General features: G+C 68.5%; 49 protein-coding genes and 2 pseudogenes (2 of these 51 cut by a window edge). 21 read left to right on the top strand and 30 right to left on the bottom strand.

Annotation, left to right across the window (positions count from 1 at the left end; all coding sequences use genetic code 11):
- Nucleotides 1–1558 carry the 3' portion of a Fe(3+)-hydroxamate ABC transporter permease FhuB gene (fhuB, locus tag P2T65_RS03950; protein ID WP_276199241.1) on the top strand. The gene continues 380 nt to the left of window position 1, outside the view, so only the last 1558 of its 1938 coding nucleotides appear in the window; the start codon falls outside the window, past its left edge; its stop codon occupies nucleotides 1556–1558.
- Here fhuB and P2T65_RS03945 read toward each other — a convergent pair.
- The 4 genes from P2T65_RS03945 to P2T65_RS03930 form a co-directional block, all read right to left on the bottom strand.
- On the bottom strand, nucleotides 1533–2939 hold the full coding sequence (locus P2T65_RS03945; protein WP_276199240.1) for an MATE family efflux transporter: 1407 nt from the start codon (nucleotides 2937–2939) through the stop codon (nucleotides 1533–1535). The genes fhuB and P2T65_RS03945 overlap by 26 nt on opposite strands.
- A 216-nt stretch (nucleotides 2940–3155) precedes the next feature.
- Complete coding sequence (locus tag P2T65_RS03940; RefSeq protein ID WP_276199239.1) at nucleotides 3156–3956, bottom strand: GNAT family N-acetyltransferase; 801 nt, start codon at nucleotides 3954–3956, stop codon at nucleotides 3156–3158.
- On the bottom strand, nucleotides 3953–5293 hold the full coding sequence (locus P2T65_RS03935; protein WP_055458886.1) for a lysine N(6)-hydroxylase/L-ornithine N(5)-oxygenase family protein: 1341 nt from the start codon (nucleotides 5291–5293) through the stop codon (nucleotides 3953–3955). The genes P2T65_RS03940 and P2T65_RS03935 overlap by 4 nt, the downstream gene beginning before the upstream one ends.
- 5 nt (nucleotides 5294–5298) lie before the next feature.
- Complete coding sequence (locus tag P2T65_RS03930) at nucleotides 5299–6417, bottom strand: GNAT family N-acetyltransferase (RefSeq protein ID WP_276199238.1); 1119 nt, start codon at nucleotides 6415–6417, stop codon at nucleotides 5299–5301.
- Nucleotides 6418–6573: 156 nt separating this feature from the next.
- On the opposite strand from P2T65_RS03930, the gene P2T65_RS03925 reads away from it, so the two are divergent.
- Nucleotides 6574–9441: an amino acid adenylation domain-containing protein gene (locus P2T65_RS03925; RefSeq protein WP_276199237.1), complete on the top strand. Its 2868-nt coding sequence runs from the start codon at nucleotides 6574–6576 to the stop codon at nucleotides 9439–9441.
- Between the two features lie 18 nt (nucleotides 9442–9459).
- Here the strand turns inward: P2T65_RS03925 and P2T65_RS03920 are convergent, their stop codons facing one another.
- Nucleotides 9460–10173, bottom strand: a complete 714-nt coding sequence (locus P2T65_RS03920; protein WP_063188565.1) for a GntR family transcriptional regulator — start codon at nucleotides 10171–10173, stop codon at nucleotides 9460–9462.
- A gap of 257 nt (nucleotides 10174–10430) precedes the next feature.
- On the opposite strand from P2T65_RS03920, the gene P2T65_RS03915 reads away from it, so the two are divergent.
- The 6 genes from P2T65_RS03915 to P2T65_RS03890 all read left to right on the top strand — a co-directional run bounded on the left by P2T65_RS03915 (nucleotide 10431) and on the right by P2T65_RS03890 (nucleotide 16304).
- On the top strand, nucleotides 10431–11516 hold the full coding sequence (locus P2T65_RS03915) for an ABC transporter ATP-binding protein (protein WP_055458890.1): 1086 nt from the start codon (nucleotides 10431–10433) through the stop codon (nucleotides 11514–11516).
- A gap of 46 nt (nucleotides 11517–11562) precedes the next feature.
- Nucleotides 11563–12864 (top strand): PotD/PotF family extracellular solute-binding protein, encoded by a 1302-nt coding sequence (locus P2T65_RS03910; RefSeq protein ID WP_276199236.1) that lies wholly within the window; start codon nucleotides 11563–11565, stop codon nucleotides 12862–12864.
- Between the two features lie 92 nt (nucleotides 12865–12956).
- Entirely contained in the window at nucleotides 12957–13871 is a 915-nt protein-coding gene (locus tag P2T65_RS03905; protein WP_276199235.1) for an ABC transporter permease, read from the top strand.
- A 1-nt stretch (nucleotide 13872) separates the two neighbouring features.
- Entirely contained in the window at nucleotides 13873–14691 is an 819-nt protein-coding gene (locus P2T65_RS03900) for an ABC transporter permease (RefSeq protein ID WP_055458893.1), read from the top strand.
- Between the two features lie 27 nt (nucleotides 14692–14718).
- The gene (locus P2T65_RS03895) at nucleotides 14719–15465 is read left to right on the top strand and encodes an aspartate/glutamate racemase family protein (RefSeq protein WP_276199234.1); all 747 of its coding nucleotides are present in this window, start codon (nucleotides 14719–14721) and stop codon (nucleotides 15463–15465) included.
- Nucleotides 15465–16304, top strand: coding sequence for a GNAT family N-acetyltransferase (locus tag P2T65_RS03890; protein WP_276199233.1), 840 nt, complete (start codon nucleotides 15465–15467; stop codon nucleotides 16302–16304). Before P2T65_RS03895 ends, P2T65_RS03890 begins: the two co-directional genes overlap by 1 nt.
- Nucleotides 16305–16316: 12 nt before the next feature.
- Here P2T65_RS03890 and P2T65_RS03885 read toward each other — a convergent pair whose 3' ends face one another.
- From P2T65_RS03885 to P2T65_RS03875, 3 genes are all read right to left on the bottom strand, one after another.
- Nucleotides 16317–17363, bottom strand: a complete 1047-nt coding sequence (locus tag P2T65_RS03885) for a phosphotransferase family protein (RefSeq protein ID WP_276199232.1) — start codon at nucleotides 17361–17363, stop codon at nucleotides 16317–16319.
- 18 nt (nucleotides 17364–17381) lie between these two features.
- The gene (locus tag P2T65_RS03880) at nucleotides 17382–18986 is read right to left on the bottom strand and encodes an AMP-binding protein (RefSeq protein ID WP_276199231.1); all 1605 of its coding nucleotides are present in this window, start codon (nucleotides 18984–18986) and stop codon (nucleotides 17382–17384) included.
- 87 nt (nucleotides 18987–19073) lie between these two features.
- Nucleotides 19074–20288, bottom strand: coding sequence for an acyl-CoA dehydrogenase family protein (locus P2T65_RS03875; protein ID WP_276199230.1), 1215 nt, complete (start codon nucleotides 20286–20288; stop codon nucleotides 19074–19076).
- 470 nt (nucleotides 20289–20758) lie between these two features.
- Here P2T65_RS03875 and P2T65_RS03870 point away from each other — a divergent pair, with 470 nt between their 5' ends.
- The 4 genes from P2T65_RS03870 (at nucleotide 20759) to P2T65_RS03855 (ending at nucleotide 27561) form a co-directional block, all read left to right on the top strand.
- Entirely contained in the window at nucleotides 20759–22564 is a 1806-nt protein-coding gene (locus P2T65_RS03870) for a sensor histidine kinase (protein WP_169790099.1), read from the top strand.
- Nucleotides 22561–23910 (top strand): sigma-54 dependent transcriptional regulator, encoded by a 1350-nt coding sequence (locus P2T65_RS03865; RefSeq protein ID WP_276199229.1) that lies wholly within the window; start codon nucleotides 22561–22563, stop codon nucleotides 23908–23910. Before P2T65_RS03870 ends, P2T65_RS03865 begins: the two co-directional genes overlap by 4 nt.
- 211 nt (nucleotides 23911–24121) lie before the next feature.
- Nucleotides 24122–25096 carry a TAXI family TRAP transporter solute-binding subunit gene (locus tag P2T65_RS03860; protein ID WP_183317367.1) on the top strand — a complete coding sequence of 325 codons (975 nt, stop codon included), beginning with the start codon at nucleotides 24122–24124 and terminating at the stop codon, nucleotides 25094–25096.
- A 239-nt stretch (nucleotides 25097–25335) separates the two neighbouring features.
- Nucleotides 25336–27561, top strand: coding sequence for a TRAP transporter permease (locus P2T65_RS03855; RefSeq protein WP_276199228.1), 2226 nt, complete (start codon nucleotides 25336–25338; stop codon nucleotides 27559–27561).
- Between the two features lie 208 nt (nucleotides 27562–27769).
- Here P2T65_RS03855 and P2T65_RS03850 read toward each other — a convergent pair whose 3' ends face one another.
- The 3 genes from P2T65_RS03850 to P2T65_RS03840 form a co-directional block, all read right to left on the bottom strand.
- A complete protein-coding gene (locus P2T65_RS03850) occupies nucleotides 27770–28021 on the bottom strand; it encodes a glutathione S-transferase C-terminal domain-containing protein (protein WP_276199227.1) in 252 nt (83 codons plus the stop codon).
- A gap of 136 nt (nucleotides 28022–28157) precedes the next feature.
- Nucleotides 28158–29516: a homogentisate 1,2-dioxygenase gene (hmgA, locus tag P2T65_RS03845; protein WP_071924763.1), complete on the bottom strand. Its 1359-nt coding sequence runs from the start codon at nucleotides 29514–29516 to the stop codon at nucleotides 28158–28160.
- Between the two features lie 135 nt (nucleotides 29517–29651).
- Nucleotides 29652–29819: a hypothetical protein gene (locus P2T65_RS03840; RefSeq protein ID WP_210165982.1), complete on the bottom strand. Its 168-nt coding sequence runs from the start codon at nucleotides 29817–29819 to the stop codon at nucleotides 29652–29654.
- A gap of 186 nt (nucleotides 29820–30005) precedes the next feature.
- Between P2T65_RS03840 and P2T65_RS03835 the strand changes: the two genes are divergently transcribed.
- From P2T65_RS03835 to P2T65_RS03810, 6 genes are all read left to right on the top strand, one after another.
- Nucleotides 30006–31418, top strand: a complete 1413-nt coding sequence (locus P2T65_RS03835; RefSeq protein WP_276199226.1) for an FAD-binding oxidoreductase — start codon at nucleotides 30006–30008, stop codon at nucleotides 31416–31418.
- Entirely contained in the window at nucleotides 31418–31939 is a 522-nt protein-coding gene (locus P2T65_RS03830; protein WP_276199225.1) for a TRAP transporter small permease, read from the top strand. Before P2T65_RS03835 ends, P2T65_RS03830 begins: the two co-directional genes overlap by 1 nt.
- Complete coding sequence (locus P2T65_RS03825; RefSeq protein WP_276199224.1) at nucleotides 31936–33213, top strand: TRAP transporter large permease subunit; 1278 nt, start codon at nucleotides 31936–31938, stop codon at nucleotides 33211–33213. Before P2T65_RS03830 ends, P2T65_RS03825 begins: the two co-directional genes overlap by 4 nt.
- Nucleotides 33214–33234: 21 nt before the next feature.
- Nucleotides 33235–34266: a TRAP transporter substrate-binding protein gene (locus P2T65_RS03820; RefSeq protein WP_276199223.1), complete on the top strand. Its 1032-nt coding sequence runs from the start codon at nucleotides 33235–33237 to the stop codon at nucleotides 34264–34266.
- Between the two features lie 107 nt (nucleotides 34267–34373).
- Entirely contained in the window at nucleotides 34374–35051 is a 678-nt protein-coding gene (locus P2T65_RS03815) for a GntR family transcriptional regulator (RefSeq protein ID WP_055458907.1), read from the top strand.
- 121 nt (nucleotides 35052–35172) lie between these two features.
- Nucleotides 35173–37662, top strand: a complete 2490-nt coding sequence (locus P2T65_RS03810) for a cation:proton antiporter (protein ID WP_055458908.1) — start codon at nucleotides 35173–35175, stop codon at nucleotides 37660–37662.
- A 9-nt stretch (nucleotides 37663–37671) separates the two neighbouring features.
- Here the strand turns inward: P2T65_RS03810 and fhuF are convergent, their stop codons facing one another.
- Both fhuF and P2T65_RS03800 read right to left on the bottom strand, forming a co-directional pair.
- Nucleotides 37672–38439 carry a siderophore-iron reductase FhuF gene (gene fhuF / locus P2T65_RS03805; RefSeq protein ID WP_276199222.1) on the bottom strand — a complete coding sequence of 256 codons (768 nt, stop codon included), beginning with the start codon at nucleotides 38437–38439 and terminating at the stop codon, nucleotides 37672–37674.
- 136 nt (nucleotides 38440–38575) lie between these two features.
- On the bottom strand, nucleotides 38576–38800 hold the full coding sequence (locus tag P2T65_RS03800) for a WGR domain-containing protein (protein WP_245316387.1): 225 nt from the start codon (nucleotides 38798–38800) through the stop codon (nucleotides 38576–38578).
- Between the two features lie 135 nt (nucleotides 38801–38935).
- Between P2T65_RS03800 and P2T65_RS03795 the strand changes: the two genes are divergently transcribed.
- Nucleotides 38936–40078: a biotin carboxylase gene (locus tag P2T65_RS03795; protein ID WP_055458911.1), complete on the top strand. Its 1143-nt coding sequence runs from the start codon at nucleotides 38936–38938 to the stop codon at nucleotides 40076–40078.
- Nucleotides 40079–40117: 39 nt separating this feature from the next.
- Here the strand turns inward: P2T65_RS03795 and P2T65_RS03790 are convergent.
- The 5 genes and pseudogenes from P2T65_RS03790 to P2T65_RS03770 all read right to left on the bottom strand — a co-directional run.
- Nucleotides 40118–40702, bottom strand: a pseudogene (locus P2T65_RS03790) (biliverdin-producing heme oxygenase); the annotation flags it as partial.
- A 347-nt stretch (nucleotides 40703–41049) separates the two neighbouring features.
- Entirely contained in the window at nucleotides 41050–41535 is a 486-nt protein-coding gene (locus P2T65_RS03785) for a DUF1579 domain-containing protein (RefSeq protein ID WP_055458913.1), read from the bottom strand.
- Nucleotides 41536–41572: 37 nt separating this feature from the next.
- Nucleotides 41573–42295 carry a thioredoxin family protein gene (locus P2T65_RS03780; protein ID WP_055458914.1) on the bottom strand — a complete coding sequence of 241 codons (723 nt, stop codon included), beginning with the start codon at nucleotides 42293–42295 and terminating at the stop codon, nucleotides 41573–41575.
- A gap of 154 nt (nucleotides 42296–42449) precedes the next feature.
- Entirely contained in the window at nucleotides 42450–43295 is an 846-nt protein-coding gene (fghA, locus tag P2T65_RS03775) for an S-formylglutathione hydrolase (RefSeq protein ID WP_276199221.1), read from the bottom strand.
- A 10-nt stretch (nucleotides 43296–43305) separates the two neighbouring features.
- Nucleotides 43306–44418, bottom strand: coding sequence for an S-(hydroxymethyl)glutathione dehydrogenase/class III alcohol dehydrogenase (locus P2T65_RS03770; RefSeq protein ID WP_276199394.1), 1113 nt, complete (start codon nucleotides 44416–44418; stop codon nucleotides 43306–43308).
- 349 nt (nucleotides 44419–44767) lie between these two features.
- On the opposite strand from P2T65_RS03770, the gene P2T65_RS03765 reads away from it, so the two are divergent.
- Nucleotides 44768–45700, top strand: coding sequence for an omptin family outer membrane protease (locus P2T65_RS03765; RefSeq protein WP_072249464.1), 933 nt, complete (start codon nucleotides 44768–44770; stop codon nucleotides 45698–45700).
- 51 nt (nucleotides 45701–45751) lie between these two features.
- On the opposite strand, the gene P2T65_RS03760 is transcribed toward P2T65_RS03765, so the two are convergent.
- From P2T65_RS03760 to P2T65_RS03740, 5 genes and pseudogenes are all read right to left on the bottom strand, one after another.
- Complete coding sequence (locus tag P2T65_RS03760) at nucleotides 45752–46198, bottom strand: hypothetical protein (protein WP_276199220.1); 447 nt, start codon at nucleotides 46196–46198, stop codon at nucleotides 45752–45754.
- A 19-nt stretch (nucleotides 46199–46217) separates the two neighbouring features.
- Nucleotides 46218–46748 (bottom strand): VOC family protein, encoded by a 531-nt coding sequence (locus tag P2T65_RS03755; protein WP_276199393.1) that lies wholly within the window; start codon nucleotides 46746–46748, stop codon nucleotides 46218–46220.
- Between the two features lie 9 nt (nucleotides 46749–46757).
- A pseudogene (locus P2T65_RS03750) lies at nucleotides 46758–47144 on the bottom strand (VOC family protein); the annotation flags it as partial.
- 10 nt (nucleotides 47145–47154) lie between these two features.
- On the bottom strand, nucleotides 47155–47559 hold the full coding sequence (locus P2T65_RS03745) for a VOC family protein (RefSeq protein ID WP_276199219.1): 405 nt from the start codon (nucleotides 47557–47559) through the stop codon (nucleotides 47155–47157).
- A gap of 235 nt (nucleotides 47560–47794) precedes the next feature.
- Nucleotides 47795–47983: a hypothetical protein gene (locus P2T65_RS03740; protein ID WP_186438074.1), complete on the bottom strand. Its 189-nt coding sequence runs from the start codon at nucleotides 47981–47983 to the stop codon at nucleotides 47795–47797.
- Between the two features lie 235 nt (nucleotides 47984–48218).
- On the opposite strand from P2T65_RS03740, the gene P2T65_RS03735 reads away from it, so the two are divergent.
- Nucleotides 48219–48650: an OsmC family protein gene (locus P2T65_RS03735; RefSeq protein ID WP_055458920.1), complete on the top strand. Its 432-nt coding sequence runs from the start codon at nucleotides 48219–48221 to the stop codon at nucleotides 48648–48650.
- Between the two features lie 24 nt (nucleotides 48651–48674).
- On the opposite strand, the gene cobF is transcribed toward P2T65_RS03735, so the two are convergent.
- The 7 genes from cobF to P2T65_RS03700 all read right to left on the bottom strand — a co-directional run.
- The gene (gene cobF, locus P2T65_RS03730; protein ID WP_055458921.1) at nucleotides 48675–49430 is read right to left on the bottom strand and encodes a precorrin-6A synthase (deacetylating); all 756 of its coding nucleotides are present in this window, start codon (nucleotides 49428–49430) and stop codon (nucleotides 48675–48677) included.
- A gap of 126 nt (nucleotides 49431–49556) precedes the next feature.
- Nucleotides 49557–51251 (bottom strand): thiamine pyrophosphate-requiring protein, encoded by a 1695-nt coding sequence (locus P2T65_RS03725; RefSeq protein WP_276199218.1) that lies wholly within the window; start codon nucleotides 51249–51251, stop codon nucleotides 49557–49559.
- 3 nt (nucleotides 51252–51254) lie between these two features.
- Entirely contained in the window at nucleotides 51255–52613 is a 1359-nt protein-coding gene (locus P2T65_RS03720) for a TRAP transporter large permease (RefSeq protein ID WP_055458923.1), read from the bottom strand.
- Nucleotides 52614–52617: 4 nt separating this feature from the next.
- Nucleotides 52618–53124 carry a TRAP transporter small permease gene (locus P2T65_RS03715; protein WP_071924750.1) on the bottom strand — a complete coding sequence of 169 codons (507 nt, stop codon included), beginning with the start codon at nucleotides 53122–53124 and terminating at the stop codon, nucleotides 52618–52620.
- Nucleotides 53124–54164, bottom strand: a complete 1041-nt coding sequence (locus tag P2T65_RS03710) for a TRAP transporter substrate-binding protein (RefSeq protein WP_071924749.1) — start codon at nucleotides 54162–54164, stop codon at nucleotides 53124–53126. The genes P2T65_RS03715 and P2T65_RS03710 overlap by 1 nt, the downstream gene beginning before the upstream one ends.
- A 104-nt stretch (nucleotides 54165–54268) precedes the next feature.
- On the bottom strand, nucleotides 54269–55714 hold the full coding sequence (locus P2T65_RS03705; protein WP_276199217.1) for an aldehyde dehydrogenase: 1446 nt from the start codon (nucleotides 55712–55714) through the stop codon (nucleotides 54269–54271).
- Between the two features lie 48 nt (nucleotides 55715–55762).
- Nucleotides 55763–56726, bottom strand: the 3' portion of a protein-coding gene (locus tag P2T65_RS03700) for a 3-carboxy-cis,cis-muconate cycloisomerase (protein ID WP_071924748.1). The gene runs 107 nt beyond the window's last position; only the last 964 of its 1071 coding nucleotides appear in the window; the start codon falls outside the window, past its right edge; it ends in the stop codon at nucleotides 55763–55765.

Below are 56726 nucleotides of genomic sequence, written 5' to 3'. Positions count from 1 at the left end.
GTCGCCGCTCGCGGTCGTCATCGCCGGCATGGCGGTGAGCCTTGCCGCCGGCACGGCGGCGGCGGCACTCGTCCTGTTCAACGAGCATTATCTCACCGCCCTTTTCCTCTGGGGCGGCGGCTCGCTCAGCCAGCAGGGCTGGGACACCGTGTGGTTCCTCGCGCCGCGGCTCGCCATCGTTGCGCTGCTCGTCGCGCTGATGGCGCGGCCGCTGACGCTCGCCGGCCTCGATGACGGGCAGGCGCGCAGCCTGGGGCTCGCGCTCGGCGGCGCCCGCCTTGTCCTGTTGGGGCTGGCCGTGGCGCTCGCGGCCTCGGTCGTCAGCGCCGTCGGCGTCATCGGCTTCGTCGATCTCGCCGCTCCGACGCTCGCCGGCCTCATGGGCGCGCGCACCCTGCGCCAGCGCCTCCTGTGGGCGCCGCTCACCGGCGCCGCCCTCCTGTGGCTGACCGACCAGCTCCTGCAGCGCTGGGCCGGGCCCTTGGGCGAGATGGTGCCGACGGGGGCCGTGACGGCCCTCCTCGGGGCGCCGCTCCTCCTCGTCCTGCTGCGGCGTCTCGCGGTGACGGCCACGCCGCCGCGCAGCGCCGCTCTGCCCGCCGCCCGCCGCAGCCGGCGGCCGTGGCGCAACGTCGGTCTCTTCGCTCTCCTCGCGCTCGTCGTCATCGTCGCAACGCTCGTCATCGGCCGCGGGCCGGACGGGATCGCCGTCGCCGGGCCGGACGCCCTGTCGGCCCTGCTGCCGTGGCGTCTACCGCGCATCGCAGCCGCCTTCGCCGCCGGCGCCATGCTGGCGGCGGCCGGCGTGCTGATGCAGCGACTCACCGGCAACCCGATGGCGAGCCCGGAGGTGCTCGGCATCTCGACCGGCGCGGCGCTCGGCCTCGTGCTCCTGCTCATCCTCGTGCCGGCGGCCGGCCGGTCCGAGAGCCTCGCGGCGGGTGCGGCCGGCGCCTTCCTCGCCCTTCTCGCCATCCTGTCGCTCGCACGCGGCAGCAGCTTCTCGCCCGAGCGGGTGCTGATCGCCGGCATCGCCCTCGGTGCCTTCTTCGATGCTCTCGTCGTCGCGCTGATGGCGGCGGGCGACCCGCGCGCCCAGATGCTGCTCGCCTGGCTCGTCGGCTCGACCTATCGAGTGGGCGCGGGCGATGCGCTCGTCACCGCGGGCGTCGCCGTGGCGCTCATCGCCCTGTTGCCGCCGATGGCGCGCTGGCTCGACATCCTGCCCCTCGGCACGGCCACAATCCGCACGCTCGGGCTGCCGCTCGGCGCAAGCCGCCTCGCCGTTCTTCTCTTTTCGGCGGTCGCGACGGCCACCGCGACGCTCGTCGTCGGCCCGCTCAGCTTCGTCGGGCTCATGGCGCCGCATCTGGCGCGGCTCGCGGGGCTGGCGCAAGGTCTGTCGCAGGCGCTCGGCGCCGCGCTTCTCGGCGGCACGGTCATGGCCCTGGCCGACTGGCTCGGCCGGCTCGTGTCACCGACGAGCGCCATTCCCGCCGGGCTGATGGCGACGCTCGTCGGCACCCCCTGCCTCATCTGGCTGCTGCGAAGGCGCTGAGCGCCGGCCGCGCGGCCCGCGCCAATGCGTGCATCTCGCGCGCCAGCAGGGCGGCGGCCGCGAAACCGGCAAGGCCTGCGGCGATGGCCGGCGCGGCGATGAGCCCGTCGAGCCCCCAGACGCGCGGCAGCACGAGAACGAGCGGCACCAGCAGATAGCCCTGCGGCGCCAGCGTCACGAGGGCCGCGAGCCGCGCCCGCCCGCTCGCCCGCAGCAGCACGACGAGCACCATCTGCAGGCCGAAGAGGGCGAAGGAGAGATGGACGGCGACGAGCGCCCGCGCCGCCACCGCGCGCACCGCCGCATCCGCCGAGAACACCGATACGACGGCATCGGCGCAGCCGATCATGAGCGCGGCGTGGACGAGCGCGAAGACGCCGGTGACGCGCATCATGAAGCCGAGCGCCGCGCGCACGCGCGCCGTGTCGCCGTTGCCGAGCGCGTAGCCGAGCACGGCCTGGGCGCCAATGCAGAAGCCGGCGACGGGCAGTACCCCCGCCGCGAGCAGCCTGAGGGCGATGCCGAGGCCGGCGACGCTCGCTTCGCCATAGGGCCCGGCCGTGCGATAGACGAGCGTGAAGGCGGCGGCCGAGACGACGCTGGCGAGCCCCGCCGGCGCGCCGACGGCGAGGACAGGGCGCAGCACCTCCCGCCAGAGCGCGCCGAGCCGGCTGCGCAACAGGCTAAGGCGCAGCCGCACCCGCCCGTAGCCGCCGGTGAAATAAACGGCCCAGGCGGCCATGACGAGGAGCTGCGCCACGAGCGTCGCCGCCGCGGCGCCGGACACGCCCCAGCCGAAAACGAAGATGAAGAGGGGATCGAGCACGATGTTGACGGCAAAGCAGCCGACGAGCGTCCACATGCTGAAGCGCGTGTTGCCCTCGCCGATGGCGATGAAGTCGGCGAGGATCTGCGTCAGCGTCAGCACCGTGCCGAGGGCGAGGATGAGCGCATAGGCCCGCGCCGCGCCGAAGGCACCCGGCGTCGTGCCGAAGGCATGGAGGATCGGGTCCAGAAAGAGGAGCACGAGCCCGCCGGCGCCGACGCCGGTCCCGAGCGCCATCACCATGGCCGCTGTCGCCGCACGGTTGGCCGCTTCCTCCTGCCCGGCGCCGAGAAGGCGCGAGACGAGCGCCGCGGTACCGACGCCGATGCCTTCGCCGAGCGCCGCGAGCAGGATGGCGAGCGGGAAGACGAAGCTCACCGCCGCCACCGCCTCGGTCCCCAGCATGCCGAGGAAGGCGGCATTGGCGAGGTGATGCAGGGCGTTGATCGACAGCCCCGCCACCGCCGGCAGCGCCAGGCGCACGATGAGGCGCCGCAGGTCAGGCGCGCCGAGATCGAGCGGCGCGGAGAGGAAGAGGCGCATGCGCGGCCTCATCGGTTGCGTCCTGTCCGTTCTGCCGCGCCCGTCTTTCGGTCGCCCTGCCCGGGCAACGCGCCCGCATGGTGGTGAAGCGCAACGCCCCCCTCCGTCATGCCCGCGCTCGTCGCGGGCATCCACGCCTTGCAGCTCGAGGCAACGCTAGAGGCGTGGATGGCCGGGACAAGCCCGGCCATGACGGCGGAAGAGGCCGGGCCAATGGCGGACGGTTCATCAATGGTCATCCCGCGCGCCTTCCCGGCAAACGAGCAGAGGCGAGAACGTGGTGCGGAAGCCCGCCCGCCCGTAGAGCCGCTCGAGATGCGTGCCCGCCGCGCATTGCAGGAAAACGTGGCTTGCGCCGAGCCGGGCCGCCTCGGCGACGAGGCGCCGCGTGAGCTTGAGACCGATGCCGCTGCGCTGGCGCGTGTGCCACGTGCCGACGTTGTAGAGGCCGGCGAGCGGACCGGTGATATGCAGGGTGGCGCAGGCGACCGGATCCTGACCGTCGAACACGACCGCATGGCGGGTCGTGACACCGGCCACCGGCTGCGCGGCGGCGAGCACCGGCACATAATGGCGCGCGACATGCGCATCGATCGGCCCGCCGTCGTGACAGGCGCCGAAGACGGCGAGGAAGGACTCATCCGGCGCAGGGCCGTCGGTCAGGCGCAAGCCAAGCCCGGCGAGGGCGAGGTCGTCCTGTGCGACGGGAGCGGCTTCGGCCACCATCCAGCGCGCCGCATAGGCGCGGGCGCCGTGGAGCCAGCCGGGCGCCGCCTCGTCCTCGGCCAGGAAGGCCGGGGCGCGCCCACGCGCTCGGGCCGTCTCCTCAAGCCAGCCGATGCCGCCGGTGCCGATGCCGACGGCGAAGTTCATGGTCACGTCCGGGATGCCGGCCGAAAAGGCGTAGCGGGCGCGGCCCGGCCCTGCGATGACCTCGGTGAGATAGCTGCCGGCGAGCATGGCAAGATGCGCCGAGACGAGCGCCTCGGCATCCGGCTCGGCCGCTGTTCTTGTCGCCGCGGCCGTCACGAGGAAGCCGCCAGGCGCACGGGCCGCATGAAATGCTCCGCCGGGAGAGGCGGAGGTGGCAGCCGCTCGACGATCGCCGTCGCGATCTCGCGGGATCGCACGGCGACGACGGAGAGCAGGGTGTCGCTCAGCCCGTGCGTCGTCTCCGACTGGCCCTGCACGAAGAGCCCTGCCTCGCAGGCTTCCGCCATCGGCAGGCGATAGTCCCGGTCCACCGTCCCGCCGGCGAGATAGGGCGCGAGCGGGGCGAGAAGCCGACGGTCGAGGCCACGGCGATAGCCGGTGGCGAGCACGACGGCATCATAGCGCCGTTCCTCGGCTGCCCCGGGTTCACTGCCGGCGAGCGTCAGCGTAATGCCGTCGCGGTCGGCCGCAGCGGCCACCACTGCGCGCCCGCTCCGCAGCGCGAGCCGGTTTCCGCCAGCCACCCGCTGCTCGTAGAGCATGTCGTAGATGCGCTGGATCAGGTCGTGATCGACGACCGCATAGTTGGTGTTGCGGAACTCGTCGAGGAAGGCGTGGCGCGCCGCCTGCGATTGGCCGAAGAAGGCGCCGGTGCCCTCCGGATCGAAGATCTCGTTGACGAAGGGGCTGTCGTCGGCCGGCTTCAGCGCCCGCCCGCGCACGAGAAGATCGATCGCCGCCCTGCCGAAGCGGCCGGCGAGATCGCAGAAGATCTCGGCCGCGCTCTGGCCGCCGCCGACGACGGCGATGCGGGTGGCGGGGGCGTCGGTAAGCCCGAGCCCAGCGATGCCGTCGAGATAGCGCGAGGAATGCATGATGCGCGTGTCGCCGGCGAGCGCGGCGAAGCATTCGGGCAGCTGCGGCGCACCGCCGGCGGCGATGACGACATTGCGCGCCCGGCGCAGGCGCTCGGTGCCGTCGGCTGCGCGCGAGCGCACGACGAAGGCGGTTACCGTGCTGTCGCGCTCCGCCGCCGGCTCGAGGGCGACGACCTCCTCGCCATAGCTGCAGCGCTCGGCGAAGCAGGATGCCGCCCAGCGCAGGTAGTCGTTGAATTCGATACGGCTCGGGAAGAACGTCTTGCGGTTGATGAAGGCGGTGAGACGTCCCTTCTCGTGCAGGTAGTTGACGAAGGTGAAAGGGCTCGTCGGGTCGCGCAGCGAGACGAGATCCTTGAGGAAGGAGATCTGCATGTCGCTGTCCGGCAGCAGCATGCCGCCGTGCCAGGTGAAATGCGGCTGCTTCTCGACGAAATGGAAGGCGAGGCCCGGCCGCTCGCGGCGGGCCGCCTCGTCGAGCGCGATGGCGAGGGCGAGGTTCGAGGGGCCGAAGCCGACGCCGATCACGTCGAAGGTCCGGTCATGTAGGGTCATGGGGATCACCTGCCGCTGGTCGTGTGACGGTCATGCCTCGGCGGGCTCGGGCTGCGGACGCCCTGCCGTGCTGCCGCCGGCGCCACTGCCGGCTGCCAGAGCCGGTCGCCGAAGAAGCGCTCGCGCAGCAGCATCACGAGCAAGGCCCGTTTGTGCGGGAAGTCGAATTCCTTGATCTTGGCGAAGCCGGCCTTGTCGAGATTGCGGATCTGTTGCTGGTGGTCGGCCCGCGGCTCGCCGACGATGCGCTCGGTGCGGCAGTCGTCGAGGAAGATGTAGTGCATCAGCGACGGCAGCCAGGCGGTGACCCAAGGTCGGCCGCGGAAGCTGTCCTCGCCGATGAGCACGTGCCAGCCGCGGTCGTAGTCCTGCGCGTCGTAGAAGGGGCCGAGGCGGTTCTCCTTCGCCCAATAGACCTCGAAATAGCCGAAGGGCTCGCCGTCGAAGGAGCCGATGAGCGGCAGCATGTGCGGATCGGCGATGAGCCCGCCGAGATAGGCCCGGTGCTTGTCGAGGTCGCCCTCCTCCGCCCAGACGGCGGCGACGCGCGGGTCGTTCATCCAGCGGTTGAGGCGCGCGGCGTCGGCCTCCACCGTCGCGGCGCGCAGGGACAGAACGCCGCCGAGCCAGGGGATGAAGCGGGCATAGACCATGCCCGTCGGCTTCATCGGCCGCAGCGGATGGCGGCGCCCGCCCGTCATCACGAAATGCTGCGGATAGGGCGCGGTTGGGGACGGCAGCCACAGCTCGGGCAGTTGCCACAGGAGGGAGGCGTGGGCCGTCAGCGTGCCGCCGGGCCCGGCAAGCGCGGCCCCGCGCCCGAGGAGCGTATCGGCGACGGGCGCCCAGTCCATCGAAGCAAGCCCGACCGTGGCCCGATCCGGATGCAGGGCAAAGAAGGCCTCGAGTCCGGCGAGGGCGGCGTGCACCAGCGTCACGGGCTCCGCCGCGCCCGGCCGAAATGCCAGGCGGCGGCTCTCGTCCTCGCACAGCAAGGTGGCGAGCACCGTGCCGTCACGCTCGACAGCGAGGCCGCGGCCGGCCGCCCGCACCGCAAGTCTTGGTTGTTCCCCGGCATTGAAGGAGGTGTAGACGGTCTCGCCTGGTCTCATCTCGGCGTCCATGGCCCTCTCCTGCCGACATGTCGATGAAACGACGAATGCGCAGGGCGTTTTTTTCAGCGTCCCGGCCTGCAGCCGATGCCGAAACGGGCAAGACGCGAAATTTTTCCCCTCCCCGTCCGTCTTGAGGGCATCGACAACAATGGACGGATCGGGCGCATGGCGATCGACGACGAGGGCACCATTTTCGACGTCGTGGTGAACGGCGAGGGGCAGTTCTCGCTCTGGCCCGTCGGCCGTGGACTGCCGGACGGCTGGCGCACGGCAGGCTTCTCCGGACCCCGCGCCGCATGCCTCGCTCATGTCGGCACCGTCTGGCGCGACATGCGCCCCGCCCGGCTCGCCGCCTTCCTCGCCACGGGCCGGGACGAGGCACGGGCGACACTCGCCTGGGGTGGGTGCCATGGCGCCGGCGCGCCGGTACACAGCCTCATTGCCGGCCATGCCCGCGCCCGGCCGGACGCACCCGCTGTCATCCAGAACAGCGGCGAGACGAGTTTCGCCGCCCTCGAGAGCCGGGGGAACCGGCTCGCGCGCCATCTCCTCGCCCTCGGCCTCGCCGCGGAGGAGCGCGTCGGGGTCGCGCTGCCCCGTTCGGCCGAGATGATCGCCGCCTTCCTCGCCGTGCTCAAGGCCGGCGGGGCCTTCGTGCCGGTCGATCCCGACCATCCGGCCAAGCGCATCGCCCATGTGCTGAGCGATGCGGGCGTCGGCATCGTGCTGACGACCCGCGACCTCGCCGCGCGGCTGCCGCCCCTGGCCGGCGCAAGAGTTGTCGCCTGCGACGGGCTTCCCCTGTCGGGGCTCGACGACAGCGATCCGGGGATTGCCGTCCATCCCGACCAGCTCGCCTATCTCGTCTACACCTCCGGCTCCACCGGGCGGCCGAAGGGCGTCGCCGTGGCGCACGGGCCGCTCGCCGCCCATTGCCTCGCCACGGGCGAGCTCTACGACATGACCTCGCAATCGCGCGAATTGCATTTCCTGTCCGTCAGCTTCGACGGCGCGCACGAGCGCTGGATGGTGCCGCTCGCCTTCGGCGGTGCCATCGTGCTGCGCGACCAGGCGCTGTGGAGCGCGGTCGAGACGCTCGATGCCATGGCGCGCCACGGCGTCACGAATGCCGGCTTTCCGCCGCGCTATCTACACCAGGTGGCGGAATGGGCGCTGGAGACGGGCGAGGCCCCGCCGGTCCGCCTCTATTCCTTCGGCGGCGAGGGCATGTCGCCGGCGACCTTCGAGCTCGTCAAGCGAGCGCTGAAGCCGCAATGGCTCATCAACGGCTACGGCCCAACGGAAGCGGTGATCTCGCCGCTCGCCTGGAAGGTGCCGGCGAGCGCGACCTTTTCGGGGGCCTACGCGCCCATCGGTAAAGGCGTCGGTCCGCGCCAAACCTATGTGCTCGACGATGATCTTATGCCCATGGCCGACGGCGAGGCGGGCGAGCTGTTCATCGGTGGCGAGGGCCTCGCCCGTGGCTATCACGGCAGGCCGGGCGACACGGCCGAGCGCTTCCTGCCCGATCCCTTCGCGGGCGCCGGCGGACGCATGTACCGCACGGGCGACGTGGTGCGCCGCCGTGCCGACGGTGTCATCGACTATCTCGGCCGCCGCGACCAGCAGGTGAAGCTGCGCGGCTTCCGCATCGAGCTCGGCGAGGTGGAGGCGCAGCTTGCCGAACTCGACGGCGTCAGCGCCGCCGCCGCAGCTTTGCGCGAGGCGCCGGGCGGCACCATGCTCGTCGGCTATGTCGTGCCGGCGGCCGGCGCTGCGGTCGACGCGGCGGTCCTGCGGGCGACGCTCGCCGCGCGCCTGCCTGGCTACATGGTGCCTTCACGCATCCTCGTCCTCGACCGGTTGCCGTTCACGCCCAACGGCAAGCTCGACCGCGACGCCCTCCCCGCGCCGCAGGTGCATGTCGTGCCGATCCGCCCGCCGCGCACGCCGCTCGAGGCGGATATCGCCGGCATCTGGCGCGAGGTGCTGGGGCTCGCTGCCGTCGGCATCGACGAGAACTTCTTCGAGCTCGGCGGCAATTCGCTCTCGGCGCTCCGGGTGCTCGCCCGCCTGTCGCGGCTCCTGCCCGGCCGGTCCGTCACCATCGCCCAGCTCTTCAACCATCAGACGGTCGAGGCGCTCGCCGCCGCGCTCGCGAGCGGAACGGCCGAGGAGCATGCGGTCGTCCACATGCGGCGCACCGGCAGCCAGCCGATGCTCTACTGCTTCCCGGGCCTCCTCGTCAGCACGCGCGAATATGCCGGGCTCGTCGAGCATCTGGGGCCGGACCAGCCGGCGACCGCCTTCATCTGCTACTCGCTGACCGAGGACAAGGCGCGTACGGTGAGCGTCGAGGAACTTGCCGGCCGCTATGCCGACTACATCCGTCGCACCAGCGGCGGGGCCTGCACGCTGCTCGGCTGGTCGTGGGGCGGCATCCTCGCCTATGAGACGGCGCGAAGGCTGATGGGCGAGGTCGACATCACCTTCGTTGGCATGCTCGATGTCTGCGCCCTCGACGCGGAATTCGCCATCGATGCCGAGGTGAGTCTCACGGAAGACGAGAGGGCTGGAATCGAGCGGCGCATCGCGGCCTGGCTGCCGCGCACGCGCATGCGCGCCGACTGGGAGAGCCTCATCGCCCGCATGGACGCGGAGGTCTACACCCGCTTCCTCGCCTATGTGCTGAACAGTCCCGCGGACCTGCCGCTCGACGGCCCGGACATCGGCAGCCGCGAGCACATCTTCTGGACGCTCATCGAGAATGCGATGATCTTCCGCAACTATCGCCTCGAGCGGAGCGACCTGCCCATCCGCGCCTGGATTGCGGAAAAGTCCATCGAGCGGGGCTTCAGGCTCGTCGACTGGCGGCACTATTCCAGCCGTGTCGAGGCTGTGACGCTGGTGCCGGACACCGACCATCTCGACATCGTCACGGCCACGGCCTTTCACGCGAGCTTCGCCGAACAGCTCGACGCGAGCCTCCGGAGCCGTCTCCCAGCGTCCCGCCTTCTTGCTGCGGCGCGGTGAGGCCGGGGGCCACCCGACCTACGGCGCCAGTGCCGCCTTCAGCGTGGGGCCGGTGCGGGCGCGCAGGTCGAGATCGGCCTCGATATGGTCGATGTGGCTGACGACGAGCGCGACCGCGACCGCCGCATCGCGCCTTTCGAGCGCATCGACGATGGCGTCGTGCTCGTCGTGGCCGCAGCTCGATGCGCCGGAGCGGCCATAGAGCGCGATGACGAGAGAAGAGCGGGCGATCAACTCCTCCATGAAGCGCTGCAGAATGGCATTGCCGCCCATGGCGGCGAGCAGCAGGTGGAATTCGCCCGAAGCCTTGATCTCGGCGCGCCGCGCGTCCGGCCCGCGCTCGTGCATGTGCCGGCGCTCGGCGGCGAGATGGGCCCGCAGGCGGGCGAGGTCGTCGGTCGTCACCCGCTCCGCCGCGGCCGCGACGATGCCGGGCTCGATCAGCCGGCGGGAGGCGAAGACCTGGCGCGCCTCCTCCGGCGAGGGATTGGCGACGAAAGCGCCGCGGTTGCGCTCGATGCGCACCAGTCCCTCGAAGGCGAGCATCTGCAGCGCCGCGCGCGCTACGGTGCGGCTCACGTCGAACAGCGCGCCGACCTCGCCCTCCGAGAGCTTTGTGCCGGGCGCCAGCCGGCGGTCGACGATGGCGTCGCGCAGCCGGTCATGAATCGCCTGCGTGCGGTCCTCGGCTGCATGCTGCCCATCGGCAGATGTCGAATCGATGCGGTTCATGCCCGTCTCACCCGCATAGGGTCTTTCCTTCTAGCGGGAAAAGCGGCGGAGGAAAGCCGAGATTGCCGGCAATAGAAGCTGAAATTGCATACAATTTTGCCGTCAGATCGGCGACAACTGCCCGGATTTTGTGCAGTTCGTTGACTTCCCCTGCTCGCCACGCTCGGCAGAAAACCTGAGCCATACCAGCGCCTTGGATCCGCTCCCGGCAACTGGCACGCCGGATGCTTCGTTCCCGGCAGACAGGGGAATGCCGCATGAGCAAGGCCGCCGCGATCGACATCGCCGCCGTATCCAAGATCTACGGGACGATGACCGCCGTCCACGCCATCAGTCTCAAGATCCCGGCGGGCAGCTATTGCTGCTTGCTCGGACCGTCGGGCTGCGGCAAGTCGACGACGCTCAGGATGATCGCCGGCCATGAACGTATCTCCTCGGGCGACATCCGGCTCGGCAACACCGTCGTCACCGACCTGCCGCCGGCACGGCGCGGCACGGCGATGATGTTCCAGTCCTACGCGCTCTTTCCCCATCTCGACGTCGTCGACAACGTCGCCTTCAGCCTGAAGATGAAAGGCGTGGCGAAGGAGGAGCGCCGTGCGCGGGCGCTCGATCTACTGAAGCTGGTGCAGATGGACACCTATGCCGACCGCCGGCCGGCGCAGCTCTCCGGCGGCCAGCAGCAGCGGGTGGCGCTGGCGCGCGCACTGATCACGGATCCGGAAGCGCTGCTGCTCGACGAGCCACTCTCCGCGCTCGATCCCTTCCTCAAGGTGAGGGTGCGGGCGGAGCTCAAGAAGCTGCAGAACGAGCTCGGTATCACCTTCGTCCACGTCACCCACAGCCAGGAGGAGGCGATGGCGCTCGCCGACCTCATCGTGGTGATGAACGAAGGTCGCATCGAGCAGGCGGCCCATCCGCGCACGATCTTCGAGCGGCCGGCCACCGCCTTCGTCGCCCGCTTCATGGGCGACCATAACGTCATCTCCGGCCGGGTGGCCGATGTGCGCGACGGCGCCGTCACGGTCGAGGTCGCCGGTGGCGGACGCTTCGATGCGCTCGGCCGGCCACCCGAGGGCGGGCAGGCGGACATCGCCGTGCGCACCGACCGCGTGCGCCTCGGCGAGGCGCCGGTGCCCGGGCTCGGCTTCACCGGCATCGTCACCAATGTCGAATATCGCGGCGCATCGGTGAAGCTGACGGCGAGCGGCGCCGGCATCGAGGATTTCACGGCAATCGTCGGCGATGGCCCTTTCTTCGCCAGGCCGGTCACGGTGGGCGAGGCGGTTCCGTTCGCCTGGCGTGCTGAGGACGCGATTGTCCTCGGCCGGCTCGGTTCCTGAGCCGAGCGACGATCAAGCAGCAACAATCACAAGAGGGGATGAGGCCATGACCAGGACAACGAAGGACAAGCGCGGCATATCGGGCGGCATCTCGCGCCGCTCGCTCCTCAAGACCGGCGCTGCGGCCGCCGGCCTTGCCGCCGGCTCGGGCGCGATCACGGGCTTTCCGACCATCTGGGCGCAGAACCCGATCACCCTGCGCCAGTTCGGCACCGGCGTGTCGAACCTCAACGCCATCGCCGAGAAGTGCAAGGAGGACCTCGGCATCACCCTGGAGATGACGGCGACGGATTCGGACGCTGCCGCGCAGCGCGCCGTCACCCAGCCCGATTCCTACGATATCGCCGATATCGAATACTGGATCGCCAAGAAGGTCTTCCCGGCCGGCGTCCTGCAGCCGATGGACGTGTCGCGGCTCACCTATTTCGACAAGATCGTGCCGCTCTTCATCACCGGCAAGCTGACGCCGGACAGCGTCATCGCCCAGGGCACCGCGCCGCACACGGTCGGCTTCGTCGAGGGACCGGATTCGACCACCTTCGCCAAGGCGCCGACCGGCTGGCTGACGATGGTGCCGACCATCTACAACGCCGACACCCTTGGCATCCGGCCCGATCTCGTCGGCCGCCCGATCACCACCTGGGCCGACATCATGGACCCGGCCTTCCGCGGCAAGACCTCGATCCTCAACATCCCCTCCATCGGCATCATGGACGCGGCCATGATCATGGAGGCCTCGGGCGAGCTCACCTATGCCGACAAGGGCAACATGACGCGGGCCGAGATCGACAAGACCATCGATTTCTTCATCGCCGCCAAGCGCGCCGGCCAGTTCCGCGCCTTCTGGAAGTCCTTCGACGAGAGCGTCAACCTCATGGCCTCGGGCGAGGTCATCATCCAGTCCATGTGGTCGCCCGCCGTGGCGGCCGTGCGCTCGCGCGGCATCCCCTGCGTCTACCAGCCCCTCAAGGAAGGCTATCGCGCCTGGGGCGGCGGCATCGGCCTCGCCAAGCACCTCAGCGGCGCCAAGCTCGACGCGGCCTACGAATATATCAACTGGTACCTGTCGGGCTGGGTCGGCGCCTATCTCAACCGCCAGGGCTATTATTCCGCTGCCATGGAGACGGCGAAGAAGCACATGTCCGACGACGAATGGGGCTTCTGGGTCGAAGGCAAGCCGGCCAAGGGCGACATCCTCGCGCCCGACGGCAAGGTGATGGAGAAGGCGGGCGCCGTGCGCGATGGCGGCTCCTTCGAGGAGCGCATGGGCAAGGTCGCCTGCTGGAACTCGGTGATGGACGAGGACCGCTACATGGTCCGCCGTTGGAACGAGTTCATCGCCGCCTGAGCCTACGCCTTTCCGCCCTCTCCCTCGCCGGGAGGGGGCGGTCCGCCACGCGGGGCTTCGTCAGAGAAGTGTTTCACCCGAGGAAAGGCCGCATGGCCATCGCCGTCGAACAACCTGCCGCTTCCCCGGCCCGCCCGGCCGGCGCGCGCCTTGTCTCGGTGCTCGGTCGCCTCGCCGCCTATCTGCAGGCGGCGCCGCTCGCGCTCATCCTCGGCGTCTTCCTGCTCGCGCCGATCCTCATGATCGTGGCGGTCAGCTTCTGGGACTACGACTTCGCGCGGCTCTATCCGGACTTCATCCTCACCAACTATGCCGAGACGCTCGGCTCATGGGTGACGTGGCGCACCTATCTCAACACGCTGAAATATGCCGCCATCGTCTGGGCGCTGACGCTCTTCATCGGCTTCTGGGTCGCCTATTTCATTGCCTTCCACGTCCGCACCGCGACCATGCAGACGGTGCTGTTCCTCGTCTGCACGGTGCCTTTCCTGACCTCCAACATCATCCGCATGATCTCCTGGATCCCGGTGCTGGGGCGGAACGGGCTCGTCAACGCCACGCTCATCGAGATGGGGCTCGTCTCGACGCCGGTCGAATGGCTGCTCTATTCCGATTTCGCCGTCGTGCTCGCCATGGTGCATCTCTACACGCTGTTCATGGTGACGCCGATCTTCAACACGCTGATGCGCATCGACCGCGCGCTCATCGAAGCGGCGCGCGACGCGGGGGCGAACGGCTGGCAAGTGCTGTGGAACGTCGTCCTGCCGCTCGTCAAGCCGGGGATGGCGATCGGCACCATCTTCGTTGTTACGCTGGTGATGGCCGATTTCATCACCGTGCAGGTCATGTCCGGAGGCCAGAGCGCGTCGGTCGCGCTGATGATGCGCAACCAGATGTCGCTGCTGCAATATCCGGCGGCGGCCGCCAATGCGGTCGTGCTCCTTGTCCTTGTCCTCCTGATGGTGGCGGGCATCCTGCGCATCGTCGACATCCGCAAGGAGCTCTGACATGGCCGGCGAAAGACGCTCCGTCACCTTCTGGATCCTCGCGGTCTTCTTCGGCCTGTTCCTCGTCTTCCTCTACGGGCCGCTGTCGGCCATCCTGATCCTGTCGTTCCAGGGGCCGAGCGGCGGCCTCACCTTCCCGCTCAACGGCGTCTCGCTGCACTGGTTCCGCAATCTCACGGAGCAGCAGGCGGTGGGCGACTTCGGCGGCTCTTTCCGCCGTTCCTTCACGCTCGGCCTCATGGTGATGGTGGTGACCGTCGTCGTTTCGCTGCTCGCCGGCCTCGCCTTCCGGCGCCGTTTCGTCGGGGCGACGCCGCTGTTCTACCTCGCTGTCGCCAGCCTCGTGGTGCCGTCGATCATCATCTCGCTCGGCATCGGCGTGATGTTCCAGCAGGTCGGCATCCGCCCGTCCTGGTACGGCTCGGCCTTCGGCGCGCACCTCACCTGGACGCTGCCCTTCGGCGTACTCATCATGTTCGCCGTCTTCAACCGCTTCTCGCCGGCCTACGAGGAGGCGGCGCGCGATCTCGGCGCCTCGCCGTGGCAGACCTTCCGCCACGTCCTCCTACCGATGATCGCGCCGATGCTGGTCGGCGTCGGCCTCTTCGGCTTCACGCTGTCCTATGACGAATTCGCCCGCTCGCTGATGACGGCCGGCACCTACAACACCCTGCCGCTGGAGATTTACGGCATGACGACCAATGTCACCACGCCGGTGCTCTACGCGCTCGGCACGGTGACGACGCTCTTCTCCTTCCTCGTCATCTCGCTCACGCTCGGCATCATCGTCTGGCTCGGCCGGCGCAGGGCGCGGGGCTGACCGAAGGCCCGCGCACGGAACGTCCCCATGCATATCCTCGTCGTCAATCCCAACACCACCGCCTCGATGACCAGGACGATCGCGGCAGCCGCGCGCGCGGCCGCCGGTCCGTCGACCGTCATCGAGGCCGTGACCTCCGCAATGGGCCCCGCCTCCATCGAGGGCTATTACGACGAGGCGCTGGCGGTGCCGGGCCTCCTCGCCGAGATCGCGCGGGGCGAGCGCGCGGGCGCCGCGGCGGCGGTCATCGCCTGTTTCGACGACACAGGGCTCGACGCGGCCCGCGCCATGGCGGCCATCCCGGTGATCGGCATCTGCGAGGCCGCACTGAGCCTCGCCTCTTTCCTCGCCCGACGCTTCAGCGTGGTGACGATGTCGGAGCGTTCGCTCGTGCCGATCACCGAGCTCGTCCGCCGCTACGGCATGGAGCCGCGCGCCCGCGTGCGGGCGCTCGGCGTTCCCGTGCTCGATCTTGAAGACCGGTCATCCGATGCCGTTGCCGCGCTGCGCGGCGAGATTACCCGCGCCCTCAAGGAGGACCATGCCGAAGCGATCGTGCTCGGCTGCGCCGGCATGGCGGACCTTGCCGCCGCGCTGCAAGGCGAGTTCGGCATTCCCGTCGTCGATGGCGTGGGGGCGGCGGTCAAGCAGGCCGAGGCGCTCGTGACGCTCGGCTTGTCCACCGGCAAGCGCGGGGCCTATGCTCGGCCTGCCCCGAAGCCCTACACCGGCCTCCTCGCCGGCTTCGGGATCGAGGACAAGGCCGTCGCCTGATGCCGCAAGCGCCGACGATACGCCCGCTGACGCTCGCTGAGATCGAGACGCTGGTCGACTGGGCGGCGGGCGAAGGCTGGAATCCCGGCCTCGCCGATGCTGCCGCCTTCCATGCCGCGGATTCGGGCGGCTTCCTCGGCGCCTTCATGGATGGCGAGATGGTCGCCGGCATCTCGGCCGTCGCCTACGGGGAGACGTTCGGCTTCATCGGGCTCTACATCTGCCGGCCGGATCGGCGCGGCAGGGGCCACGGGAAGGCCGTGTGGGATGCCGGCATGGCGCGGCTCGCGGGCCGTACCATCGGTCTCGACGGCGTGCCCGCACAGCAGGCCAACTACCGCAGCATGGGCTTCGTCCCGGCCTATCGCACCATCCGCTACAGCGGTCGCTTCGCGCCGGCGGCCGCCTCGTCCGGCGCGGTCCGGCCGGTGACGTCCGATTTCGTCGAGGCCGTCGCCGCCTTCGATGGCGGCTTCTTCCCGGCACCGCGCCGGGCTTTCCTGAAGCAATGGCTGCGCCCGCCGCATGTCGCCCTCGTGGCGATGGGGCAGGACGGCATCGCCGGCTACGGCGTCGCCCGGCCCTGTCGCGAGGGTTTCAAGATCGGCCCGCTCTTCGCACGGGACGGCGGAACCGCCGAGGTCCTGCTCTCGGCCCTCGCCGGCGTCTGCGGCGGCCCCGTCCATATCGACGTGCCGGAGACGGCCGGGAGCTTCCCGGCCTTCCTCGCCGCGGCGGGGCTGTCGCCGGGCTTCGAGACCGCGCGCATGTACCGCGGCGCCGCACCGGCGATCGACCTTGGCGGCATCTTCGGCATCACGACGCTGGAGCTGGGCTGAACATCCGCGCCCTCACCAGTCCGTCGTCTCGATGACCTCGAGCGCTCGCCCGGCGAAGCGGCCCGCGAGGGGCCCGAGCCTTGCCGCATCGGCCGATGCGGCATTGCCTGCCCGTGCCCGGTCGGCGATGCCGACGAAGATGACCGCGAAGCGGAAGAGCGCGAAGGCGACATGGAACCGCGCGAGCGGAGCGGTCGGCACTGCATGGGCCTGATAATGGGCGACGAACTCGCGCCGGGAGGGGATGCCGAGCCCGGCATGGTCGAGGCCGAGAATGCCGCCGTATTCGTCCGGCGCCGTGTGCCACGGCATGCAGCAGAAGCCGAGATCGGCAAGGGGATGGCCGAGGGTCGACAGCTCCCAGTCGAGAATGCCCATGACGAGCGGTTCCTCAGGGTGGAAGAGCAGGTTGCCGAGGCGGAAATCCCCGTGCGCGATCGCGACCATCCCGTCATCCGCAGGCAGGTTCTCCCTGAGCCAGGCTTCGACGCGGGCGAGGGCAGGAACGGGATCGCCCGGTGAGGCGGCGAGCTGTTTCGACCAGCGCGCGATCTGCCGCTCGAAATAGCTGCCGGGCCGGCCGAAGTCGGCAAGGCCGACATCCTGCGGGCGGATGGCGTGCAGCTTCGCCAGCGCCTCGACCATGCCGAGATAGATGCCGCGCCTTTCTGCGGGTGCGAGTTCCGGCAGCGCGCAATCGTGGAAGACGCGGCCTTCGAGCCGCTCCATCAGGTAGAAGGGCGTGCCGAGGAGGTCCGCATCGGCATGGTAGAGGATCGGGCGCGGCACCGGCACGTCGGTCGCGATGAGCGCCTCAAGCACCCGGTATTCCCGGTCGATCGCATGCGCCCCGCGCAGAATCTCTCCGTTCGGCTGCTTGCGCAGGACCATGCGGCGGTCGCCGAAATCGACGAAATAGGTCGGGTTCGACTGCCCGCCGCCGATCCTGCTCATGCGGAAGGGATCGGCGCTTCCGCCGAAGCGCTGCGCAAGGAAGCGCTGGAGGGCGGCGGGATCGAAATCGATATCGGGCGTGCGGGCCGGACCCGTCGTGGTCATTGCCGAGACCTCCCGGTGTCAGGCGGCGCCGACCGCCGCCGCGGCGCGGAGCCGGAACTTCTGGATCTTGCCCGTCGCCGTCTTCGGGACTTCGCCGAAGACGAAGCGCTTCGGCACCTTGAAGCCTGCGAGCCGCTCCCGGCAGAAGGCCGTGAGCTCTTCGGCCGTCGCCGTGCCTGTACCCTTGAGCTCGATGAAGGCGCAGGGCACCTCGCCCCACTTGGGATCGGGGGCCGCCACCACGGCGGCGATAAGGACGGCGGGGTGCTGGTGCAGCACGTTCTCGACCTCGAGGCTCGAGATATTCTCGCCGCCCGAGATGATGACGTCCTTGGCGCGGTCCCTGATCTCGATGCGGCCGTCGCCGTGTACGACTGCGAGGTCGCCCGTGTGGAAGACGTCGCCCGCAAAGGCGCTCGCGGTCGCCGCCTCGTCGCGGTAATAGCCGGCCATCAGCGTGTTGCCGGCGAGCACGATCTCGCCCGTCGTCGTGCCGTCGCGGGCGACATCCCCTCCCCCACCGTCCACGACGCGCACCCTGCTGCCGGTGACGTGCCGAAAACCCTGCCGCGCCAGGAGCTGCGCCTTCTCCTCCACAGCGAGGTCCGCCGCCTCGTCGAGCTCGCACAAGGTGGCGGGCCCGTAGGATTCCGTCAGTCCGTAGAGATGGATCAGGTCGAAGCCGAGCGCCTCCATCTGCGCGATGAGCGCGCTCGTCGGCGCCGCGCCGCCCGTTGCGACCCGCACCATGCGGGAGACGTCCTTCTTCTCCCGGTCCGGATGGTTCAGCAGCATGTAGAGCACCACCGGCGCGCAGCTGAGATGCGTGACGCCGTGCTGCTCGATGGCCGCGAAGATGAGGGCCGGATCGACGCGATCGAGGCAGACGTGGAGGCCACCCGCCGCCGTCACGGCCCAGGTGTGGCACCAGCCGTTGCAGTGGAACATCGGCAGGGTCCAGAGATAGACGCTGCGCCGGTCGAGCCCGAGCGCCAGCACGTTGCCGAGCGCATTGAGATAGGCGCCGCGGTGGTGATAGACGACGCCCTTCGGCCGTCCTGTCGTGCCCGAGGTGTAGTTGAGGCAGATCGGCTGCCACTCGTCCCTCACGAAGTGCCGGTAATCGATATCGCTGGACCCATTGCCACCGCCGAAGAGGTCGAGGGCATCGGGACCCATATGCTCTCCATCGGTGCCGAGGACGACGACAGGCGTGTGCGCCGCTGTTGCCGCTGCCTGCGCGATGCCGAGACAGGAGGGGTCTGTGACCAGGAGGCGCGACTGCGCATGGTCGAGGATGTAGCTGACCGTGTCCGGCTCCAGCCGCGTGTTGATGGTGTTAAGCACCGCGCCGATCATCGGCACGGCGTAGTGCGCGGTGAGCATCTCCGGCCGGTTCGGGGCGATGATGGAGACCACGTCGCCCGGTTCGATGCCGCGGCCAAGGAGGAAGGCCGCGAAGCGCGCGACCATCCGCCCGAAGGCGCGATAGGTCAGCGTCCGCTCCCGCCAGACCACGGCCGGGCGCTCGGGATGGGCCTCGACCGTGCGGTCGAGCAGGTCGAGCGGCGTCAGGGGAACGTGGTTGGCCGGCCGTGGCGCGAGATGGGCATCAAGACGCATGAATTGCTGTCCTCCCTCCGTTCGTTTTCCTGGCCGAGGCCTTCTTGGATGGGCCCCTCGCTGCCTGATCATCCCGGGCGGTCACCCTCACATCGGCGGGGCTGCGACGTCCCAGCGCCAGAAACCTGTCCCCTCCTCGTTGAGGAACCGGTTCAGGACCATCTTGTGGACTTCGTCGGCACCGTCGACCAGCCGCGCCTGCCGGGCGTAGCGATAGATCCACTCCAGCATCGTATCTTTGGAATAGCCGCGTGCACCGTTGATCTGGATGGCGACGTCGGCGGCCTCGTGGAGAAGGTTCGCCACGTGGATCTTGGCCATCGAGACTTCCTTGCGGGCGAAGCCGCCGCGGTCGAGCTCCCATGCTGCGCGCATGACGAGGAGCCGGCCGATCTCGATGCGCATGGCGAGCCCGCCGAGCATGAGCTGGATGCTCTCCCGGTCCGCCAGCCGTTGGCCGAAGCCCTGGCGCTCGCCGGCATAGGCCCGCGCGATCTCGACCGAGCGCTTGGCGAGGCCGAGCCAGCGCATGCAATGGGTGAGGCGCGCGGGGCCGAGCCGCACCTGCGTCACCTTCATGCCCCGCCCCTCGCCGAGGAGAATGTCACTCGCCGGAATCTCGAGGCCGTCGAACACGAGCTCGCAATGCCCGCCGTGCTCCTCCGGCCCCATGATGGGAATGCGGCGCTCGATGCGCCATCCCGGCTGGTCCTTGTGGAAGAGGAAGGCGGTGAGGCCGTGACGGGGATCGTCGGACGTGCGCGCGACGAGAATGAAATGGCTCGCCTCCCCGGCCCCGGTGATGAACCATTTGCGGCCGGTGACGACATAGGTGTCGCCGCGTTTTTCGGCGCGCGTGAGCATCATCGACGGGTCGGAGCCGCCGCCCGGATGGGGCTCGGTCATGGCGAAGGCGGAGCGGACCTTGCCCGCGGCGACCGGGGCGAGCCACCGCTCCTGCTGCTGCGGCGTTCCCACCGCCTCCAGCAGCATCATGTTGCCGTCGTCCGGCGCCGCCGCGTTGAAGACGACGGGGCCGAAGATGGAGCGGTTCATCTCCTCGTAGCAGACCGCCATGCCGACCTTGCCGAGCCCGGCGCCCCCCGTCTCCTCCTTGAGCTGCAGGCACCAGAGCCCGGCCGCCCTCGCCTTTTCGCGCAAGGGCCCGAGCAGATCGAGCGTGATGTTGCCATGCTCGTCGAAGGACCGGGAGTCGGCCTCCAGCGGCAGGATCTCGCGCGCCACGAAATCGGCGATGCGCGCGCGGTAGTCCTCGATCCTCGGGGAGATTTCGAAGTTCATGCCAGCCCCACGACGCTGAAACCAGATCGCTGCCGCCGGCTTCCGGGCAGAGCAGCGGGCTCCACCACGGTATTGGAGGCCTGTGCCGGGGCCAATCGGGATTTTGCGAAGGTGGAGCGGGCGATCGTGCAGCGCCCGCTTGCGCTCAGCCGCGCTTGCGGACGAATTCGGTGCGCAGGACGAGGCCCTTGAGTCGTGGTGGCGGCAGTCGATCGCCTCGATATTGTCTTGACGTCCTTGATGAGGGCCACCGAGTCACCATCAGTCAGGACGTTGCCGGGCGCCATTTACGGGTCGTCTCGTCTGATCTGTGGACCTGAGCTTGCGCACTTACTCAGCCTGGCGGTGGCCATCGCCGTCTGGCCTGTGGTAGATGTGGGGGACAGGAAGGAGCGCGGAGCTGCGCTCGAAAAAGGGCTGCGACAGGCGGCGACTTGCGGAAAATCTGGCTCACATGGGCCCGCCTCGGGGTGCTCGTCGTTCTTGCATGTGCCGCTGCCATCTGGGGCGGCACGGCGGCGACGCGCATCTACCTCGCCGAGACGGCTGCGCGCGGGCAGACGACGCTGCGCCTTGCCGTCGCTGCCCTCCATGGCCACATGCGCCGCTACGAGCCGCTGCCTTCGCTCATCGCCGATCATGACGACATCCGCGAGCTGGCGCGGCGGCCGGAGAATCCGGGCCTCAGGGCCACGGCCAACCGTTATCTCAAGGAAATCAACGGCCTGCTCGAATCGTCCGATATCTACGTCATGGCCCCCGATGGCGTCACCATAGCGGCCAGCAACTACGACGAGCCGCTGAGCTTCGTCGGCGAGAACTTCAGCTACCGGCCCTATTTCCAGGATGCCATGAAAGGCGAGCGCGGTCGCTTCTTCGCGCTCGGTACCACTTCGCTGAAGCGCGGCTACTATTATTCGGCGCCCATCCGCGACGGCGAGGCGATCCGCGGCGTCGTCGTCTTCAAGGTCGATGTCGACGTCATCGAATTGTCCTGGCGCGGCAGCGACCATGTCATCATCGTCACCGATCCGGAGGGCATTGTCTTCCTTACCGGCCGCGACGAGTGGCGCTATGCCGGGCTCGAGCCGCTGACACCGGAACGGTTGGCGCGCACCCACGCCTCGCGCCGCTATGCCGATGCCCGGTTGTATCCGCTGCCCATCGAGAGCCATGGCAGCGAGGCCGGACACGCCTTGATGACGATCGGCGAGGCCAATGGCGAGCCGCGCGAATATCTCGTCCTGAGCGAGCCGATGCCGGAGGCCGGCTGGACGGTGAAAGTGCTGCTCGACACAGCTTCGGCCAGAGCCCAGGCTTTCACCGCGCTCGTCGCCATCTTCCTGTGCCTTGCGCTTGCCGGCATGGTCGCCGCGGTCGTCCTGCAGCGGCGGGCGCGCATGGCCGAGCGCATGGCACTGCAGCAGGAGGCCCGCGAGACGCTGGAGCGGCGGGTCGCCGAGCGCACGCGCGACCTCGCCGCGGTGAACAGCCGGCTCGAGACGGAGGTGGCCGAGCGCCGCGCCACGGAGCAGCGTCTGCGCCAGACGCAGGACGACCTCATCCAGGCCGGCAAGCTCGCCGCTCTCGGCCAGATGTCTGCGGCGCTGTCACACGAGTTCAACCAGCCGCTCGCGGCGCTGCGCACCTATGCCGACAACGCGGCCGTGCTCATCGACCATGACCGCATCGCGGATGCGCGCGAGAATATCAGGCGCATCGCCGCTCTTACGGACCGGCTGGCCTCCATCAGCCGCCACCTGCGCAACTTCGCCCGCAAGCCCAACCAGAAGCTGGGCCCCGTCGACGTGCGCGACGTGGTGCGCGACACGCTCGAGATCGTCGCCTGGCGGCTCAGGGCTGCTCAGGCCGAACTCGTGACCGACATTGGCGAAGGCCCGCTCATGGTGCGCGGCGGCGCTGTGCGCCTGCAGCAGGTGCTCGTCAATCTCATTACCAATGCCGCCGATGCCGTGGAGGGGCGGCCCGAGCGCACGATCACCCTGCGGGCGTCGCGACAGGGCGGCCAAGTGCTCATCAGCGTGAGCGACCCGGGCCCCGGCGTGCCGGACGCCATCGCCGGACGGATCTTCGATCCCTTCTTCACGACCAAGGGTGTCGGCAAGGGCCTCGGCCTCGGCCTGTCGATCTCCTACAACATCATCCAGGATTTCGGCGGCAATCTGCTCGTCGCCAATGCGCCGGAGGGCGGCGCTGTCTTCACCATCCAACTCGCGGCGCTGGACCTCGGCGCGCCCCGGGAGGCGGCCGAATGAGCGGGGCGCAGATCCTGCTTGCCGACGACGAAGACGACCTGCGCATCGCTTCGGTGCAGGGGCTGGAACTCGCCGGCTTTGCCGTGCGCGGCTTCGCCAGCGCCGAGGAGGTGTTGAGTCGCGTCGGCTACGACTTCGACGGCCTCGTGATGACGGACATCCGCATGCCCGGCATGGACGGCATGTCGCTGATGAACCGCATCCACGAGATCGACCCGGACATTCCCGTCGTCCTGCTCACCGGCCATGCGGATGTGCAACTCGCTGTCCGCGCCATGCGCGAGGGCGCCTACGATTTCGTCGAGAAGCCCTTTACCGTGCAGAACCTCGGCGACATCGCCCGGCGCGCGCTCGACCGGCGCGCCCTCGTTCTCGAGAACCGCCGCCTTCGGGCGCTGGCGGGTAAACGGGACGACATCGAGACGCGCTTGCCCGGCCGCAGCGCGCTGATGGTCGATCTTCGCTACCGGTTGCGGGCCATCGCCGCGACCGACGCCGACGTGCTGATCGTCGGCGACACGGGGACGGGCAAGGAGGTCGCCGCCCGCGCCCTGCACGACATCAGCGCCCGCGCGGGACGGCCGGTCGTCGCCATCAACTGCGCCGCGATGCCGGCGGCGCTGATGGAGAGCGAGCTTTTCGGCCACGAGGCGGGCGCCTTCCCCGGCGCCTTGCGGCCGCGCTACGGCAAGTTCGAGCACGCGCGCGGCGGCACCATCCTGCTCGACGAGATCGGCTCCATGCCGCTGGAGCTGCAGGCCAAGCTGCTGCGCGTCATCCAGGAGCGGGTCATCACCCGCCTCGGCTCCAACGAGCCGGTGCCGCTCGACGTGCGCTTCATCGCCCTCAGCAAGTCCGACCTCGACAAGGAAGTGGCGGCGGGGCGCTTCCGCGCCGACCTCTATTACTGCCTCAACGTCGTCAGCCTGCGCATGCCCGCCCTCGCCGCCCGGCCGGAGGACATACCGCTGCTGTTCCTGCAGCTCGTGGCCGAGGCCCGGGCGCGCTACAGGCGCGACGACATCGAGGTGCCGGCCCATGTCATCGCCGCCGTCAGCCAGCGGGCCTGGCCCGGAAACGTGCGCGAATTGCGCAACGCGGCCGACCGCTTCGTCCTCGGTCTCGGCGTCGCCGACGAGGAGGGCGCCGATGATGACCCGGGCGAACCGGCGAGCCTCGCCAGCCGGGTGGCGGATTACGAGAAGCGCCTCATCGCCTCGGCGCTCGCGGCGAGCGGCGGCGCGCTCAAGCCCGTCTACGAGGGCTTCGGCATCTCGCGCAAGACGCTCTACGAGAAGATGCAGAAATACGGCCTCACCCGCCAGGCCGCCGTCGGCCAGGATTGACCGGGCAGTCGGGGGCGCTCGGGTGGAATTCCACCCACGAGTGCCGGCGAAATGTTACGATTTCCACCCATTGCCGTTGCCTTGACGCAAAAAGATGCATTTGCCGCCCATGAATGATTGTCTCGCAGGCACGGCTGCGTGTTGATGCGATCGGAGCCGAAGTGTGGATGGGAACCCGCACCGGCAACCCGCATTCGCAAGGGAGGAAACGATGCGCAAGATCACGCTTGCGGCGCTCGGCGCCGCCGCGCTTTTCCTGGCCGCTCCGGCCGTCGCGCAGGACAAGACCGGCTGGCCGCAGAGCCTGACCATCGGCACCGCCAGCCAGGGCGGCACCTACTTCATCTACGGCAACGGCCTCGCGAACTTCATCAGCGAGAAGCTGGGCGTCAACGCCTCGGCCGAGGTGACCGGCGGCCCGGTGCAGAACGCCACGCTCGTGCAGACCGGCGACCACCAGATCGGCCTCGTCACCATGGGCCCGGCCTATGAGGCCTGGACCGGCAAGAGCGAGCTCGCCCCGGGCGTCGAGCACACGGACCTGCGCGCCCTCTTCCCCATGTACCAGACGCCGTTCCAGGTCGTGGCCCTGAAGTCGTCGGGCATCAAGGACGTCAAGGATCTCGCCGGCAAGCGCGTGGCCGTGGGCCCCGCCGGCGGTACCGCCGCCACCTATTGGCCGCGCTTCTTCGAGGTCCTCGAGGTCAAGCCGGTCGTCAGCTATGCCGGCGCCAACGACGCCACCAGCCAGGTCAAGGACGGGCTGATCGACGCCTTCGCCTTCGCGGCCGGCGTGCCGATCTCGGCCTTCGCCCAGATCGCCGCCGAGAACCCGGTCAACATCTTCTCCTTCACCAAGGAGCAGCAGAAGGCCGTCCTCGACAAGATGCCGGAGCTCGCCGAGTTCCAGATCCCCGGCGGCCTCTACCAGGGCTTCCCCGATCCGCAGGACACGGTGAGCCTGTGGAACTTCGCCGTGGCCCACAAGGACATGCCCGAGAGCCTGGCCTATGAGATCGTGAAGCTCGTGATGGAGAACAACGATCGCATGAAGCAGATCCACTCGACGGCGTCCGAGACCGTGCCCGGCCACGTCGACCGCAACAGCTTCCTGCCCTACCACCCGGGCGCCGTGCGCTACTTCGAGGAAAAGGGCATCCAGATCCCGGACAACCTCAAGGGCTGAGCCCTGGCGGCGCGGGGCGGCACGCTCCTCCCCGCGCCACGTCCGGCCGCGCACCGGCTGACCGCAGACCCGTATCGCAGGCGGGCCGACGCCCTCCGTCGGCCGCCCCGGCGCTGCACGCCGCGCACCAAGGCGAAACGTGATGCACCGCCTGCAATGGCAGGCCGGTTCGGCTACCATATGCCGGCCGCCCGGCGGCTGGACGATGATCCAACGCATGTTCGAGGCGAGGGCTTGCGATGACCAGCACCCCCCAGACGCCCCTTTCCGCAACGACGTCCCCGGCTGATCTTCCTCGGGAAGGTGTCGAGGGGGCCGTGCTGGCGCATGGCGTCGACGACGAGCCGCTTGCCGGCAACCAGCGCGATTTCACCGGCGGTGTCGGCGCCGGCCTGATGGTCGCGCTCTGCATCCTCTACACCGCCTTCCATATCGGGGTGATGAACTTCTACCCGCTGGAGACCTGGACCTATCGCCTCATCCACGTCGCGGGCGGCCTCGTCCTCGGCTTCCTCCTGTTCTCGGCGGCCGGCATCTCGGCTGCGCCGACGGAAGCCGGCCGGCCGTTGCGTGTCGTGCCGCTCGAGTGGCCGCTCCTCATCGTCGGGGCAGGCGGCATCGGCTATGCCGCCGCCATGATCGCCTTCGCCTGGGGCGGCTGGTGGCTGACCGGCGCGGCGCGCCCGCCGGCCTTCGTCTTCGAGACCTACGGCGTGCCCCTCACCGCCGGCATGGTGGCGGCGCTTGCCGGCGCCTGGCTCTTTCCAGAGCGGGCGCGGGGGCGCGTGCACTGGGCCGATGTGCTGCTCGCCGTGGCGGCCGTCACGGTGCTCGGCTACATCCTGTTCAATGTCGGGGCGCTGCGACTGCGCGCCGGCACGGCCCTTGCCCAGACGGCGGACTTCTATGCCGCGCTCGTCGGCGTCATCCTCATCCTGGAGGCTACACGGCGCCTTGCCGGCCTCGCTCTCGTCGTCATCGCCGCCATCTTCATCCTCTATTCCTTCGCGGGGCCCTATCTGCCGGGCTTTCTCGCGCATCGTGGCTACACGCCCACGCGCTTCTTCACCTACATCTACACGGACCAGGGCATCCTCGGCGATACGACGGCCGTCTCCTCGACCTACATCATCCTGTTCATCACCTTTGCGGCCTTCCTGCAGGCCTCGAAGGTCGGCGACTATTTCGTCAACTTCGCCTTCGCCGCCGCCGGCCACGCCCGTGGCGGCCCGGCCAAGGTCGCCGTCTTCGCCTCCGGCCTCATGGGCATGATCAACGGCACGTCGGCCGGCAACGTCGTCGCCACCGGCTCACTCACCATCCCGCTCATGAAACGGGTCGGCTATCCGGCGCGGTCGTCGGGCGCCATCGAGGCGGCCGCGTCCTCGGGCGGGCAGATCATGCCGCCCATCATGGGCGCCGGCGCCTTCATCATGGCCGAGGTCACCGGCATTCCCTATACCGAGATCGTCGTCGCGGCGATCATCCCCTCCGTGCTCTACTTCGCCTCGGTCTACTTCATGGTCGACCTGCAGGCGTTGAAGCTCGGCATGAAGGGCCTGCCGCGCGAGGAGTTGCCGGTCTTCGCCAAGCTGGTGAGGCAGGTCTACCTGTTCATCCCGGTCATCATCCTCATCTACGCGCTGTTCTCGGGTTATTCGGTCATTCGCGCCGGCACCCTCGCCATGGTGGCGGCGGCCGTGGTCAGCTGGCTGACGCCTTACCGCATGGGGGTCGCGGCCGTGCTGCGCGCCTTCGAGCTGGCAGCGAAGATGTCGATCCAGCTCGTGGCGGTCTGTGCCTGTGCCGGCATAATCGTCGGCGTCATCGCCCTTACCGGCGTCGGTGCCCGCTTCTCTGCCCTGCTCTTGGCGCTCGCGGCGCAGAACCAGCTGCTCGCCCTGTTCTTCGCCATGTGCATCGCCATCGTGCTCGGCATGGGCATGCCGACGACGGCCGCCTATGCCGTGGCGGCGGCGGTGGTGGCGCCGGGTCTCATCAGCCTGGGCATTCCGGTCCTGACGGCGCATTTCTTCGTCTTCTATTTCGCCGTCATGTCAGCCATCACGCCGCCGGTCGCGCTCGCCGCCTATGCGGGTGCGGCACTGTCGGGCGCGGACCCCATGCGCACCTCGGTGGAGAGTTTCAAGATCGGCCTGGCCGCCTTCGTGGTGCCGTTCATGTTCTTCTACTCGCAGGCGCTGCTCATGCAGGGCGAGTGGCTCGAGATCGCGCATGTCTTCGTCACGGCGTCCGTCGGAATCTTTCTGCTGGCTGCCGCCGTGCAGGGCTGGTTCTTCGGGCTGCTGAATCCACTCGTGCGGGTCGTCCTGCTCATCGGCGCACTCGCCATGATCAAGGGCGGCCTTATCTCGGACCTCGTCGGCCTCGCGATCGGGGCCGGCGTTCTCCTCTACCAGAAGAAAGTGGTGAGCCCGCGCGACCTCGCGCACGGGCTCGACTGAGGCCGCTCGCCCCGGCCGCCTTGCTCGTGCGTCCGGCGGTCCAGGCCGTCGCCTGCACCGCCGGACGCGCGACGAGGCCGCGATATCTGTCCCGGAGTGGTTCTTGCCGGGCGACGTCCGGCAGGCCGCGGAAGACGGTCCAGTCGAGCGCGATGGCGAGCGCGAGATGGCCCTCGGCAAGCGCGGAATAGAGCAACGCTGGCGGCCGCTATTCCGCATCGGGCTGGACCGACGGATGCGCGCTGCCGAAGACCTCGTGTCGGCCTGCGAGTTCCTCGACACGCAGGATGCGCGGGCAGGCATCGAGCGGTACCTCGAATCGCCGGGCGGCGTAGAGCTGGGGAATGAGGCAGACGTCGGCTAGCGACGGCTCGGACCCGAAGCAGAAGCCGTCGTCCCCGATGGGAGCCTCGACCGCCGCGTGCCCCTTGCCCATCCATGTCGCGATCGAGTTACTCACCTGCATTTCCGAACAGTCCAGCGTGGGCGGGATTGTGGCACGGCACGCGCCGAAGCTATTGCCGACCGGGAGGCCACCGGCCGCGGTCTCCCGGCTTTTCAACAAGGGGCTCGCCGAGCCCCCGTCATGGCGCCGCTCATGGCCTCTGTGGATCGAAATGGATCTTCAGCTTGCGTCCGTAGGCCCGGTAGTCCTTCTGCAGCGCCTCGGTCCCGGCGGCGAAGGCGCTCACCTTCTGCGGGAAGCGCGTCTCGAACATGAAGGCGAGCGTGCCCTCGAGCCTGTGCGGCTTCAGCTCGACGTTGCTCGCCCTCTCGAAGGCGTCCACGTCGGGCCCGTGCGGCAGCATCGTGTTGTGCAGCGAGATGCCGCCGGGCACGAAGCCGCCGCCGGTCTTGGCGTCATAGACGCCGTAGACGAGCCCCATGAACTCGCTCATCACGTTCATGTGGTACCAGGGCGGGCGGAAGGTGTTCTCGGCGACGAGCCAGCGATCCGGGAAGATGACGAAGTCGACATTGGCCGTACCCGGCGTCTCCGATGGAGAGGTCAGCACGGTGAAGATCGACGGGTCGGCATGATCGTAGAGGACTGGTCCCACCGGCGAATAGCGGCGCAGGTCATATTTGTAGGGCGCGTAATTGCCGTGCCAGGCCACGACATCGAGCGGCGAGCGGTCGATGTCCGCCGCCCAGAGGGAGCCGCCCCATTTTACATACATCGTCGAGGCCGCCTCGCGGTCCTCATAGGCGGCGACCGGCGTCAGGAAGTCGCGTGGATTGGCGAGGCAGTTGGCGCCGATCGGTCCACGCTCGGGCAGGGTGAAGGCCCCGCCGTAGTTCTCGCACAGATAGCCGCGCGCCGGCCCGCCCCGCAACTCGACGCGGATCTTCACGCCGCGCGGGATGACGGCGATCTCGCCCGGTCCGATGTCGATGATGCCGAACTCGGTCCACAGGCGCAGGTTGCCTTGCTGCGGCACGAACAGCATCTCGCCATCGGCGTTGTAGAAATACTCGTCCGCCATCGAGCGGGTGACGAGATAGACATGCGCGCCCATGCCGGCCTGCGCACCGGCATCGCCCGCCGTTGTGATGGTGTGGATTCCTTCGACAAAGGACATCTCTTTATCCGGGATCGGAAGCGGATCCCAACGCATCGGCGCGATCGGCACCTCGGCCTCTACCGCCGGCGCCGTGCGCCACAGCCCGATGTCCACTTGCCGAAACTCGCCCCAATGGGCCACCGTCGGGCGGATGCGGTAGAGCCAGGATCGCTCGTTCGTCGTGCGTGGCGCCGTGAAGGGAGAGCCGCTGAGCTGCTCGGCATAGAGGCCATAGGCGCATTTCTGCGGCGAGTTGCGGCCGAGCGGCAGCGCCCCGGGCAGCGCCTCGGTCTCGAAGCCGTTGCCGAAGCCCGACATGTAGCCCCGCTGGATGGCACTCTCGGGCCGCTCCGCACGGCCGGCCTCAGGGGATGAATGCTGGTCATTCATGAGCGGAACCTCCTGTCTGGTCACGTCCGCGGCCGTCGTCTCCGGCGGCCGCAGGGCGGACGCTGATGGGGCCGATTCTGAGCCCGACCGCCCCTCGCCGGAAGGCCGGTCGCGAGATCGTGCCCCACCCGCTCGTCAGTGCGGCCGAGACGCCTGCATCGAAGGGCGCTCGGCGAAGGTCGCATACCATCTGGCAAGCGTGGGATGCGGGCGATGCCAGTCCTTGTCGGCGAAGCGGAAGTCGTAGAGCGCGGAGCCGTCGAGGAGAGCCGTCGGCACCTTGCCGGAGAGGTTGCGCGCCACGATCTGGCCTCACGCTTCGCCGGCCCGGCCACGGAGGCAGCAGCGCGATCGCGTTGGCGACGCCCTTCTCGTGAGCGCTGACGAGCACCTCGCGTACATAGAGAGAGGCCGGCAAGTCCGCCATTGACGGCCTCGTCGTGCCATATATTCTAGTACCTTACATATAAGATATCGTCGGGGAGGATCATGAACGTCATCACCACGCCTGCGCTGCGGCTGCAGGTTCTCGATGATTTGCGCCGGCAGCTCGGCCCCGGTGCCGTTCTCGTCGGCGACGACGTCCCCGCGCGCAATTGCAACGACTGGAGCCCGCAGGCGCCGCGCCGGCCGCTCGCGGTGGTACGACCGCTCGACGCTGCCGGCGTCGCCCTGACCCTGAAGGTCTGCCGTTCCGTCGGTTTTCCCGTCGTTCCGCAAGGCGGCCTTACTGGCCTGTGCGGCGGCGCCACGCCGGAGGAGGGCTGGGTTGCCTTGTCGCTGGAGCGGATGAGCGGCATCGAGGAGGTCGACGCCGCGAGCGCCACCATGACGGTGAAGGCCGGCACGCCGCTGGAGCGTGTGCAGGATGCGGCCGACGCCGCCGGCTTCCTCTTCCCGCTCGACCTCGGCTCGCGCGGCTCCTGCGCCATCGGCGGCAATCTCTCCACCAATGCCGGCGGCAATCGCGTCATTCGCTACGGCATGATGCGCGAGCTGGTGCTCGGCCTCGAGGTGGTGCTGCCCGACGGCACCATCATCACCAATCTCAACAAGCTCCTGAAGAACAACGCCGGCTACGACCTGAAGCACCTCTTCATCGGCTCGGAAGGCACGCTCGGCATCGTCACCCGCGTCGTGCTGCGCCTGTTTCCGAAGCCGCAGTGCACGATGGCGGCCCTGTGCAAGCTCGCCGACTACGACCGGGTGGTCGCCCTGCTCGCCGCCGCCCGCCGCGGCCTCGGGCCGCTGCTGTCGGCTTTCGAGGTGATGTGGCCGGACTATTGGCAGGTGGTGACGGAGCGCGCCGGCGTGCGCAGCCCGGTTGCGCCCGGCGACGGACTCTACGTCCTCGTCGAGGCGCAGGGCACCGACGAGGCCATCGACCGGCCCCGTTTCGAGAGCTGGCTCGAGGGCCTCATGGAGCAGGAACTGCTCGTCGATGCGGCCGTGGCGCAATCGCTGGCCGACATCGATGCCTTCTGGGCCCTGCGCGACGCCTGCGCCGAATTCCCGGCCGTGCTCGGGCCGCACGTCTCCTACGACATCGGCCTCGCCGTCGGGCGGATGGACGACTTCGCGCGCCGCTGCAAGGCCGCGCTCGAGGCGGCGATTCCCGGCTGCGACAGCGCCTATTACGGCCATATCGGCGACGGCAACCTGCATCTCGTCACCTGGGTGCCGGGCCTTGCCGCCGCCGCCCAGCCGAAACCGGCCATGGACGCGATCATCTACGGGCTCGTGAAGGAACTCGGCGGCAGCATCTCGGCCGAGCACGGCATCGGCACCCTGAAGAAGCAATGGCTCGGCCATGCCCGCAGCGAGGCGGAGATCGCGCTGATGCGCACGCTGAAGGCGGCGCTCGACCCCTCCGGCCTGCTCAATCCCGGCAAGGTGGTGTGATGATCGAGCGCGCCTTCAAGCTGGTCGACGCCCTGCTCGCCGCCCTGCTGCTCGGCATGGTGGTGATGGTCTTCGGCAATGTCGTACTGCGCTACGTCTTCAACTCCGGCATCGTCGTCTCCGAGGAGCTCTCCCGCTTCTTCTTCGTCTGGCTGACCTTCATCGGCGCCGTCGTCGCCATGCGCGACGGCTCGCACCTCGGCATGGAGACGGTCCTCCTGATGCTGCCGCGCCGCGGCCGCATCGTCTGCCTCGCGCTCAGCCAGGCCCTCATCCTCGCCTGCTGCGTCATGCTGTTCTGGGGCGCATGGCAGCAGCACGAGGTCAACGCGACGACGGGGGCGCCCGTCACCGGGCTCTCCATGATCTGGATCTTCGGCATCGCCTATGTCACGGCGGTCGGCATCGGCGCCCATGCGGTGCACAAGCTCTGGCGCATCGCCACCGGCCGCATCCGCGACGACGAACTGATCGAGGTGCACGAGAGCGAAGAGACCGTGCCCCGCGAGGTGCGGCCATGACCGTCGCCGTCTTCACCATCTCGCTCCTCGGCGCCATGGCGCTCGGCATGCCGATCGCCTTCGCGCTCCTCGTCTGCGCCGTCGCGCTGATGGTGATGCAGGGCCAGATCGACGCCACCATCCTGTCCCAGAAGCTCATCGAGGGCGCCGACAGCTTCCCCCTGCTCGCCATCCCCTTCTTCATGCTGGCCGGCGAACTGATGAACGCCGGCGGCATCTCCAAGCGCATCGTCGCCTTCGCCCTCACCTGGGTCGGCCATGTCCGCGGCGGGCTCGGGCTCGTCGCGATCTTCGCCGCGGTGGTCATGGCGGCGATCTCGGGCAGCGCCGCGGCCGATGCCGCGGCCATCGGCACATTGCTCATCCCCATGATGCGCCAGGCCGGCTACAACGTGCCGCGCTCGGCCGGGCTCATCGCCGCCGGCGGCGTCATCGCGCCGGTCATCCCGCCGTCGATCGGCCTCATCGTCTTCGGCGTCATCGCCAATGTCTCCATTGGCAAGCTCTTCCTCGCCGGCATCTTCCCCGGCCTGATGATGGGCACCGCGCTCGTGCTCACCTGGCTGTGGGTGGCGCGCAAGGACAAGGTCACAATCCTGCCGAAGCAGGGCTGGGGCCTGCGCCTCAAGGCGGGCATCGACGGCATCTGGGCGCTCGTCATGCCGCTCGGCATCATCGGCGGGCTCAAGTTCGGCATCTTCACGCCGACCGAGGCCGGCGTCGCCGCCTGCGTCTATGCCTTCGTCGTCGGCGCCTTCGTCTACCGCGAACTGCCGCTGCGCCAGCTCTATCCGCTTCTCGTGTCGGCGGCACGCAGCACGGCGGTGGTCGTCTTCCTGATCGCGGCGGCACTCGTCTCCGCCTGGCTGATCACGCTCTCCGACGTGCCGGGCCAGGTTTCGGCGATGCTCGAGCCCTTCATGGGCAACAAGATCCTCCTGATGTTCGTCATCATGGCGATCGTCGTCATCGTCGGCACCGCGCTCGATTTCGCGCCGACGCTGATGATCCTGACGCCGGTGCTGATGCCGGTGATCAAGCAGGCCGGCATCGATCCGGTCTATTTCGGCGTGCTGTTCATCATGAACAACGCCATCGGCTTCATCACGCCGCCGGTCGGCATCGTGCTCAACGTCATCTGCGGCGTCGCCAAGATCCCCATGAGCGACCTGATGAAGGGCCTGTGGCCCTTCCTGTGGGCGGAGATCGCCGTCCTGTTCCTGCTCGTCCTGTTCCCGGACCTCGTGCTCATCCCGCTGAAATGGCTCTCATAACAACCGGAGGAGGAAACGAAGATGAAGACCAGGTTCTGCTACAAGCTCGCCGGCGCCGGCCTCGCCGCCGGCCTCGCCGCCGCCGTGCTGTTCACCGGGGCAGCGGCGCAGGCCGAGTTCAAGGAGCGCACCTTCCGCGTCTCCAACGGCGTCAGCAAGGAGCATCCCATGGGCAACGGCCTTGCCGCCATGGGCGCCTGCACGCTGGAGAAGACCGGCGGCAAGATGAAGATCCAGGCCTATTGGGACGGCGCGCTCGGCAACGACCTCACCGCCACCCAGAGCGTGCGCACCGGCTCGCTCGAGATGGTGCTGACCTCGACCGCGCCGCTCACCTCCATCGTCCCCGAGCTCGGCGTCTTCGACCTGCCCTTCCTGTTCAATAACGAGCAGGAGGCCGACCATGTGCTCGACGGCAAGGCGGGCGAGTGGTTCGCCGCCAAGCTGCCCGCTGCCGGCGTCATCAACCTCGCCTGGTGGGAGAACGGCTTCCGCCACACCACCAATTCGCGCCGCCCGATCACCAAGGCCGAGGATTTCGAGGGCGTGAAGATGCGCGTGATGCAGAACAACATCTTCATCGACACGTTCAAGGAGCTCGGCAGCAATGCCGTGCCGCTCGCTTTCTCGGAAGTCTATTCGGCCCTTGAGACGAAGACCGTCGACGGGCAGGAGAACCCCTTCAACAACATCGAGAACATGAAGTTCTACGAGGTGCAGAAATACCTCACCCTGACCAAGCACGCCTACAGCCCGACGCTCGTGCTCTTCTCGAAGAAGATCTGGGACACGCTGTCACCCGAGGAGCAGGCGGTGCTGAAGGACTGCGCGGCCGTGGGCCAGAAGGAGCAGCGCAAGGTCAACCGCGAGAAATCCGAGATCAGCCTCGCCAACCTCAAGGCACAGGGCATGGAGGTGAACGAGATCACGCCGGAGGAGATGGCGCGCATCCGCGAGAAGGCGCAGGTCATCTACGAGCGCCACGGCAAGGCCATTGGCGACGAGGCGCTGACCCTCGTCTTCGAGGAGCTCAAGCGCGTCCGTGGCAACTGACCGGCAGGTGGCCGGCATGGGCGTCGGCGGCCCGTGCCGGTCTGGCGTCATTGACGGCCGGAGCAATTCCGGAATGAATGTCCGTCTCCGGAATCAGACAGCCCCTGATGAAATCGTTCAGGCTCGATCCTCCCAAGTCGCTCTCCGCCAAGGTCATGCTGCGCCTGCGCCAAGCCATCATCGAGGGGGAACTGGCGCTCGGCGCCATCATCGCCGAGGAGACGCTGGCGCAATCCTTCGGCGTCAGCCGTACGCCGGTGCGCGAGGCCTTGAACCAGCTTCAGCTGCAGGGCCTCGTCACCATCCGCCCCCAGGTCGGCAGCTTCGTCTTCCGGCCGAGCCCGGAGGACATCGCGGAGCTGTGCGAGTTCCGCTCCGTCATCGAGCCGCGCGCCGCCGAACTCGCCTTCCGCCACGACAGGGACGGCACGATTGCGGCCATGGCCGCCGCCATCGCCGACATGGAAAAGGCCCTCGAGAAGCGGGACAATGTCGCCTATGGTCGCGCCGACACCGCGCTGCACGAGGCGCTGTTCACCCATTGCGGAAATTCCTACATCGAGGAATCCTATCGCCTCGCGGCGGGCAAGATCGCGGCGCTGCGCACGAATCTCAGCTCGCCCATCGACGTCCAGAACCCGACATCCTACGAGGAGCACCGCAGCTTCCTGCGGTTCTTCGAGGCGGGGGATTTCGCGGCCTTCGAGCGCCTGATGGTGGCCCATGTCACCGCCTCCGGCCGCACCTATGTCAAGGTGCTCGAGGAGCGCGCCGGGCGGCCGTGATGCGGCGCGCGATGCCGGTCTTCCTCGCGTAATGCACTTTCTGCGGCGCGGGCCCTCGACCGCGTCGCTCCGTCTGCTTAGAAAGGCCTGATGCAGCAAGCAATATGGGGCTGGAACGATCTTGGCATTACCGGTCATCCTGGCGGTCATCGGCGTCCTGCTCCTCATCATCAGCCTTGTCCAGCCCCTGGCGGGGGCGCTCAGGATGCCGTTCAGCGTCGTGCTCGCTGCCATCGGCATGCTCATCGCGGCGGCAGCCTCCTTCCTGCTGCATACGGAGCTGACCGACGCCTTCAACGAGCCGGCCCGGGCCATCCTCGATTTTCCCATCGGCTCGACAGTCTTCCTCTACGTCTTCCTGCCGACTCTCATCTTCCAGACGGCCCTGACGCTCGACGTGCGCCAGATGATGCCCGACTGGGTGCCGATTTTCGTCCTCGCCGTCCTTGCCGTCGTCGTGGCAACCGCGGTCATCGGCCTCGCCCTCCTGCCGCTTGCCGGCCAGCCGCTGCTCGTCTGCCTCCTTCTCGGCGCCATCGTGGCGACGACGGATCCCGTCGCCGTCGTCGGCATCTTCCGCGACATCGGTGCACCGGCGCGTCTCGGGCGACTTGTCGAGGGCGAGAGCCTGCTCAACGACGCCGCCGCGATCACGCTGTTCGCGGCGTTCCTCGCCATCCTCGTCGCGGGCGAGACGCCGGGTTTCGCTGATGCGGCCCTCTCCTTCCTGTGGACGCTGTGTGGCGGCGCGCTTGTCGGGCATCTGGCCGCGCGTGCGGCGGCCTGGCTCATCGGCAGGCTGCCCGAGCAGCGCTCCGCCGCCGTCTCGATCAGCTTCGCCCTCGCCTATCTCGTCTTCATCGCCTGCGAGCAGTTGCTCGGCGTGTCCGGCGTCATCGCCGTCGTCGTCGCGGGCATGACACTGAGCCTCCTCGGCCCATCGCGCGCCTCGCCGGACGGATGGAGCTACCTCACCGGCATCTGGGATCAGATTGCATTCTGGGCGAGCTCGCTCGTCTTCGTGCTCGCCGCCATCCTGGTGCCACGCCTGCTCGCCAGCCTGTCGCTGTTTGATCTCTTCCTGATTCTCGTCGTCGCAGCCGCGGCGCTCGCCGCCCGTGCCGTCATCCTCTTCGCCCTGCTGCCGCTCTTGAGCCTGCTCAAGCTCTCGCCGCCGGTCAGCATCCCCTACCGGGTCGTCATTCTCTGGGGCGGTCTGCGCGGCGCCGTCACGCTGGCGCTGGCGCTCGCCGTGACGGAGAACGACATCGTCCCCGACGACATCCAGCGCTTCGTCGCCATCCTTGCCACCGGCTTCGTGCTTTTCACCCTGCTCATCCAGGGAACCACCATGCGCTGGGTCATCTCCTCGCTCGGCCTCAATCTCCTGTCGCCTCGTGATGCTGCCATGCGCGGCCAGGTGCTCGCCGTCGCGCTTGAGAACGTGCGCGAGGCCGTTGCCCGGGCGGCCGAGGCCTACAAGGTCGCCTCCGGCACAGCGCTTGCGGAGGCCCGCCGCTACGCCGAGCGGATCGACGAGGCGGCGAGCGCCGGCCAGGGACGGGAGCTGACGGACAAGGAGCGCCTGTCCCTCGGGCTGCTGACGCTCGCCGGACGCGAGCGTGACATCATCATCGAGCGCATGAGGGCGCGAACCGTTTCCGCCGCGCTGCTGCCCTCGCTGCTTGCCCAAGCCGAGACGCTGCTCGACCGCGCCCGTACGGGTGGCTGGTCGGACTACCAGCGTGCCGCCAAGCAGACGCTTGCCTTCGACTGGAAGTTCGGCTTCGCCCAGTTTCTCCATCGCCGCCTCCATGCCAGCGGACCGCTTGAGCGGTTGCTGGCGCGGCGCTTCGAGATGCTCTTCGTGACACGAACGGTGCTTGAGGAACTGAGCTCCTTCATTGACAGCAAGATCGTGCCCATCCTCGGGCTGCGCGTTGGCGAAGTGCTGCACGAGATTGTCGAGCGGCGGCAGGAGGCCGTCGCCGCCGGCCTCGATGCTCTCCGGCTGCAATATCCGCTCTATGCGGAATCGCTGGAGCGCCGGTTGCTGCGCAAGATCGCGCTGAGGCAGGAGGAGCTCGAATACATGGTCCTCTTCGAGGACGGTCTCATCGGCCCGGAGCTCTACGACAACCTGCGCCGCTCCGTCGATGCCGACCGCAAGGAGGCGGACCGCCAGCGGCGGCTCGACCTTGCCCTCAACGCGCGCGAACTTGTCGGCGAACTGCCGATGTTCGCTGATCTGACTGGCGAACAGCTGACGGAAGTGACGAAGCTGTTGCAACCTCTGTTTGTCATCCCGGGAGAGCAGGTCATCCGCCGGGGGACGCCGGGCGATGCCGTCTATTTCATCGCCTCCGGCGCTCTCGAGGTAAGCCTGCCGGGCCGCAAGGTCCGCCTCGGGCGCGGCGATGTCGTGGGAGAGATGGCTCTGCTCCATGGCCGGCCGCGCCAGTCGGACGTGCACGCCATCAGCTATTGCTTCCTCCTGCGACTCGATGTGCGGGCCTTCCAGGGATTCCTCGCCCAGCACCCCGGCATCAGGCGCAACATCGAGCAGGTGGCGGCCGAACGCGCGGCCGCGAACGCGGAAGCGGTCGCGTAGGTTCGGGGTCTAGTGCTCCGTCCCGGCCTGCCGCACGGCCGGCAGCGGGCACAGGCCGCCGCAGCCGGGAACGCCGGGCAGCTTGTAGCGCAGGCAGCAGACCTTGCGACGGCGCGCCTCGATACCGTCCTCGACAATCGGCCTGATCGCCCCGTGCATGGGATTGGGCGCGCCGCACGGCAGTACGGCCGCCTCGACGAGACGGAGCGCCGCTGCTGCGCGCTCGCCCGGCACGCGCGGATGGGTGGCGGCGGCGCGCACCACCCAGTCGAAATAGCTCGCTGCATTGTTCCAGAAGAGTCGCGGTGCGAGCCCGCTGACCGCGACCAGCGCCGCGACTGTCGGCTCCAGGTGGTCCGTGATCAGCGCCTCCAGCACGGCGATCGCGTCGCAAGGGCCGAGGGTCTCGTCCGGCGCGATGCGCGCGGCCCGGCTTTCCCCCTCCGCCGAAAAGGTGAAGGAGACCTCGGACAATGCCGCCGCGGGCATCCGGTCCGAGAGCATCGCCAAGGCGGCGATTGGCAGGATAGCGCCGGAGAGATGGTAGAGGCTCCAGAAGGAGACGGCCGCGGCGCGCAGCCCCGGGTCGAAGCGGGCGGCATAGCGGTCGAGCCGCGGTCCGAGGCGGTCCGGCGCGATAAGCTCGGCCGCCGGCAGGAAGTCCCGTTCGTCGTCCGGCCGCGCGACGCGCTCGCGCAGGAGGACGAGGTCGCCGTCGAGAACGCCGTGCCAGTCGTGCGGGGCAGGATGCGCGAGGACGGCCTGCGCTGTGCTCATCCGTCACCCTTTCAGCGGCAGGAAGACCGAGGAGCCGCCCGGATAGCGTCCCGAAGGCGCAGGATCAAGCCGGCGAGGACAATCACCGGTTTTATGATCCCGTCGCAAGGGGACATCCGGCGGGTCTTCAGGCGCATCAGGCCGGCACATAGCCCTTCAGCGCCTTGCGCTGCGCAAGACGCCGGGCGGCGGCATAGGCATCGGCACGGCTGCCGCAGATGTCGAGCCGGAAGACCCCACGGCGACCGATACGCCCGTAGTTGCGGACGAGCGACCATTCGCCGAGGAGGTTTCGCTCGATGGACAAAGCATAGAAACGCGCCATGTTGCGGCGGGGATCGATGCGATGGAGAACGATCATCACGGCTCCCGGACGGGTTCTTGCGACCCTTTCCGAGGAAACACGCGTGGAATCCGGCGTCCAACGAGAGTTATGAATCGATCCGGTCCGAGCGATTCACGCCATTGATGAGGTCCTGCCGGAGGTTCCTGCCCGATGATCGATCAAGCCGCCCTCGCCGGAGCGCCGGTCGCCATTCTCTACCAGGCGCTGCCGCCGCCGGTGATCGGTGGCCTGCGCAAGGTCGCCAAGCCGGGCGGCTATTCCGACAGCGGCGCCGATATCGGCTTCGCCCTCGCAGGGGTCGGGGTGCCGGTCGTGACCCCGGTCCGCAATCCCGATCCGGCGCGGAACCTCGACTGGGTCTTTCCCGACACGCCGCAGGGTATCGCCGAAGCGACCGGCAGCGGCGCGGCCGTGCTGTGGGCCAATACCGTTCTGTTCGAGGGCCATCCGCTGGAGCTCGTCTTGGGCGAACGCTTCGTCGTCGGCCATCGCCCCGACGCCGTACAGCGCGCCGACGACAAGTTCCTCACCAACCTGCGGCTGCGCGAGGCCGGCCTGCCGGTCGCGCGATCAATGCTCGCCGCGCACGAAGCCCGCGACGGCATCGCGGCCGTCGCGGAGATCGACGCGGCCCTTCTCGCCAGGGCCGGCCTCGCGCTGCCGCTCGTCATCAAGCCGGTGCGCGGGCGTGGCAGCCAGGGCGTGACGGTGGTGCGCAGCCTCGCCGCGCTGCACGCCGCCGCCCGCGACCTCCTCGCCGCGGCGACCTTCGGCGACATCGTCATGATCGAGGAATTCCTGCCGGGCGAGGAGCTGACCGTCGCCGTCCTTCCCGCCGGCCTGCCCGGCCCCGACGGCCGCCTTGCGCAGGAGGCCTGGTGCCCGCCGCCGGTACGCCGGTTCGACCACCACGACGACGTGGCGCCCTACAATGGCCTCGTCGCCGTCACCCGCAACAGCGTCGCGCTAACGGCGCACGAGGCCGCGGAGCCCGCCGTTGCGGCCGTCATGGCCGCCTGTGCGGCCGCGGCCGCGGTGGTCGAGGCGCGCACCATCATCCGCATCGACTGCCGGGCGGGAGCCGACGGCCGCTACCGGCTCTTCGACCTCAACATGAAGCCGAACCTCACCGGCGCCGGCAGGCCCGGGCGCGAGGACCAGGACAGCCTGTGCACCATCGCGGCGCAGGCGGCCGGCTGGACCTATGCCGACCTTCTCGGCGCGATGCTCGCCGGTGCCTGGCGCGAGAGGGACGGCCTCGTCGAGCGTCTTGGAGTTACGGGCGGCTGCTGAGCCGTCTGGCGCGAGGCCCGTTCGGCCGAAATGCACCTCGACGAGGCCGTGCACGCGCTTGAAGGCGGCTTCCGCCCCTGCGATCACGCGGCCTTCCTCGGCTTCCGTCAGCGCGATGCCGTCGAGCGCGGCCGTGAAGGTGCGCCAGTGCAGGCCGCGGCCGTCGGGATGGCCGGCGAGATGGCGCGCGCCGAACGTCTCCGACAGGCCGATCCCCGCCGCCGCCTTGAGGAGGAAGGCGGCACCGAGGTTGGAGCCTTCGGCGACATAGAGCCAGCCGAGCGCCGTCGGCAGGTCTGCGCTCGCGCCGAAGGCCGGCGCCGCCGCGATCTCTGGCACTGTCCCGCCGAGATCGATGATGTCCTGCTCGATCTGTGCCAGGCGTCGCCGGCCGGCGAGATCGGGCAGAAGGGCATCGAGCGCCGGGTTCGAATAGAGCGCGTCGATGTCGCGGTGGAAGGCATGTTGCACCGCAAGGAAGCGACCGTAATTGACGCGGTCGGCAAAGGGCGCACCGGCCATGATGCGCTTGTCCAGTGCCTCGTGCGTCGCGAGCGTGCAGGCCTTGAGACGTTTCGCCCGTCCGCTCATCGCCATGACCTCCGCGGCCGGCCGTTCCATCATGTTCACGGTCAAATCCCCGTTGCTGTCCACATCCATCAGGATGTCCGCCTTGCCGCCGATGGCGGACATGTCGTCGGCAAACGGCATCGCGTTATGTTTGCGCCTTTTACGTGAATATCCGAATATTCGTGATCCAGACAGATGGAAAATAGCTGTTATCGGCAGTTTATAATTTTTCAAACTATGCATAGGAGCGCTTTTCGATCGTCGTGGCGCCCTTCTCATGAATAATCTCGTGAGGATATACAAAATTGCACTGGGCATCATCACGGTCGCGCTGGCCATAAGGAAAAGGCGCCCCGCATGGCGGGGCGCCTCGAAGGACGCGGTCGGCGGGGCGTGCAGGCTCAGACCCTGCGACGGTAATGGGCGGTCATCATGTCGCTCCACGACCCATCGGGCTTCTGCACCCGACCCGTGAACCTGCGATTGTCCCTGTCGATGATCGTCACGATGTCCTGATAGCGCGCCGTCTCGCCCGGCCGCTCGAAGTCAGGACCGGTGCAGTCGAGGGTCAGCACCTTGCCGGTCTCGTCGAGCGTGCCCTCATAGACCCACAGGTGGGTCATCATCGAGCCGATCCACGTGCCGACGTAGCGCTTCTTATGCGGATCATAGCCGAGCGTCAGCAGCGTCGTCACGGGGCCGCAGCCGGGCATGTCGCCACGGCCTTCGCTGACGAACCAGATGCCGTCGAGCGCGCGCACGGTCTCCGTCCATTCCGCCGTCTCCTCCTGGCCGGGCGTGGGGACCTCATTCCGCACGGCCCACTCGCCGACGAGCTGTTCGAGCCAGCGGTGCTCCTGCGTCGGTTCTGCTTTCTGCATGGTCATCTCCGGGCTTTCGTGGTGGTTGGGGCAACGGGAGACTTCAGGCGCAGCAGGCGCGACCCGCGGCCTCGTATTCGTCGTGACGGCGCACCCAGTCCATGGTCGTGTGCTCGTTGCGACCGAGCGGCGCCCGATCGAGGATCATGAGGGTGCCGATGAGTTCCTCGCCGCCGCGGGCATAGCTGGAATAGGTGTGGAACACCTCGCCCTTCTCGTCCCTGTAGAAGGCGCTGAGTCCCGGCAGTTCATCATGGGCCTGCGCGCGTGGGATCATCTCGTAATTGTAGTAGACGCTGCCCTTGGCCAGAGCCTCCGGCGTGAAGGAGACGTGGAAGTCGTAGTTGAAGTCGCTGCCATGCGACGACACCCACGGGAAGCGCCAGCCCATTCTGCGCTTGTAGGCCTCGATCCGATCAAGCGGCGCACGCGAGACAGCAAGCAGGGTCACGTCGTGGTTCTCGAGATGCGGCAGCGCGCCATCGAGATGGTCGGCGAGGAAAGAACAACCGGTGCAGCCCGCCTCCCAGTCCGGCCCGAGCATGAAATGATAGACGACGAGCTGGCTGCGGCCGGCGAACAGCTCCGCCAGCGTCTTGCGTCCGTGAGGCGTGTCGAAGACATAGGGCTTGTCGACCCGCACCCACGGCAGCGCGAGACGGGCGGCGTTCACCTTGTCGCGCAGATGCGTGAATTCCTTCTCCTTGGCGAGGAGCGCGCGGCGTGCCTCGAGCCACTCCTCCCGCGAGACAACCGGGTGCTGCATGATATCCTCCGCTGGTGTGCGGCGAACCGATCACCGCTTGGCTGGCCCCCCGGTCAGGTAGGTTGATATCAACATTATAGAGTGGAGTCAAAGCGGGAAGCATATGGTTCCCCTGCTTGCCATTCGCCGTCACGGCGTGGCGCGCACGTCTGGCTCAGCCGAGCCGCGCGGCGTGCCAGCGCAGGTGGTCCTCGATGAAGGTGGCGATGAAGAAATAGGAGTGGTCGTAGCCCTCCTGGCGGCGCAGGGTCAGCGCGATACCGGCCTTGCGGCAGGCCTCTTCCAGCAGCTCCGGCTTCAGCTCGCGCGTGAGGAAGGTGTCGGCCGTGCCCTGATCGACGAGGATCTCCGGCAGCCGTGCCCCGTCCTCGATCAGCGCACAGGCGTCATAGCTGCGCCATGACACGCGATCCGGTCCGAGATAGCCCGCGAGCGCCTTCTCGCCCCACGGACAGTTCATGGGCGAGACGATGGGCGCAAAGGCCGACACGGCCCGGAAGCGCTCCGGCGCGCGCAGGGCGATGGTAAGCGCCCCGTGCCCGCCCATGGAATGGCCGGTGATGCCCTGCCGGTCCATGTCCGCCGGCAGTTCCCGCGCGACGAGCGCGGGCAGTTCCACCTCGACATAGCTCTTCATCCGGTAATGGCGCGCCCATGGCGTCTCGGTCGCATCGACATAGAAGCCGGCCCCGAGGCCGAAGTCGTAGGCGCCTTCGGGATCGTCCGGCACGCCCTGCCCGCGCGGGCTTGTGTCCGGCGCGACCAGCATGAGACCGAGTTCGGCGGCGATGCGCTGGGCGCCGGCCTTCACCGTGAAGTTCTCCTCCGTGCAGGTGAGGCCGGAGAGGAACCACACGATGGGCACCTTGCACCCACCCTCGGCCTGCGGCGGCACGAAGGCGGCAAAGCGCATCGCGGTGCCGGTCTCGCGCGAGGCATGCCGGCAAACGAGCTGGGTGCCGCCGAAGGCGCGGGCACGGCTGAGGATCTCGAAGCACATCGGCGCCTCGTCAGTAGATGACGACGGAGCGGATCGACTTGCCCTCGTGCATCAGGTCGAAGGCCGTGTTGATCTCGTCGAGCGGCATGGTGTGGGTGATGAGGTCGTCGATGTTGATCTTGCCCTCCATGTACCAGTCTACGATCGTCGGCACATCCGTGCGCCCGCGCGCGCCGCCGAAGGCCGTGCCCTTCCAGACGCGGCCGGTGACGAGCTGGAAGGGGCGCGTCGCGATCTCCTTTCCAGCCTCGGCGACGCCGATGATGATCGACTCGCCCCAGCCGCGATGGCAGCACTCCAACGCCTGGCGCATCACGTCGACATTGCCGGTGGCATCGAAGGAGAAGTCCGCCCCGCCGTCGGTAAGGTCGACGATCGCCTGCACCACCTTGTCGGTACCGATCTCCTTCGGGTTGATGAAGTCGGTCATGCCGAACTTGCGCGCCATCGCCGCCTTGGAGGGGTTGATGTCGACGCCGATGATCCTGTCGGCCCCCACCATGCGCGCGCCCTGGATGACATTGAGGCCGATGCCGCCGAGGCCGAAGACGACGACATTGGCCCCCGGCCACACCTTGGCGGTGTAGATGACAGCGCCGATACCGGTGGTGACGCCGCAGCCGATGTAGCAGATCTTGTCGAAGGGCGCGTCTTCGCGCACCTTGGCGAGCGCGATCTCCGGCAGCACCGTGAAATTCGCGAAGGTCGAACAGCCCATGTAGTGGAAAACGGTCTCGTCGTCGCAGCGGAAGCGGCTGGTGCCGTCCGGCATCACGCCCTGGCCCTGCGTGGCGCGGATCGCCGTGCACAGGTTCGTGCGCCGCGAGAGGCAGGATTTGCAGTTGCGGCACTCGGGCGTGTAGAGCGGGATGACATGGTCGCCGGGCTTGAGCGCCGTGACGCCGGCACCGACCTCGCGCACGATGCCCGCCCCCTCGTGACCGAGAACGGCCGGGAACTTGCCCTCGGAATCGAGCCCCGACAGCGTATAGGCGTCCGTGTGGCAGACCCCCGTCGCCATCACCTCGACCAGCACCTCGCCCGCCTTCGGCCCCTCGAGCCTGACCGTCTCGATGGTGAGCGGCTTGCCGGCCTCCCAGGCTACTGCGGCGCGCGTCTCGATCATGCCCTGTCCTCCAGTCTCGCCAAGCCGGCAGCCGGAACTGCCGGGAGATTCTCAGACACTATGCACGATGATGGCGAGTCGGGGACAGCAGGAGCGATCTCGGACGCGGATTTCACCTGCGAAGGCATGGCAGGCCGTCGGCCGAGCGCTCGCGACCGGCGGCGCCAACAGGCTGACAATTAACGCGGCATGCCCGAATCAGCCATAAGGAGGCCCTTCGGGCTTGGCCGCAATTTCCGATCATGCGGCGTCTGCCTGAATGGACTGGGGATATCGGGGGCAGACGTTGAATCATTCGAGAGCGAACCGGAGCGCTGCCGTTGCCGGAACGGTGGCCTTTTGCGTATTGCTGGCGCCGTCTACGGGGCTGGCGGCCGATGTCGCGACGCGAGCGGCGCCTGTAGCCGCTGGCGGGCCCGGCAGCGGTATTTCGGCGGAAGTCTTCGGGGGTTACCTGACGGGGACGGCCGGCGAGTACGTCTATAACGTGCCGGGCGATGGCGGGAAGATCAGCCAGCTCAATTGGCAGATCGACAATGCGGCAATCGTCGGCGCACGCATCGCCTTTCAGCCGCGGGACTGGCTCACCTTGCGCGCGAGCGGCTGGTCGGCCGTCGCGTCGGACAACGCCATGGACGATTTCGACTGGTTGGCCGGCTACCAGGGCTTCGACAGCTGGACGCACTGGTCCCATTCATCGCGCACCAGCCTCGCGCTCGCCTACCAGCTCGACCTCGGCGGTGCGGTGAGGATCCATGCGGAGGGGCCGCTGGAGATCAATGCCCTCGCCGGCTACCGCTTCATGACCTTCAAGATGAACGACCGCGGCGGTCACTACATCTATTCGGAAAACGGCTTCCGCAACCAGGCCGGCGTCTTTCCCGACGGACTGGGCATTGCCTACCAGCAGTGGTGGCATACGCCTTACATCGGCCTCGGCGGCAGCTACACCAGCGGGCCCGTCAAGATCATCGCCGAGTTCATCACCAGCCCGCTCGTCATGGGCCGCGACAAGGACCATCACAACATGCGCGACATCGTCTTCAAGGAGACGTTCAGTCCGAGCTGGATGGTCGGCGCGACGCTCGGCATCGAATATGCGGTCACAGATATGCTCGCCCTGACCGGACGCGCCGAATACCAGAACTATTTCGAGGCCAAGGGCAGTACCCTCATGATCGACGGCGACGATGGCGTCGTCACGAAGATCCCGAAGCCAGGCGCCGGCGCCGGCATGGACACCTTAATTCTCTCGGTAGGCCTGAAAGCGTCCCTCTGACGGAAGCCTCCGCTACACCACAGGGCCGGCCCGGATGGAGCCGGCCTTGACTTATCGGTGTGCGATCCAGCCGCGCTTCCTCGCCTGCGCGGCGAACCATGGGAGGAAGACGCCGATGGCGAAGATGAACAGGGGAAACGGAACGGCCACGAAGCCGAGGAGGCCGATCGCGTCCATGACGAGGAAGGTGTAGCCGAACTGCAGGACGATGGCGGCGAGTGACACGGCGAAAGCCGGCATCGCCCACCCCTTGCGCAGGACGAGCCCGAGCGCGCCGGCAAGCCCGCTGAGGATGGCAAGGCCATAGACGGCAAAGAGCCACTGCGGTCGCGCGGCATAGAGCTGGCGCTGCGCCTCGCGCATCCCGGCAACGGTGGCCTCATCGGTCATCAGGTCGACGGTCCAGGCCATGGCGCCGAAGAGCATCCACAGGAGGGCGAGGCCGGAGACGAGCCAATACCAGGACGGTGGCCGGCCGGTCGCAGAGATCGGAACCATCTCTTTTTCCTTTCCTCTGTCAGGACGAGGCCCGGCCCGCGTGGGCGGCTTCGAGCGCCGCGATGTCGAACTTCTTCATTTTCAAGAGGGCGTCCATCACCCTCTCGGCGCCTTCCCGGTCCGGGCCGGAGAGCAGTTTGGGCAACACGGCCGGCACAATCTGCCAGGAAAGGCCGAAGCGGTCCTTCAGCCAGCCGCACTGCTGTGCCGTCGCGTCACCGCCTGCGCCGAGCCCCTCCCAGTAATGGTCGACCTCGTACTGGCTGTCGCAGAGCACCTGGAAGGAGAAGGCCTCGTTGAAGGCGAAGCCGTGCGGCATGCTGCTGTCCATCGCGCTGAAACTCTGGCCGGCCAGCGCGAAGCGCGCGTATTTCACGTTGCCCTCGCGGTCGTTCTCATCCGGCCCGTAGCGGTGCAGGTCCGCGATCGCGGCGGCGGGAAAGAGGCTTGTATAGGTGCGCATCGCCTCCTCGGCCTTCCCGGCTACATCCCCCGTGAACAGGAGCGACGGCGTGATCTCGATATTGGCGCGCGGCGCGCGGTCGAGCATGATCTGCCACGACAGGCCGTAGCGGTCGCTCAGCCAGCCATACCTGTCGCTCCAGTCGTAGCGGTCGAGCGGCATCAGCACGTTGCCACCCTCGACGAGCCGATGCCACAACCTGTCCACGTCGGCTTCCGAGCCGCAGTGGACAAAGAGCGACGCGGCCGGCGTGAATCTGAAATGCGGGCCGCCGTTGAGCGCGAGGAAGCTGCGCCCGGAGAGGCTGAACTCCACGGTCATCACGGAGCCCTCCGGCCGACCGTGTACTTACTGGCCGGCCTTGCCGTAGCGTGTGACCGTGCCCGTGGCGGAACCAGGCAGGAGCGACGTATAGAAGGCTGCCGCCTCCTCGCCTTCATGATCGAACCACAGGCAGGGAATGATCGGTGGATGGTTGGTCATGTCCTTCTCCTCACGCGGGCATCGCCGACGGGTCCATCCAGAACAGCTCCCAGATGTGTCCGTCGGGGTCCTCGAAGCTGCGCTCGAACATGAAGCCGTGGTCGCCCGGCTCGCGCGCTTCTTTGCCGCCGGCCGCGAGCACCTTGTCCATCATGGCGTTGACGGCCTCCTTGCTGTCGAGCTGCAGCGCCAGCAGCACCTCGGTCGTGCGGCTCACATCCGCGATGTCCTTCCTGGTGAAGCGGCGCAGGCTGCCCGGCGTGTGCAGCATGGCGAAGATGGTGTCGGAGATGACGAGCGCGGCCGCCTCGTCGTTCGTGAAGCGCTGATCGAAGGAATAGCCGAGGGCCTCGAAGAAGCGCATCGAGCGCTTCAGCTCCGAGACCGCCATATTGACGAAGATCGCCTTGGCCATGGGTGGCTCCGATAACGTTTGAAGGGAATTCACGAAACGGCTCAGGTCTGCTGGCCGGGAGGGGGGCGCGGGCTGGCGCACGCCGATGCGGTTTCCTTCCGTATCACAGAGGGCGACGCACTCGCCTATCCCGAGAATGTTCATCGGCTCGCAGGACACCTTGGCGACCGCATATACTCCACGGTGATACGGATATTGCGCCGGCCATTGCGGATTGCGCCCGTGGAAGCTGCCGTTAATCACGCCCGACTTGACTGGCGCGCATGTCCTCCTCCGTCTCGGTCGTCGTTGCGAGGACCTCATAGCCCGTTTCCGGATCGAGCATCGCGGTGTGCCAGTTGAAGGCGGAGCGACAGAAGGCCGCCATGTGCCCACGGTCGTCATAGGGCACTTCAAAAGCGACGACGGTACACGTTCGACGCAAGATTTGCCTCCGGAAGAGAGAGTTGTCCGCGGACCGCGCCGCTGTTCCGACGCCCGGTCTTCTCGCCATCTGCCGGCCGATATGATCGAGCAATCCAATATAAAGGTTGATATCAACGTTTTATGGGATTGTCAATGCACCGGCGACCACGAGCGCTTCGTCAGACAATTGTCCGAAATACGCGCCTAACATGAGGCTTGGGCCATCCGGCTCGGATCCAGCACAGGAGCGAGGCATGAAGATCAATCGTACGGGATCGGCTGTCTGGTCGGGAGGCCTCAAGGACGGCCGCGGCGCCCTCTCCACGCAGAGCGGCGCCCTGAAGGATTACCCCTACGGCTTCTCGAGCCGCTTCGAGGGCGTGGCGGGCTCGAATCCGGAGGAACTCATCGGCGCGGCCCATGCGGGCTGCTTCACGATGGCGCTGTCCCTCATCCTGGGCGAGGCGGGCCTCACGGCCGAGCGCATGGAGACGACGGCGAAGGTCACGCTGGAGCAGGCAGACGGCGGCTTCTCCATTCCGGCCGTGCACCTGACGCTGAGAGCCCGCATCCCGGGCGCGGACGACGCGAAGTTCCAGGAACTCGCCGCCAAGGCCAAGGCCAACTGCCCGGTCTCCAAGCTGTTGAAGGCCGAGATCACCCTGGACGCAACCCTCGAGGGCTGATCTGGGATCAGGAGGCTAGGCCCCTCACCTCTCCTGCTTCTTCAGGAGGTAGGTGTCCATGATCCACCCCTTCCTCGCCCGCGCCGCCTGCTTGGTGCGGGCGATCTCCTCACCGACGTCGGCGAGACGGCCGGCGATGACGATCTCGTCCGGCGTGCCGAGATAGGCACCCCACCAGATGTGCGTGTCGGGATCGTGCCCGGCAAAAGCGGTGCCGCCGTCGAGCATCACGACGGTCGTGCCCTCCCCGGCGAAATCCTCGCCGAGGCGTCGGCCCGTCGTGATGATCACCGGCTTGCCGATGTCGTTGAGGACCACGCGATGGCTCGCAGCGAGGGCCTGGATGCTGGTGATGCCGGGGATCACCTCGACGGCGAGCCTCAACGCCCCGCGCGCTTCGACCCGCTCGAGGATGCGCAGGGTGCTGTCGTAGAGCGACGGGTCCCCCCAGACGAGGAAGGCGCCGGTGCGGGCCTCGTTGAGCTCATCACGGATGAGCGCCTCGTAGATCCCGGCGATGGCCTCGTGCCAGTCCTCGACACCGCTGCGGTAGCCGCCCGAAGCATCGCGCTGCGGTACGGCAAAGGAAACGCGGTGCACGCCCGCCCGCTCGATGAAGCGGTCGCAGATCCCGCGCCGCAAAGCCGCGAGCTCCTCCTTCTCCGCACCCTTCTCGGGAATGAAGACCACGTCCGCCCGATTGAGCGCCTTGATGGCCTCAACGGTCATGTGCTCCGGGTTGCCGGCGCCGATGCCGATGACGAGGATGTTGCGCTGCATGAATGGCTTTCGTCGCCGATGAAGGGGGTTGAACGGGTCGAGGATGCGGGCACTGCAACCGACGGTGTGGTGCCGTTCCGCATCAGCGTTCCTTTCCGGGACAGATACCGGAAAGGAGGAGCCCCCTCAATCCGGCAGCACCCTTATGTCGAGGAGCGCCTGGCGCCGTTCTTCGCGCACCACGGTGAGCGCCGCGGCAATGGCCGCGGGCACCTCTGCCGGGTCGGTGACGCGCCGGCTCCAGGCACGGCTCGCGGCGGCGGTCTGGGTGAAGTCGGGCGACGGCTTCAGCGCCGTCAGCGGCATCTCGTTTGCCCGGGCCGCATGGCCGCCCGGATAGAGCCCGGCGACGGAGGCGCGCACGGCGCCCCATTCCTCGTTGTTGAGCACGATCACCAGCACCGGCAGGGCGAGCGCCTCCGCGATCTGGTGGCAGACCGTCGGGTTGGCGAACATGTAGGAGCCGTCGCCCATGGTCGCGACGCAGATCCGGTCGGGCTCCGCCAGCTGGGCGCCGAGGGCGCAGGGAAAGCTCCAGCCGAGCCCGCCGGAATGCGGCTCCTGGAACCACGAGCGATATTCGCTCCGCTTGAGGGTGCCGAGCTGGGTGCCGAGCTCGGAGAAGACGCTCGCCTCCAGCCCGTCGAGCGCCTCGCCGAGGCACAGGCTGACATAGGCCTTGGTGATGCCGCGGCGCACGTCCGCCGCCTTCTCGCGCGCCGCCCGGCGCGTCGCCTCGGAACCCTCGGCGAGCCGGGCCCGCCTTGCGGCGATGGCCGCCTCGTCGCGGGGGAGGCCGGCCATCGCATCGATGAGCGCCGGCACCGTCACGGCACTCTCGCCGGCGACGGCGACATCGCAGCGAAAGTTGCGCACCGGGAAGCGGCTGAAGAGCGGATCCGGCCCCATGTGGATGACCCGCGCGTCGGGGCGTAGCGCGTGCCTGTCCGGCCACCACGGGGCGAGGCAGTCGAGCACGAGGACGACATCGGCCTCCGCGAGCCACGGGCCGGGATCGGCGCCGACGTGGCAGGGATGCTCCGTGGAGATGGAAAGATGCGTCGCCCACCAGGAGCAGACGGCGATGCCCCATGCCTCGACCCAGCGGCCGAAGGCGGTAAAGCTCGCCGCATCGCCCGCCCCGCGCTGGGCGATGACGAGCGGCCGCTCGGCCCCAGCGAGGAGGCGCGCCGCTTCGGCGAGGGCCGCGGCATCGGGCGCGACGGCGACGGGGCTCAGGCTCGGCGGGCCCTCCAGCCCCGCGCGCGGCGTCGCCTCGCACAGGGTCTCGCGCGGCAGCGACAGATAGACGGGACCCTTCGGCGTCGAATTGGCGATGGCCCAGGCCCGGTCGAGGAGGCCGCCCACCTGCTCCGGGAACTTGAGCTCGTAGTCCCACTTGCAGGCCTCGCGCACAAGGGCCGTCTGGTCACGCATCTCCTGCCCCCAGGCGATGGGCACCGTGCGGGCGCCGAAGCGCTTCTCCTCCGTCACTGGCGTGCGGCCGGACATCAGCAGAATGGGCACATGCTCGCAGGCCGCGTTGATGGCGCCGGTCGCGCCGTTCGACAGGCCGACATTGGTGTGCAGCATCACGGCCTGGCTGCGCCCGCTCATGAGGTAATAGCCGTGCGCCATGCCCATGGCCGCGTGCTCGTGCGGGATGACGAGCGCGCGCGGCAGCGCGATCTCCTTGGCCGCTGCCTCGGCGAGCCCCTCGATCACCGGCGGAAAATCGGTGCCGGAATTGGCGAAGACATAGTCGACGCCGAGCGCCTTGAGGCGCGTAAAGATGGCGCCGCCGGCGGTCATCGTGTCCATGGCCTAGCCTCCCAGCACTTTCGGCAGCCAGAGCGTGATCATGGGGAAGGCGACGAGCAGGGCGACGCGCACCAGCTCCGCCGCGAAGAAGGGCATGACGCCCTTGAAAGTCTCGCTCATCGGCGTGTCCTTCGCCATCGAGGAGATGACGAAGACGTTCATGCCCACCGGCGGCGTGATGAGCCCGAGTTCGACGACGATGAGGGCGAGGATACCGAACCAGATCTTGAGATCCTCGGTGCTCAGGCCGAAGCCGGCCGCGTCGGCCGTCTGGTAGAGGCCACCGTTCACCTCGACGAGGACCGGCCAGAAGAAGGGGATGACGAGCAGGATCATCGACAGGCTGTCCATCAGACAGCCGAGGACGACGAGCGCAAGGAGGAGCAGCAGCAGGATGGTCATCGGCGCGAGGCCCGAGTGGGCCATCCATTCCGCCGTCGCCTGCGGCACGCCGGCCCGCGACATGAAGATCTTGAGCATCTCCGCGCCGAGCAGGATGAGATAGATCATGCCCGTGGTGCCGGCCGTCTCCAGGAGCGAGCCCGTCACGCCCGCCCGGTCGAGCTTGCCGCGGAAGAAGCCGAAGACGGCAACGAGGAAGACGCCCACGGCAGCCGCCGGGGTGGGATTGTAGAGCCCGGCATAGATGCCCCCAATAACGAGGCCGAAGATGACGAGGACCGGCACGATACCCTTCGTCGCCGCGAGGAACTCGGCCCGGTCTCCGGCGCTGCCGCGGGGACCGGCATCGGGCCGCAGAAGGACGTAGATCGCGATCGTCACGATGAAGAAGACGACGGCAATGAGGCCCGGCACCAAGGCGGCCATGAACATCGTGACGATGTTGGCCTCGACGATGACCGCATAGATGACGAGGACGACGGAGGGCGGAATGAGAATGCCGAGCACGCCGCCCGCGGCGAGCGTGCCGGTGGCAAGCGCCCCGGAATAGCGGTAGCGGGCCAGCTCCGGCAGCGCGACGCGCCCCATGGTCGAGGCGGTGGCGAGCGAGGAGCCGCAGACGGAGCCGAAGCCGGCGCAGGCCGCGATCGCCGCCATGGCCGTGCCGCCGCGCAGCCAGCCGAGCCATGCGTTCGCCGCCCGGAAGAGGTCCTGGCTGAGGCCCGCTCGCGTCGCGAGCGCGCCCATCAGCACGAACATGGGCACGACCGAGAGATCGTAGACGGAGAACTGGCCGTAGGCGAGCGTCTTCAGCTGGCTCATGAAGATCGCCGGGCCGTTGAGCAGCGTCACGCCCACGCCACCGACGAGGATCATGGCATAGGCGATGGGCATCCGGATCGCGATCAGGAAGACGAGGACGCCGAGGCCGGCGAGGCCGATGAGGAGCGGTTGCGTCATGCGGTCAGGCCCTGGCGTCACGAACGTTCGCGACGAACGTCATGACGGCGGCGATGGCGAGCAGTAACAACGAGACGAGGAAGACCGCATAGGCCATCCAGTGCGGCAGCTGCAGGATCGCGGTGGTGTAGCTGTAGGCCTTCTGGTCCAGCATGCCTACATACATGCGCGTCAGCAGCAGCAGGCTGAAGCCGAGCGCGACAAGCGAGGCGAGCGCCGAGAGCGCCGCCACCCAGCGCGGCGGCAGGCCGGCGGTGAAGATGTCGGCCGTCACGTTACAGTGGTTGAGCTGGCAATAGGGCAGGAACATCGAGGCTGCGACCGCGACCCCCATCTCCGTGATCTCGAAATCGCCCGGAAATGGACGCCAGAGGGCCCCGCCGGCGACCGACAGCACGTTGACCATGACGACGAGGGCAATGAGGGCGCCGCCAGCAAGCGCCCAGACGGTGATGAGGGTGCGGAGAGGGCCGGACCGGACGGCCCCCTCCTCCTTGATCTGCATGGACATCAGTGGCCGCCGTGCTTGGCGATGAGCTCCCGCGCCTTCTTGACGAGCGCCTCGCCGTCGATGCCCTGCCCCTTCACCTCGCCGATCCAGCGGTAAACCACCGGCTCGAGCGCGGCCTGGAAGGCGCTGGTCTCCTCGGGCGTCAGCGTGATGTGCTCGTTGCCGGCGGCGACGGCCACCTTGATGCCGCGCTCGTCGATCTGGCGCCACGTATCGCCGGCCTTGGCGAGCCAGGCCTCGTCCGAGGCGTCGCGGAAGGCCTTCTGGATCTCCGGCGGCAAGGCGTCCCAGCGCGCCTTGTTCATCGACACCTGGAAGATGCTGGTGCCGAAGCGCGTCTTGTCATGGCCCTCGATCTGGTACTTGGTCTGGTCCTGGATCTTCAGCGCCGGGATGATCTCCCACGGGATGAAGGCGCCGTCCACGACTCCCTTCTGCAACGCCTGCGGCAGCTCCGGCACCGGCATCGCCGCGGGGGCGGCGCCGAGCGCCTCGATGACCCAGGCGCCGGTGCGCGTCGGGATGCGCATCTTGAGGCCCTTGAGGTCCGATGGCTGGCGCACCAGCTTGTCGCGCGTCTGGATGGCCTGGCCCGCATGGGCATGCAGGAACATCACCTCGACGCCCTTGTACTCCTCCTTGAGGTTGCTCTCGAACATCTCGCGCATGGCAAGGTTCGCCGCCTTCGGATCATTGACGAAAACGAAGGGCAGCTCGAACACCTCGGTGCGCGGGAAGAGACCCGGCGTGTAGCCGTTCAACGTCCAGACGAGGTCGACGACCCCGTCGCGCGCCTGCTGGATGAGCTCGGGCGGGCGCCCGCCCAGCGTCATGTTGGGGAAGATCTCGATCTTCACCCGCCCGCCGGAGTTCTGCTCCACCTGCCGCGCCCACGGCTCCAGCATGTCCGTCTGCGCCGGCGCCTGCTGGCCGAGGAAATGATGCAGCTTGAAGGTGAATTCCTGCGCGGCCGCGCCCGTCGCCGCAAGGCCGGCGAGTGCAAGGCCGAGGACTGCCTGACCGATCCAGTTCCGTTTCATCGTTCTCCTCCCTGAGTTGGTCGCCTACCCTCGTGGGAAACCGGGTGGAGCGGCCCGTTGTTGTTGTTCTCGCCGCCCCGGTTCTCGTAAAAGCTCTCCCACATTCAAAACGGATAGTGCTGGCCGGGATCTTCGATGGTCACCCAGCGCAGGTCCGTGAATTCCGCGATCGCCGCATGGCCGCCGAAGCGGCCGTAGCCGCTCGCCTTGACGCCGCCGAAGGGCATCTGCGGCTCGTCCGCCACCGTCGGCCCGTTGATGTGGCAGATGCCGGACTGGATGCGCTCGGCCACCTTGAGCGCGCGGCGGATGTCGCGGCTGAAGACGGCCGAGGACAGGCCGTATTCCGTGTCGTTCGCCACCCGCACGGCCTCCTCCTCGCCGTCGACCCGAATGACCGGCTTGACGGGACCGAAGGATTCCTCCCCGTAGACGCGCATCTCGCGCGTCACGTTGTCCAGCACGGTCGCCGCCACGATGGTGCCGTCGCGTGTGCCGCCAGCGACCACCTTGGCGCCCTTGGCGACGGCGTCTGCAATGAGCGCATCCATCTTCTCCGCCGCCTCGCGGCTGACGAGCGAGCCGATGACCACCTGCCCGCGCGGATCGCCCGCCGGCAGCGCCGCGGCCCGGGCTGCGAACTTCTCGACGAAGACATCCGCGATGCTCTTGTCGACGATGATGCGCTCGGTTGACATGCAGATCTGGCCCTGGTGCATGAAGGCGCCGAAGATCGCCGCGTTGACCGCGGCGTCGATGTCAGCATCGTCCAAGACGACCAGCGGCGCCTTGCCGCCCAGCTCAAGCAGGACGGGCTTCAGCTCCTCCGCCGCGAGCCGGGCGATGACCTTGCCGATCCTGGTCGAGCCGGTGAAGTTGACGTGCCGCACCGCCGGATGGGCGATGAGCGCCGCCACCACCTCGGCCGCGTCATCCGGCGCATTGGTGACGACATTGACAGCGCCCCTGGGGAAGCCGGCATCGGCGAAGACCTCGCCGATGAGCCGGTGCGTCGCCGGGCACATCTCGGAGGCCTTGAGGACCACCGTATTGCCGCAGGCGAGCGCCATGGCGACGGCGCGCGTGCCGAGGATGACCGGCGCATTCCACGGCGCGATGCCGAGGCAGACGCCGCGCGGCTGGCGCACCGCCATGGCGAGCGTGCCGGGTTTGTTGGCGGGGATCACCTCGCCGGCAACCTGCGTCGTCATCGCTGCCGCCTCGCGCAGCATGCCGGCGGCAAGATGCACGTTGAAGCCGGACCAGCCGGCTGTCGCACCCGTCTCCTCCATCATGACGCGCATGAAGTCCGCGGCCCGCGCCTCCATCGCGTCGGCCGCCTTGCCGAGCAGCGCCCGCCGCGCGGCGGGGCCCGTCTGCGACCAGCTGGGAAAGGCGCGCGCGGCAGCGGCGACGGCAGCGACGGCATCCTCCTTGCGGGCGGCGGGCGCGCGCGTCGCCACCGCGCCGGTGACAGGATCACGGCGCTCGAAGGTCGCCCCGCCCGTCGCCCCGCGGGCCTCGCCGTCGATCAGCAAAGAAATGTCCATCGCAAATCCTCGTTCCTTCCTTCCCACCGGCCGCCATGCGCGACCGGGCTAGCCGTCTTCTTGCGCCCCGATGGAGCGGATCTGCCCGATGAGCCGCCCGGCCGTCCCGAGCGCAGCGCCCGTTGCCGCCAGCATCTGCGGCAGCACGAGCCATTCGAGCGTCCAGGCGGCGCCGGAGCGCTCCTGCTCGTGCACCATCGCGCCTGCGAGGGCCCCCGCGAGCGCGGCGTTGTAGCGGGCGAGCGCGACGAGAACCTCGGCGCCGACCGGGTTTTCCTTGTGTGGTATGGCGGACGAGCCGCCGCCGCCCGCGAGGCGGATGTCGCCGAGGGCATTCTGCGCCATGAGCGCGATGTCCTGCCCCATCTTGCCGAGGCTGCCGGTGACGAGGGCGAGCCAGCCGCCGAACTCGACGATGCCGTCGCGCGCGGTGTGCCAGGGGCGCTGCGGCGCGGCGAGATCGAGCAGCCCGGCAAGGCGCCGGGCCACCTCTGGCCCCTTCTCACCCAGCTTGTCGAGGGTGCCGACGGCGCCCCCGAACTGCAGGACGAACAGCCGCGGCGCCAGTTCTGCGAGCCGGGCGCGGTGGCGCGCGAGCGGTTGCCGCCATGCGGCGATGCGGTCGCCCGCCGTGATCGGCACGGCGTCCTGCATGCGCGTGCGGCCCATCAGGGCGTTGCCGCCGAAATCCCGCTCCAGCCCGGCGAGCGCGGTGTCGATCTCCGCCAGCCGTGCGTCGAACCGGGCGGCCAGCTCCTTCAGGCGCAGCACAAGGGCGGTGTCGACGACATCCTGGCTGGTGGCGCCGAAATGCAGATGCGCCCTGTGCGGCTCCGCGAGGCCGGCGCGCAGCTGGCGCACGAGATCCGGCACGACGACGCCGTCACGCGCCGCCCCGAGGTTGAGCGCTGCCACGTCGGCCCGGAAGGCGCCACACAGATCTTCGATCGCCGCCGCGGCGGCTGCGGGAATGACGCGCTCCTCCGCCTCGGCCCGCGCCAGCGCCGCCTCG

This window comes from Chelatococcus sp. XZ-Ab1, from assembly GCF_029309855.1.
Taxonomy (GTDB): Bacteria; Pseudomonadota; Alphaproteobacteria; order Rhizobiales; family Beijerinckiaceae; genus Chelatococcus_A; species Chelatococcus_A sambhunathii.
Note: the sequence above shows the minus strand (reverse complement) of the source record. Positions and strands in the feature narration are given on the sequence as shown.

What these genes read in the sequence shown, in the direction of transcription:
- P2T65_RS03945 (WP_276199240.1), bottom strand. Translation starts at nt 2,939, where the DNA reads ATGAGGCCGCGCATGCGCCTCTTCCTCTCCGCGCCGCTCGATCTCGGC.
- P2T65_RS03935 (WP_055458886.1), bottom strand. Translation starts at nt 5,293, where the DNA reads ATGACCCTACATGACCGGACCTTCGACGTGATCGGCGTCGGCTTCGGC.
- P2T65_RS03930 (WP_276199238.1), bottom strand. Translation starts at nt 6,417, where the DNA reads ATGGACGCCGAGATGAGACCAGGCGAGACCGTCTACACCTCCTTCAAT.
- P2T65_RS03925 (WP_276199237.1), top strand. Translation starts at nt 6,574, where the DNA reads ATGGCGATCGACGACGAGGGCACCATTTTCGACGTCGTGGTGAACGGC.
- P2T65_RS03920 (WP_063188565.1), bottom strand. Translation starts at nt 10,173, where the DNA reads ATGAACCGCATCGATTCGACATCTGCCGATGGGCAGCATGCAGCCGAG.
- P2T65_RS03915 (WP_055458890.1), top strand. Translation starts at nt 10,431, where the DNA reads ATGAGCAAGGCCGCCGCGATCGACATCGCCGCCGTATCCAAGATCTAC.
- P2T65_RS03910 (WP_276199236.1), top strand. Translation starts at nt 11,563, where the DNA reads ATGACCAGGACAACGAAGGACAAGCGCGGCATATCGGGCGGCATCTCG.
- P2T65_RS03905 (WP_276199235.1), top strand. Translation starts at nt 12,957, where the DNA reads ATGGCCATCGCCGTCGAACAACCTGCCGCTTCCCCGGCCCGCCCGGCC.
- P2T65_RS03900 (WP_055458893.1), top strand. Translation starts at nt 13,873, where the DNA reads ATGGCCGGCGAAAGACGCTCCGTCACCTTCTGGATCCTCGCGGTCTTC.
- P2T65_RS03895 (WP_276199234.1), top strand. Translation starts at nt 14,719, where the DNA reads ATGCATATCCTCGTCGTCAATCCCAACACCACCGCCTCGATGACCAGG.
- P2T65_RS03890 (WP_276199233.1), top strand. Translation starts at nt 15,465, where the DNA reads ATGCCGCAAGCGCCGACGATACGCCCGCTGACGCTCGCTGAGATCGAG.
- P2T65_RS03885 (WP_276199232.1), bottom strand. Translation starts at nt 17,363, where the DNA reads ATGACCACGACGGGTCCGGCCCGCACGCCCGATATCGATTTCGATCCC.
- P2T65_RS03880 (WP_276199231.1), bottom strand. Translation starts at nt 18,986, where the DNA reads ATGCGTCTTGATGCCCATCTCGCGCCACGGCCGGCCAACCACGTTCCC.
- P2T65_RS03875 (WP_276199230.1), bottom strand. Translation starts at nt 20,288, where the DNA reads ATGAACTTCGAAATCTCCCCGAGGATCGAGGACTACCGCGCGCGCATC.
- P2T65_RS03865 (WP_276199229.1), top strand. Translation starts at nt 22,561, where the DNA reads ATGAGCGGGGCGCAGATCCTGCTTGCCGACGACGAAGACGACCTGCGC.
- P2T65_RS03860 (WP_183317367.1), top strand. Translation starts at nt 24,122, where the DNA reads ATGCGCAAGATCACGCTTGCGGCGCTCGGCGCCGCCGCGCTTTTCCTG.
- P2T65_RS03855 (WP_276199228.1), top strand. Translation starts at nt 25,336, where the DNA reads ATGACCAGCACCCCCCAGACGCCCCTTTCCGCAACGACGTCCCCGGCT.
- hmgA (WP_071924763.1), bottom strand. Translation starts at nt 29,516, where the DNA reads ATGAATGACCAGCATTCATCCCCTGAGGCCGGCCGTGCGGAGCGGCCC.
- P2T65_RS03835 (WP_276199226.1), top strand. Translation starts at nt 30,006, where the DNA reads ATGAACGTCATCACCACGCCTGCGCTGCGGCTGCAGGTTCTCGATGAT.
- P2T65_RS03830 (WP_276199225.1), top strand. Translation starts at nt 31,418, where the DNA reads ATGATCGAGCGCGCCTTCAAGCTGGTCGACGCCCTGCTCGCCGCCCTG.
- P2T65_RS03825 (WP_276199224.1), top strand. Translation starts at nt 31,936, where the DNA reads ATGACCGTCGCCGTCTTCACCATCTCGCTCCTCGGCGCCATGGCGCTC.
- P2T65_RS03820 (WP_276199223.1), top strand. Translation starts at nt 33,235, where the DNA reads ATGAAGACCAGGTTCTGCTACAAGCTCGCCGGCGCCGGCCTCGCCGCC.
- P2T65_RS03815 (WP_055458907.1), top strand. Translation starts at nt 34,374, where the DNA reads ATGAAATCGTTCAGGCTCGATCCTCCCAAGTCGCTCTCCGCCAAGGTC.
- fhuF (WP_276199222.1), bottom strand. Translation starts at nt 38,439, where the DNA reads ATGAGCACAGCGCAGGCCGTCCTCGCGCATCCTGCCCCGCACGACTGG.
- P2T65_RS03800 (WP_245316387.1), bottom strand. Translation starts at nt 38,800, where the DNA reads ATGATCGTTCTCCATCGCATCGATCCCCGCCGCAACATGGCGCGTTTC.
- P2T65_RS03795 (WP_055458911.1), top strand. Translation starts at nt 38,936, where the DNA reads ATGATCGATCAAGCCGCCCTCGCCGGAGCGCCGGTCGCCATTCTCTAC.
- P2T65_RS03785 (WP_055458913.1), bottom strand. Translation starts at nt 41,535, where the DNA reads ATGACCATGCAGAAAGCAGAACCGACGCAGGAGCACCGCTGGCTCGAA.
- P2T65_RS03780 (WP_055458914.1), bottom strand. Translation starts at nt 42,295, where the DNA reads ATGCAGCACCCGGTTGTCTCGCGGGAGGAGTGGCTCGAGGCACGCCGC.
- fghA (WP_276199221.1), bottom strand. Translation starts at nt 43,295, where the DNA reads ATGTGCTTCGAGATCCTCAGCCGTGCCCGCGCCTTCGGCGGCACCCAG.
- P2T65_RS03760 (WP_276199220.1), bottom strand. Translation starts at nt 46,198, where the DNA reads ATGGTTCCGATCTCTGCGACCGGCCGGCCACCGTCCTGGTATTGGCTC.
- P2T65_RS03755 (WP_276199393.1), bottom strand. Translation starts at nt 46,748, where the DNA reads ATGCTCGACCGCGCGCCGCGCGCCAATATCGAGATCACGCCGTCGCTC.
- P2T65_RS03745 (WP_276199219.1), bottom strand. Translation starts at nt 47,559, where the DNA reads ATGGCCAAGGCGATCTTCGTCAATATGGCGGTCTCGGAGCTGAAGCGC.
- P2T65_RS03735 (WP_055458920.1), top strand. Translation starts at nt 48,219, where the DNA reads ATGAAGATCAATCGTACGGGATCGGCTGTCTGGTCGGGAGGCCTCAAG.
- cobF (WP_055458921.1), bottom strand. Translation starts at nt 49,430, where the DNA reads ATGCAGCGCAACATCCTCGTCATCGGCATCGGCGCCGGCAACCCGGAG.
- P2T65_RS03725 (WP_276199218.1), bottom strand. Translation starts at nt 51,251, where the DNA reads ATGGACACGATGACCGCCGGCGGCGCCATCTTTACGCGCCTCAAGGCG.
- P2T65_RS03720 (WP_055458923.1), bottom strand. Translation starts at nt 52,613, where the DNA reads ATGACGCAACCGCTCCTCATCGGCCTCGCCGGCCTCGGCGTCCTCGTC.
- P2T65_RS03715 (WP_071924750.1), bottom strand. Translation starts at nt 53,124, where the DNA reads ATGTCCATGCAGATCAAGGAGGAGGGGGCCGTCCGGTCCGGCCCTCTC.
- P2T65_RS03710 (WP_071924749.1), bottom strand. Translation starts at nt 54,164, where the DNA reads ATGAAACGGAACTGGATCGGTCAGGCAGTCCTCGGCCTTGCACTCGCC.
- P2T65_RS03705 (WP_276199217.1), bottom strand. Translation starts at nt 55,714, where the DNA reads ATGGACATTTCTTTGCTGATCGACGGCGAGGCCCGCGGGGCGACGGGC.